Source organism: Actinocatenispora comari (assembly GCF_017312725.1).
Classification (GTDB): Bacteria; Actinomycetota; Actinomycetes; order Mycobacteriales; family Micromonosporaceae; genus Actinocatenispora; species Actinocatenispora comari.
Window position 1 is genome coordinate 55,762 of sequence record NZ_BOPO01000151.1, and the last position, 55,725, is coordinate 111,486.

Genomic DNA, 55,725 nt, shown 5'->3' on the forward strand with positions numbered 1-55,725 from the left:
GTACCTCCGACCTGCCGGTCGCCGCGGAGGCCACGTTCACCGCGCGGGTGTTCGGCGCCGCGGTCGAGCAGATCACCGACGTCGGCGTCGCCGGCATCCACCGCATCCTGGCCGCCCGGCCGGCGCTGGACCGGGCCGACGCGGTCGTCGTGGTGGCCGGCATGGACGGCGCCCTGCCGTCCGTGGTCGGCGGCCTGACCGGCCGGCCGATCGTCGCGGTGCCGACCTCGGTCGGCTACGGCGCCGCGTTCGGCGGCCTCGCCGCGCTGCTCACCATGCTCAACTCGTGCGCCCCCGGCGTCGCCGTGGTCAACATCGACAACGGTTTCGGCGCCGGACTGTACGGCGCGCGCATCGCCCGGCAGACCGACTCCGGCACCGACCGCGACACCCTCGGTACGGTCACGGAACTGCCCCGATGATCGGCTGGCTGGACTGCGCCAACGGCGCCAGCGGCGACATGTTCCTCGGTACCCTCGTCGACGCCGGCGTGCCGCTGGAGCACCTGCAGGCGATGGTGTCCGCGCTGCCGGTCGAGCCGATCCGGCTGACCGCCGAGTCGACCAGCCGGCACGCGATCGCCGCGACGAAGGTGCACGTCGAGGCGCCGGAGAGCCATCACCACCGGCACTGGTCGGACGTCCGGGAGATCGTCACCGGCGCGGCGCTGCCGGCGGCGGTCCGCGACACCGCGCTGGACGCGTTCGGCCGGCTCGCCGCCGCCGAGGCCGAGGTGCACGGCACCTCGCCCGAGGAGGTGCACTTCCACGAGGTCGGCGCGCTGGACGCGATCGCCGACATCGTCGGTACCTGCGCCGGCATCGCCTGGCTGCGCGAGCATCGCGGCCTGACCGACCTGTCCGCCGGGCCGCTCGCGCTCGGCTCCGGTCGGGCCCGCGGCGCGCACGGCGCGATCCCGATCCCCGGCCCGGCGGTACTCGGCATCGTGGCCGCCGCGTCGATCCCGGTCACCGGCGGCGACCTGCCGTACGAGGCGTGCACCCCGACCGGGGCCGCGCTGCTCGCCACGCACGTCGCACGGTGGCGGTCGATGCCGCCGCTGCGGGTCACCGGTACCGGCGTCGGTGCCGGCGGCCGGGACCCGGCCGAGACCGCGAACGTGCTGCGCCTGGTTCTCGGCGAGCCGGCCGACCTGCGCCCGGCCGGCCGCCCCGAGGCCGGCCCCGGGACGGACCGTGCCGGCACGGCCGCCGGGGCAGCCGGGCCCGACGCCGCCGACCGGCCGCACGCCGCCGCCGCCGAGGGGCTGGCCGCCGCGGACCAGCCGCGCGCCGCCGCGCCCGACGAGGCGGAGGCGCTGGTACTGGAGTGCAACGTCGACGACCTGGATCCGCGGCTGTGGCCGGCGGTACTGGCGAGGCTGCTCGCGGCCGGCGCCGCGGACGCCTGGCTGACCCCGATCCTGATGAAGAAGGGCCGTCCGGCGCACACCCTGTCGGTGCTGTGCCGCGCCGAGCACGCCGCCGCGGTGCGCGGCATCGTGTTCGCCGAGACCAGTTCGATCGGGCTGCGCGCGCACCCGGTACGGAAGTTCCCGCTGGACCGGGCCGAGCGCGCGGTGACCGTGGGCGGCCGGTCGATCCGGGTCAAGGTGGCCAGCGACGACGGCAGCGTCGTCAACGTCTCGGTCGAGTACGCCGACGTCGCCGCCGCGGCAGCCGCCCTGTCGCTGCCGGCCAAGCAGGTCCTCGCCCGGGCCACCGCCGCCGCGGCCGAGCTGTACCCGGCCGGTGCGGCTCAGTAGTTCTTCCACTCCTCGCGTTCGAGGTCGATGATCCGCGGGTGGGTCAGCGTGGACGGCTCCTCGCGCCGGCGGGCCCGGTCGGCCGGGAACACGGTGGACGCGCGCAGCACCCCCGGGGTGAGGAACCTGGTCTTCGGGGCGTCCGGCGCGAGCGTCGGGGTCGGCGCCGTGCGCGCGCCGGCGAGCACGAACCCCCAGTCGCCGAACGACGGCACGTCCACGTGGTACGGCGTGGGGTGCCAGCCCGCCGCGCGCACCCCGGCCTCGATGCACCAGTACGACCGGGGTGCGAAGTACGGTGAGCCGGCCTGCACGACCAGCCGCCCGCCTGGCCCCAGCACCCGGTGCAGCAGCGTGTAGAACTCGGTCGAGTAGAGCTTGGCGGTGGCGGTCGAGTCCGGGTCGGGCATGTCCACGACGACCGCGTCGTACCGGTCGCGCTGCGACTTCAGCCAGGTCATCGCGTCCTGGTTGACGACCCGGACCCGCGGATCGTCGAACGAGTGCCGGTTCAGCCGGCTCAGCCGCGGATCGTGCCGGGCCAGCCGGATCATGTCCGGATCCAGCTCCACCAGCGTCGCCTGCCGCACGTCGGGGTAGCGCAGCACCTCGCGCAGCGCCAGCCCGTCCCCGCCGCCGAGGACGAGCACCCGGTCGTGCCGCCCGGACAGCGCCGGATGCACCAGCGCCTCGTGGTAGCGGTACTCGTCGACCGAGCTGAACTGCAGGTCGCCGTCCAGGTAGAGGCGGACGTCCGGCTGCGACACCGACAACGACTGGGTGAGCACGATCTCCTGGTAGTGGGAGCGCTCGGCGACCACGATCGGGTCGTCGTACAGCGCCTGCCGGGCGCTCACCTCGAACCGCCCGGCCAGCCCGTACGTGGTGGCGAGCAGCACCGCGACGAGCGCGGCGAGCACCGCCAGTACGGCCCGGGAGCGGCGCGGCAGGCTGCGCCGGAACACCCCGAGGACCAGCCCCAGGCCGGCCACCGCGTTCACCGCGCCGACCAGCAACGCGCCCTGGACCAGCCCGAACACCGGCAGCAGCAGGAACGGGAAGGCCAACCCGCCGAGCAGCCCGCCCACGTAGTCGACGGCGAACAGGTCGGAGACCGCCGAGCCGACCTCCTGCCGGCGGATCCGCTGCAGCAGCACCATCAGCAGCGGGATCTCCGCGCCGATCAGGCAACCGACGGCGAACGCGATCGCCACCATCGCCGGCACGTACAGGTCGAGCCAGGCGTACGCGGCGTACAGCCCGAGCACCGACAGCCCGCCGAGCAGCGCCAACGCCACCTCGACGCCGGCGAACGCGGCCGCGGCCCGGCGCTGCAGCGGCTTCGCCGCGAACGCGCCGACCCCCATCGCGAACACCATCACCGCGAGCACGATCGACGCCTGGCCGACCGCGTCCCCGATCAGGTAGCTGCCGAGCGCGACCAGCGCCAGCTCGTACACCAGGCCGCAGGCCGCGCACAGGAACACCGCGAGCAGCACCGCGAACCGGGCCAGCCGCCGGTGCCGCGGCCAACCCGTCCCGGCGCTCTCGCCGTCCCCGGCGTCCTCGGAGGCCGGGTCGGGCCGGGCGGTGGTGAGCTCGTCGGGTACCGCCATGTCAGGAGATCGCCGCGGCGGTGATCGCGCCGACCGCCAGGTTGACCGCGGCGGTGACCCAGACCGCCGGGTGCGGTGCCTCGTCGACCAGCAGCGCGCCGAGCCGCCCCGGCGTCGCCAGGTCGAGCAGGACGAACGCCACCGCCATCACCAGGATGCCGAGCACCCCGTACAGCGCGGTGGACAGCAGTCCGAGCAGCAGGCCGTCCTCGCTGGTCAGGATCGCCGTGGTGACGATGATCGCGACGGCGGCGAGGCCGGAGACGAGCACCAGGGCGGCGTTGCGGTTGCGCTGCTCCCAGATCTGCCGGCGCAGGTTGCCGGGCGTGACCAGATCGACGAGCAGGTACCCGAGGGCGAGCAGCGCGATGCCGACACCGCCGTAGGCGAGGGCCGACAACAGGCCGCTGAGCATCTCTCTCACTGCGGATCCTTCCTACTGCGGCGGCTGCGGTGGTAGCGGACGGGGCGGCTGCGGCCCGGCCGGCTGGACGCCCGACCACGGGTCCGCCGGCACCGAGCCGGGTCCGGGCGGCCCGGCCCGCGGCGGCACCGGGGGAGGACCGTCCGGTGCCGGCGGTACCGACGGCGGGCCGTCCGGCAGCGGCGGGGCCGGCGGGGGCCCGGCCGGAGGCGGTGCCAGTGGTGGCCATCCGGCCGGTGGCGGTGCCTGTGGTGGCCGTCCGGCCGGTGGCGGTGTCTGTGGTGGCCGTCCGGCCGGTGGCGGTCCCGCTGGTCGCCGCGGTGGCGGAGCGCCGGGTGGGCCGGGCCGCGGTGGTGGACCGCTGGGCGGGCCGGACCGCGGTGGTACGGGGCGGGGGCCGGACGGGCGCGACGGTGGGGCGCCGGCCGGGCGGTACGGCGGGCGCGCCCCGCCGCCGTAGGCGGCGCGTGGCCCCGACGGCGGTGGTGGGGTGCGGCCGGCGTCTCGGCGGCGCCGGACTCCCCACACCACCAGGCCGCCGGCGGCCAGCAGCAGCACGATCGCGGCGATCGCGAACGCCTTGTTCGCCCGCCACCGGTCGGACCCGGCCTCGGGCGGCACGCGGACGGTCGACGTCGGTTCGTCGGTCGCCGCCGGCAGCGGGTCGGCCGCGCCGCGCTCGGACAGCATCAGCGGCAGCGCCTCCAGTACCGCGATGGTCGAGCCGGCCGGGTCGTCGGTGAGCGTCTTGTCGGTGACGCCGACGTCGGTCAGTTCGTCGATGCTCGGCAGCTCGCCCAGGTCGCCGGAGCTGCGCAGGACGGCAGTCTCGCTGTCCGCCGCCTCGCTCGACTCGGGCGTCCAGGTCACGTCCACGTCGAAGACCACCCAGCGCTGGCAGCCCGACTCGTCGACCGCCTTGCCGGCGCCCTCGTTGGAACCGACGCCGTGGTTGGGTGTTCCGGCGTTGTCGACGGACAGGTCCCAGCCGTAGCAGATGCCCTGCGCCGCGGTCGCCTTCGCCAGGTCGGTGGCCAGCGCGTCGGCGTCCGAGGCGAGCAGCAGCCCGTTGTCGGTACCGCCGTCGTCGGACGAGACCGACGACACGATCCCGGCCGAGCAGAGGCCGATCAGGCCCAGCACGACCACCACGCCGACGACGATGCCGACGCGGGGGTTGGTCGTGCCACGGGCACCCGGCTGGGCGGGCCGCGGACGAGCGGGGCCTGGCCGGGTCACTTCCCGCTCCCCGGCCCGCCGCCGCGGAACTTCTCGCCGCTGCCGCCGGGGATGGTCCAGTAGCCGCCGACGTGGTGGTAGTAGTGCCGGTAGCCGGACCGGAAGCCGTCCACCCGGATCACCGAGCCGCGTCCGCGCGGCGTCACCGCGATCATCGTGTCGCTGTACCGCAGGTAGACGCCGGAGCCGTCCACCACGCGGCCGGCCGGGCGCCAGTGGTCCGCGATCGTGTGGGCGACCGCGGTCGGCGTGCCGGCGGCGGTGAACGCCCGGGCGGTACCCGAGTCGTACCGGACGGCCCGGGTGTAGTGGTCCGAGACGTAACCGCGGGGCGAGCCACCGACGAGGAACCAGCCGCCGACCGCGAGTCCGAGGGCGCCGGTCACGCCGGCGGCGGTGAACAGGTGCCAGGGTTTCACCGGGTCCGTGCTCCTTCCGGGGCGGGGATCGCCGCCGACGGACCGGACGATCCGCCGGCGGGTACGGCGTGGCGGGGCAGCCCGCGACCCGGCCTGGCCGGCGGCGCTGTCACACCCACCAGCACGACCGAACGGGTGCAGACCAGTTCGCCGGTCTGCGGGTAGGTGTGCCAGGTCTGCCAGCCGAGCCCGGTCGGCTCGGCGAGGAGGATGGTCATCGCGTCGTCGAGGCCGCCGAACTCGCAGACCAGCGCGTGCTCCACGCACCGGTACCGGTCGCGCAGCCGCGCCGCGCGGTGGGCGAACCGCGCCGGCCCGAGCGTCTCGACGACACTGCGGAACTCGTACCCGGCGGTGCCCCAGGACCGGTCGTGGCGGGCCGGCAGCGGGTCGGCCGCGCCGGCCAGGCAGGCCACCACCTCGGAGTGTTCCCGGCCGTCGAGGCGCAGTACGGCCTGGTGCGAGGCGCCGAGCAGGCGCAGTTCGAGCGGGCCGACGGTGAGCATCCGGAGCGCGTCGAGCCGGGGCCGGTCGACCGCGTAGCTCAGGTCGGCGGCGCGGGTGTCGACGAACGGTGTCGCGATGGTGGCGTGCATCAGCGAGCGGTGAACACGCGCACGTCCCGCCGGGCCAGTCGCTGCCCGCGGGCGAGTTCCCAGCCGCCGCTGCCGTACTTCTCGAAGCCGAGCAGCGCGTCGCCGTCGCCGGCGTAGTCGTGGTAGCTCATGGTGCCGGCGGCGGCCAGCCCGGTGCTGCCCTCGGACCGGTAGTCGGCGGTACCGGACTCGTCCGAGACGAACCGGGCGCCGTCCTGGTGCACCACCCGCGGCCCCGGGGTCAGCTCGCTGCCGCGCACCTCCGTCCACAGCGCGAGCAGCAGGTCGGGGTCCTCCTCGACCGACAGCCACACCTTCGCGCCGTGCGCGTCGTCGAGCAGGTGCTCCGACCAGCGCGAATCGCCCTCGGTGAACCGCAGCGTGCCGCGCACCGACCAGGTGGCACCGCGGACCTCCACCGTGTCGCCGGCCGCCAACCGGCGTGGATCGCCGGTGAGCACGTCGGTCTCGGTGTCGGCGAACGGGTCGGTGACGACCGGAGGTGTCGGGACGCGCCGCCGGGAGCGCAGCCAGAGCAGCAGGATCACGACGACGAGCAGCGCCACGATCGCCGACAGCAACGCGACGATCACCGTCGTCATCGTCCGGACCTCCGTGCGGTGTCGCAGGGGATGCTCGACGACACGGGCGCGTGGCCGTCGAGGCGACTTCGCAGACGGTAGCAACCCGCCGCCAGCTTCCGGCAGGTCAGCGCGGCCGGAGACACCACGCCGGACCGGCGGGAAGAACCAGCTGCCGGGCCGGTCAGACCGGGTGGAAGAAGGTGAGCGAACCGATCAGGGTCGCGTCGTGGTGCAGCGGCGTGGCGATCGCGTCGACGGTACGGACGTGGGAGCCGTGCCGCAGCCGCAGCAGGCCGCGGGACAGCGCGCCGGTGGCGAGGGCGGCGAGCGGCGGCAGCTTCGTCAGCTCCCACTCGGCGAGCCGGTCGCCCGCGGCGGTGAAGTCGACCGGGTGCAGCAGCCCGTCGAGCAGCCCGCGGCCGACCATGGCGGCCGGCTCGGGCAGGCCGAGCAGGTCGAGCGTGGCCGGCGCGCAGGCGGTGACCAGCCCGGTCGCGTTCAGCAGCAGGCACGGGTCGGTGGCGCCGGCGACGACGGTGATCCAGCCGCGCAGCACCGCCTCGGCCGTGTCGGGCCGCTCCGGCGTACCGGGCACCGCCAGCCCGGCGTCGACCACGGCGCGGGCGGTGGCCGGGGTCGCCGCGGCCGGCGTCGACGCCGGGAACTGAGCGGGGACCAGCGGCGAGGTGGGGGTGGGGACGGCTGGCGAGGAGCGAGGCTGCTCCTCGCTGAGCGACAGATCGACGTGCACGGTTCCTCCCCAGCGCCGAGCTGACCGTGTGCTCATCGCGGCTAACAGTAAGCGAGAGGTGCGACAGGACGGTATGAGCCGTCCGTTACCGGACAGACCGTCGGATCGACGTCGAGTGCGCAGGTCCGTCCCCGCGCGGCGGCCAGCGCCCCGCCGCTCTCCTCGTACCCTGACGAGGTCGGTTCGGGGCGGTCTGTCGGAACCTGCCGGATCCAGGGCAATGCTGGCCGCCTGGTCGGCACGTCCGAGTGGCTCCGCCACCCGAACGCGCTCCGCCGGGCCGGCCCTGCCGGGACCTCGCCAGCCATCCGACGCCACCCTGGACCGACCTCTAGGCTCGGGGGCGTGACGACCTCAACGACCGGGCACAGCGCGGTGCCCGACCGCACGCATCGAGTGGACACCGAGGTGGGGCGGCTGCGCACGGTGCTGCTGCACCGGCCCGGCCCGGAGCTCGCTCGGTTGACCCCGCGCAACAACGACTCGCTGCTGTTCGACGGGATCCCGTGGGTGGAGCGGGCCCGGGACGAGCACGACGCGTTCGCCGCGGCGCTGACCGGGCGCGGTGTCGAGGTGCTCTACTTGGCGAAGCTGCTCGCGGAGACGCTCACGGTGCCGGATGCGCGGGCCGAGCTGACCGAGGCGGTACTGGCCGATCACCGGCTCGGCGACACGCTGCGCCGCCGGGTGGCCGACTACCTGGCCGGACAGACGCCGGAGGCGCTGGCCACGGTGCTGACCGCGGGCCTGGCGCACGAGGAGCTGCGTACCGGCGGGGGGTTGGTCTACGCGCTGATGGACCGGCACGAGTTCGTCATCGACCCGCTGCCGAACCTGCTGTTCACCCGCGACTCCAGCGCCTGGGTCGGCGACCACGTCGCGGTCACCAGCCTGACCATGCCGGCGCGGTCCCGGGAGACCACGATCACCCGGGCCATCTACCGGCATCACCCGCGCTTCGCCGGCACCCCGCTGCTGTACGAGCCGAGCCTGGAGCACGTCGAGGGCGGTGACGTGCTGCTGCTCGCGCCGGGCGTGATCGCGGTCGGGGTCGGTGAGCGGACCACGCCGGCGGGGGCCGAACGGCTGGCCCGGCGCTGCTTCGACCGGGGCCTCGCGCACACCGTGCTGGCGGTACCGATCGCGCAGGACCGGGCCACGATGCACCTGGACACGGTCTGCACGATGGTCGACGTCGACGCGGTGGTGATGTACCCGAACGTCGCCGACCGGCTGGCCGCGTACACGGTGACCGCGTGCGGGTCGGACGAGGTGGCGGTGGCCGGGCCGGAGCCGTTCCTGCCGGCGGCGGCGAAGGCGATGGGCATCGACACGCTGCGGCTGATCGACACCGGGCTGGATCCGGTGACCGCCGAGCGCGAGCAGTGGGACGACGGGAACAACACGCTGGCGATCGCGCCGCGGCTGTGCGTGGCGTACGAGCGGAACACCGAGACGAACGCCCGGCTCGAGGACGCGGGGGTCGAGGTCATCCGGATCGCCGGTTCGGAGCTGGGATCCGGTCGGGGCGGCCCGCGGTGCATGTCGTGCCCTATCCACCGCGACCCTGTGGATAACTGACCAGCCCCTGTGGACAACCCGGTGGACAGCCGCGCCGTCCGGTGGATAGCTGTGGACAACCCGGTGCGGAACGGCGCCCCGGTGGGCTGCGCCGAACCGGTTTCGGGCTCCGCGCGCACCCGCAACGCGCCGTGGCGGGCACCGGCGCGGCGCACCCGCAGCGCACCGCCGGCGGCGCGCGCCGGCAGCGCACCCGGGACGGGACCGGCGCGGTACCACCCCCGTGGGTACCGCGCCGGAGAGCGCTTTCCGTCTGCCCTGTCGGACCCGGCCGGCGGTGCCTGTGGACAGCCGCGGCCGGGTTGTCCACAGGTCAGTCCGGAAGCCAGCAGCCGTGGAAGCCGGCCGGTACCCGGCGGGGCAGCAGCACCGCGCCGACCTCGGTGAGGTCACGGGCGTCCAGGCAGCGCAGCTCCGAGCCGCCCGGGGTGGACACGATCGACAGCAGCCAGCCCTCGTCCTCGGCGGCGCCGTCCCGGGCGGCGACGAACTCCGCCTCACCGGGCCTGCCGGCCACGTCGACCGCGGTGACCGCACCGGACCCGGTGTCGTACTTGACGATCTCGGTGTCGCCGACCGTGTACCGGTAGCGGCTGGGCCGGCCGACCAGCGCGTCGTTGATCGTCGGGAACTCGACCGAACGGTCGTCCAGCTGCTGCTCCGCCGCCGTGCCGGCGACCGGGTCGATCGTCCACCGGTACAGGCTGGCGCCGGTCGCCGCGTCGCTCGCGACCACCCCGCCCGCCGCCCGGCTGGCCCCACCGGTACGCCCGCCGCCGGCGTGCGCGGCCTCGCTGCCGGCGGTGGCGCCGCCGATCCCGGACCACTCGGCCAGGAACGAGCCCGGCGTGTACCGCACCGCGTCGAGGACCACGTTGCCGGCGCTGTCCTCGTACGCGTTGCCGACGTGGAAGACGTAGCACGGGTCGATGTCGATCCAGCGCACCGGCCCGCCGCCGAGCGGCATCACGCCGAGCCGCGCCCCGTACCCGTCGTTCCACTGGTACGGCATGCCGCGGCCGAGCAGGTGGGCGTCGAACACGACCGGCAGGTCGAGCCAGATCGCGTGGTGCTCGGTGATCGCGAAGTCGTGCATCATCGTCGGCCCGGGCACGTCGATCACGCGGGTGTCGAGCAGCTCCCCGGCGGCGGTGAGCCGGTGGTAGGTCAGGTACGGCGGGAGCGCGCCGTAGCCGAAGACGTGCAGGTCGCCGGTGGCCGGATCGAGCTTGGGGTGGGCGGTGAACGCGGTGGTCAGCCGTCCGCCGAAGTCCACCGGGCCGACCGTGCCCAGCTCCGGGGTCAGCTCGTACGGGAAGCCGGACTCGACCAGGGCGAGGATCTTGTCGTCGTGCCGGACCACGCTGGTGTTGGCCGGCACCGCGGTGCGGTCGACGCCGCGCTCGGAGACGAACGGCTTGCCGGCCAGGCTCGCCGTGCGCACCCAGCGGTTGCGGTACCACTCGGCACGGCCGTCGCGCAGCCGCACACCGTGCACCATGCCGGGGCCGGCGAACCAGTGGCCGGGGTCCTGGCCGGGCAGCGGGTTCGGCCCGTTCCGGAAGTACCGGCCGGTCAGCTCGGGCGGCAGCGCGCCGCGGATCGGCAGGTCGACCGCGTCGATCTCGTCCGGGACGGGGGCGAGCAGGCCCTCCAGGTATGCGGTGTCGGTCATGGCCGCCTCCAATGATTCACCATCGACATGTCAAAACTAGAACCTCTGGTGCTGACATGTCAATACTGGAATGATGATCCTTCCCCTGACCCCAGCGTGGTCGATCGGCAAACGCCCTGCCGCGAGTCCGCCCAGATGCCGTCCTCGCGGCAGGGCGTGCGAGGACCGCTAGATCAGCGGCAGGGCGACGGTGAAGGTGCTGCCCGACCCCGGCGTGCTCACCGCGGTCAGGCTGCCTCCGTGGTCGGTCACCAGCTGCCGCGCGATGGTCAGCCCGAGGCCGCTGCGCCCACCGCCGCGGGCCGGGTCGGCCCGCCAGAACCGGTCGAACAGGTGCGGCAGGTCGGCCGGATCGATGCCGCTGCCGGTGTCCGTCACGTCGAGCCGGGCCCGGCCGTCACCGGCGGCGACGGCCAGCACGATGCGACCACCGGCCGGCGTCGCGGCCAGCGCGTTGCGGATCAGGTTGCCGACCGCCTGCCGCAGCCGCTCCGGGTCGCCGGACACCCCGGCCGGCCCATGCCGCTCGACGGCGAGCGTCACGCCGGCCGCCTCGGCGTTCCCGGAATGCGCGGTACGGCACGCCGCCGCGACTTCGCCGAGATCGACCGGCTCCCGGTGGTAGCTCAACGCACCCGACTCGGCGAGCGCGAGTACCTGGAGGTCGTCGACGATGCGCTGTTGCAGCAGCGCCTCGTCGTGCAGCGAGGCGAACAGCTCCGGGCTGGGCGGCAGTACCCCGTCGGCCAGCGCCTCCAGGTATCCGCGCAGGTTGGCCAGCGGCGTACGCAGCTCGTGCGCCACGTCCGCGATCTGCTGCCGCTGCCGCTCCTCGCTCGCCGCGAGCGATGCGGCCATCCGGTTGAAGGCGCGGCCGAGCTGGGCGATCTCGTCCCGCCCCGACACCGGCACCGGGCCGGCGCCGGCGCCGTCGCCGAGCTGCCGGGCGGCCGCCGTCAACGCCCGTACCGGCCGCAGCACGCGCCGGCTGAGCAGCACCGCGGCGGCCACGGCCGCGAGCGCCACGATGCCGGCGACCAGCACCGTCGGGCCGGCACCGATGGCCGGGTCCGTCTGCCCGCGGGCACCGACGTACACCCGCACCGAGTCGGGTGCGTACCTCCCGACGTGCGCGGCGAACCAGCGGTTCAGGCACGAGCCGAAGGCGGTCGTCGCGTCCCGCAGGCAGGCACGCAAGGCGCGCTTGAAGTCCTTGGCCTCGGCCGTCGACGGTGCCGCCCGGTCGGCGGAACTCCGGCAGCGATGCTCGGCCGCCGAGCCACCGCCGGTCGGGTGGTACTCCGGGACCCCGGCCGGCCCCGTCGTGGCCAGTACGGCGCCGCCGGCCGCCTGCACGCACCGCGCGTACCCCGACTCCCGCACGTAGCTGGTGAACGAGGACCAGACCGTGGTCAGGGTCTGCCCCTGGCCGGCCCGGTCGGCCAGCCGCAGTGTCGGCCGCGGGTCGGCGAGCGTGGCCGGCCCGACCACCGCCCGGGCGGGACGGCCGGCCAGCAGGTCGGAGTCGGCGACCAGGTCACCGGACACGGTCTCCACCCGTACCCGCAGGCCGGTGCGCCGCGAGATGGCGGTCACCGTGGCGGACACCCCGGACCAGCCGGCGTGCTCCCGGCCGTACCGGCCGAGCTCGTCGGTGACGCGCAGCACGTCCCGGTTGGCGGCGGTGACCGAGTCGGTGAGCTGACCGGACGCCTGGTGCAGGGTCAGCCACGCGGTCGCCACCGTCGCGGTGACGGCGATCAGCAGCGTCAACGCGAGTACCCGGAACCGGAAACTCACCCGGACCCCGACTTCGGCCGTACCCCGGCCGGCCGGCTCACCGTGGCTCCCGCAGCCGGTAGCCCCGGCCGTACACGGTCTGCACGTACCTGGGCGCGGCCGGATCCGGTTCGATCTTGCGGCGCAGGTTCATCACGTGCGCGTCCACCGTACGGGCCAGCACGTGCTGGTCGAAGCCGAAGACCCGGTCGATGATCTGCGCCCGCGTCAGCACCCGTCCCGGCTCGGCCGCGAGCGCCCGCAGGATTGCGAACTCCTTGCCGGTCAACGACACCGGGCGGCCGGCGACCCGTACCTCGAAGCGGCCGGCGTCGATCGTCAGGTCGTCGACGACCAGCACGTCGTCGTCCGCCGCACCGCGGCCGGCCCGACGCAGCAGGGCTCGTACCCGGGCAACCAGCTCGCGCGGGCTGTACGGCTTGGTCAGGTAGTCGTCGGCGCCGAGGTCGAGGCCGAGCAGCAGGTCGTTCTCGGTGCTGCGGGCGGTCACCAGCAGGATCGGCAGGTCCGACTCGGCGCGCAGGATCCGGCACACGTCGAGCCCGTCCACGATCGGCATCAGGACGTCGAGCACCACCAGATCCGGAGCCTGCGCCCGGGCGCGTTCCAGCGCCGCCCGGCCGTCGCCGACCACGGCGACCGCGTGCCCCTCCCGCTCCAGGTAGATCCGCAGCAGGTTCGCCTGCTTCGGATCGTCCTCCGCCACCAGCACCCGAGCCGCCACACCGCACCTCCCGGCGACACAGTACGGGCGGCCCGGCCGTACGGGCAGGGGACGCGGACGGCGGCACCGGTACCGAACGGGATCTTCAACGGTTCTTCATCGGTGTGCTCCTAGCGTCGCCGGCGTTGCGTACCCGAGTCGAGGAGATGCCGTGCGCAAGCACCTGATCTGGGTCGCGGCCGTCGCGACGTTGGCGTTGAGCGGCTGCGGCGGAAGCACCGGTCCCCAGGTGGCGTCGGCCGGCGGGAAACCGTCCGCGGCGAGCAAGAGCGACGAGCGCACCGCGTACGTGGACGGGGTCCGGGAGTGGGTGAAATGCCTGCGCAAGCACCACGTACAGGTGTCGGATCCGGATTCGAAGGGGAACGTCGAGTTCACCGGCGACAAGGCGAAGCTGAAGGCGGACCCTGCCTTCCGGGCCGCGCAGGAGGCGTGCAAGGACAAGGTACCGCCGCTCCCGCCCGACCTGGAGGACCGGCCCACCCTGTCGCCGCAGGAGATCGCCAAGCGGCGGCAGTACGCGAGGTGCATGCGCTCGCACGGCGCGCCGGACTATCCGGATCCGGGCGCCGACGGCTACTTCCCGGACCCCGAGGGCAACCAGGACGGCGCCGGCCTGCGGCGCGCCACCAAGGCATGCGCGTCCATCCTGGGCCTCCAACCCGAACCCACCGGCAAGGCCAAAGGCTGATGCGTCGTCGCATCCGTACCGCCGCGATCGCGGCCGGAGCGGTCGCGGTGCTGGTCGTGGCGGGCGCGGCGGCGGTCGGGCTGGGCGGCCGGCACCCCGCGGCGACCGGCACCAGCCCGAAGTCGACCGGCACGGCCACGGTGGTGCGCCGCGACCTCGTCCGGTACGTCTCGGCGGACGGCGAGGTCGGCTACGGCGCCAGCGCCCCGGTGACGTGCAAGGCGGCCGGCACGGTCACCTGGCTGCCGGCCACCGGTAAGACCGTCTCCCGCGGCGAGCAGCTCGTCCGGGTCGACGACCGTCCGGTGGTCCTGCTCTATGGGACCCTGCCGATGTACCGGGAGCTGAAGGACCGCACGGTCGGCAACGACGTGCGCCAGTTCGAGCAGAACCTCGCCGCGCTCGGGTACGGCGACTTCACCGTCGACGACACGTACTCGCCGTTGACCGCGGCGGCGGTCAAGCGCTGGCAGCACGATCTGGGCGTACCCGAGACCGGCACCGTGGCCGCGGCCGACGTCGTGATCCAACCCCACGCGGTACGCGTGGCGCGGCGCCTGGTGCGCCCCGGCGCCGCGAGCCCGGCCGACGTGGTCTCCGTCGGCGGCAGTACCAAGGTCGTCACCGCCTCGTTCGGTGAGGACGACGCGGACTGGGCGAAACACGGGGCGTCGGTCACCGTGACGCTGCCCGACGGCGGGGTCGTCGCGGGCACGGTGGCCTCGGCGAACCTCGGCGTCAGCGACAACGAGCCGGTGGTGCGCGTGACGGTACGGGTGGCCGAGGACCAGCGGCTCACCAACGCGGCGAAGGTGGTCGTGCGGCACGTGGCGCAGCGCCACCGCGGCGTGCTCGCGGTACCGGTCGACGCGCTGCTCGCCCTCGCCGAGGGCGGCTACGGCGTGGAGACGGTCGTGGCCGGGCACAGCCGGCTCGTCGCCGTGCACACCGGCATGGTCGCCGACGGGCTGATCGAGATCTCCGGCACCGGGATCCACGCCGGCACCACGGTACGGGTGCCGCGGTGACCGCGCCGGGCGTCGAACTGGTGCGGATCACCGGGGTGACGAAGACCTACCCGGGCCCGGTGACGGCGCTGGCCGGCGTCGATCTGACGATCCGCGCCGGCGAGTTCGTGGCGATCGTCGGACCGTCCGGGTCGGGCAAGTCGACGCTGCTGCAACTGCTCGGCACGCTCGACGAACCGACCTCCGGCACGGTACGGATCGCCGGACACGACATCGCCGCGCTGCCGGACCGGTCCCGTTCGGCGCTGCGGGCCGGCACGATCGGCTTCGTGTTCCAGCAGTTCCACCTCGCCGCCGGGGTCCCGGCCGACGAGAACGTCGCCGACGGCCTGCTGTACGCCGGGGTACCGCGGCGGCGCCGGCTGCAGGCGGCGCGGGAGGCACTGGAGCGGGTCGGTCTCGGGCACCGGCTCGACCACCGGCCGAACGAACTGTCCGGCGGCGAACGGCAACGGGTCGCGATCGCGCGGGCGTTGCTCGGCTCGCCACCGCTGCTGCTGGCCGACGAACCGACCGGCAACCTGGACTCGGCCGCCGGCGAGACCGTGCTGGCGCTGCTCACCGACCTGCACGCGACCGGTACCACGGTCGTCATCATCACCCACGACCGGAGGATCGCGGCCCTGCCGCCGCGCCAGATCGCGGTCCGGGATGGCCGTGTCGTCGCCGACACCGAACAGGACGGGCATCGTGCACGGACATCGGAGCCGGCTCGGGGCCCGGTGCGGGCGGCGGAACCGGATCCGGGCCCGGCGCAGGCAGCGGACTGGGGTGGGCGTCGTGGGTGACCGGTCCGGAGCGCCGCGGCCGGCCCGCCTGTCCGTCACCGACGCGATCCGGTTGGGCGGTGCCGGTCTGCGGACGCGGCCGCTGCGGGTGATCCTGTCCGCCCTCGGGGTGGCCATCGGCATCGGGGCGATGATCGCCGTGGCCGGCATCTCCACGTCCAGCCGCGCGCAGCTCGACCAGCAGCTGGCCCGGCTCGGTACCAACCTGCTGACCGTGGTCCCGGCACAGACGCAGACGGGCGAACCGGCTCAGCTGCCGGTCGAGTCCACCCGGATGATCCGGCGGATCGGCCCGGTGACCGCGGTGTCCGCGACCGGGGAGCTGACCGCGCACGTCTACCGCAACGACCGGGTACCACCCGGCCAGACCGGCGGCATCGACGTGCTCGCGGCGAACGCCGCGCTGCCCGGCACGGTCTCCGCCCACCTCGCCGCCGGCTCCTGGTTCAACGCGGCCACGGCGCGCTACCCGGCCGTCGTCCTCGGCTCCGTCGCGGCCCGCCGGCTCGGCCTGCCCGGCCCTGGCGTACGGGTGTGGCTGGGCGATCGCTGGTTCGTCGTGGCCGGCGTGCTGCAACCGGTGGCGCTCGCGCCGGAGCTGGACAGCGCCGCGCTGGTCGGCTGGTCCGCGGCACGCACGTACCTGCACTTCGACGACCATCCGACCCGCGTCTACGTGCGCGCGGTGGAGGAGCAGATCCCGGCCGTACGCGCGGTGCTCGCCAACACCGCCAACCCGCAGCGACCCGGTACCGTCTCGGTTTCCCGGCCGTCGGATGCGTTGCGCGCCAAGCAGGCCACCGACGCCACCCTCACCGCCATGCTGCTCGGCCTCGGCGCGGTCGCGCTGCTGGTCGGCGGCGTCGGAGTGGCCAACACGATGATCATCTCGGTGCTGGAGCGGCGCGCCGAGGTCGGGCTACGCCGCGCGCTCGGCGCCACCCGTGGCCAGATCAGGCTGCAGTTCCTCACCGAGTCGCTGCTGCTGTCCGGGCTCGGCGGCGCCGGCGGCGCGGTCATCGGCATCCTCGGTACGGCCGGTTACGCGACGAGCCGAGGGTGGCCGGTGGTGGTACCTGTCTGGGCGTCGGTCGGGGGCATCGCGGCCACCGTGCTGATCGGCGCACTCGCCGGCCTCTACCCGGCGGTCCGCGCCAGCCGGCTGGCGCCCGCCGCTGCCCTGTCGATGCCCTGAGCGACGTGCCGTCCGGTGTCCGCGGCCGGACGGCACGCCAGGTCGTTCGCCGGCCGGCGGTGGCCATCAGCCGGCCGGCCCAGCCGTGCTGGCAAGGTGCGGGAGGCCGAACCGGGGGAACAGCGACGGGTCGTGGATCATGTCGATCCGGGCGACCCCGTCCGGGCCGAGCGTGAGCAGTTGCAGGGTGTGCGCGCGGGCCACGCCGCCGTGGCCCCGCACGTACAGCCCGAACGCCGGCTGGCCGTTCGCCATGGTCGGCAGCAACCGCCGGCCGGGCCGGGTCAGCCGCCGGCGCAGGAACTCCGCCACGTGGTCCCGGCCGCGGAACCAGGTCGGGATCGGCGGCATCTCCAGCACCGCGTCGGCGGCGAGAACCCGTACCAGCTCGTCGATGTCGGCGTTCTCGAACGCCGCCGCGTACCGGTCGAGCAGGGTGCGGCGCGCCGGATCGGCCGGCTCGGCCAGGTCGTACCCGTCGGGTGCGGTACGGGCCAGCTGGGCGCGGGCCCGCTGCAGCGCGCTGTTGACCGCCGGGACGGTGCTGTCCAACAGATCGGCGACCTCGTCGGCGTGGAACACCAGCACGTCCCGCAGGATCAGTACGGCGCGTTGCCGGGCCGGCAGGCGCTGCAGTGCGGCGACGAACGCGAGCCGGATGCTGTGCCGCGCCTCGGTGATCGCCGCCGGATCCAGCTCGGTCGCGGAAACCGGCTCCACCCAACCGATCTCGGCGTCCCGCGGGTCGATCGGGCCGGCCGGGTCGGTGGCCGGTGCGCCCAGCCCGGACGGCAGTGCACGACGCGCGCGGCCCTCGATCGCGCGCAGGCAGGCGCGGGTGGCGATCCGGTACAGCCAGGTGCGTACCGACGAGCGGCCCTGGAACGCGTCGAACGCGCGCCAGGCCCGCAGGTAGGTCTCCTGCACCGCGTCGTCGGCGTCGTGCGGCGAGCCGAGCATCCGGTAGCAGTAGGCGAACAGTTCCCGCCGGTACCGCTCCGCCGCGTCCTCGAACGCGGTCACCGGCCGACCTGTGCGGTGTCGAACACCACCGTGTCGGCGGCGACCCGACCGCCCCGTACCGTGACGTGGTCGACGGTGCGCAGGGTGCCGAACGGGCCGGTGTGCATGTCGTGGCAGACCACCGCGCTCTCGTCGTCGCCGAACGCGGCCACCACGTCGATCCCGGTCACCACCTCGGCGAACTCGCCGATCGCCGCCGCGACCGCCGCCGCACCGGTCACGCGGGTACGCGGGCTCTCGAAGACCACCTCGTCGTGCAGCAGCGCGGTCACCGTCGCGAGGTCACGCTTGCCGAACGCCTCGACGAACGCCACCGCGACCGGCACCGCCGCGCCGACCGGCCGGTACTCGCCGAGTACCGTCGCTGTCCGCCGGGTCGGCCCGTCCGCCAACCGGGCACCCAGATCGCGCTGGAACCGCCCGAACGCCTCGACATCCGGCAACACCGGATCGCCGGTGGTCGTCGCCAGGTGCACGAACTCCGTGCCGTCCACCTGCATCGCGGTGTAGCCCAGCCCCGCCGGCCGCTCCCGCCGCAGCTGCGCGAACACCGCCTCGATCAGCCGCCGGTTCTCGGCCGCCGCGTCCTCGTGTGTCCGGTACCGCACCACAACCGTCTCGCCCATCGCGCGCTCCCTCGCCTCCGTACCCGTCACCGGTACAGATCCGTCGCGCCACCGAAACTCATCGCCGCCCCGGACGATCCGGTTCCCGCTCACCGCCTCGCCGTACCGGGCCCGCGGGCCAGCGCCGGCGAGTCAGTGCTGTCCGGTGAGCGAGGTCGGAGGCGCGCGACCTGGTCGGCGCGGCCGGAGGTGTGTGCGGTGTGGCCCGGGGCGGCCGGGCGAGCGCGGTCGGTCGGCGCGGTCGGATGTGTGCGGGCCGGCCGGTGCGGGTGGGTCAGTGCGGGCGGGTCAGGACGCTGACGGTACGCAGGTCGCGGTGCGCGGCGTGCGTCTCGGCGATGCCGGCGAGCGCGTCGCGGCCGAGCGCCCGGTACGCGCCGACGAGCAGGGCGAGACCGCGCTCGCGGTACTCGTCCGCGTCGAGCCAGTGCAGCTCGCCACCCACCGCGAGGGCGTACGCCGGCTGCCCGGCGGCGAGCTCGCGTTCCGCGTCGGCGATCAGGCCGTCCGCGTCCGGCCCGCCGGCCCGGAAGATCCGCAGCCGCTGCTCCGAACGCGCCAGCCGCGGATCGCCGGAATCCGGTGGCAGCGAAGGGAACAACGACACCGCGGTCGCCTGCCGCGGCGACCGTGCCCAGGTGGGCAGTCCGTCCGCGGCCACCGCCTCCCGGTCGGCCGCGGCGAACCAGTCCAGCGCCGCCGACAGCGGCCGGAGTTGCCGGGCCTCCGGACCGTCGGTGCCGTAGTCGGCGGCCACCGCGTCGATCCGGTGCCGGAGCTGGACGAGCAGCGTGGCCGCGCCGTTCGTCCACGTCTCCGCCGAGTCCCGGGCCCAGTTGAACACCACGAACGCGGGCAGCTGCGCCGGATCGTCGTACCACAGTCCGAAGTGCAGGCCGTCCGAGTCGCCGCTGAGCACGGTGACGAACTCGGCCGGATCGCACCGGTACCGGCCGTGCAGCCGCTCGTCCAGCCCGTCGGCGCCGACCAGCGACAGCCCGTCCGGCGCGAGGTACTCGGTGAGGCCGAACGGGGCGACGCCGAGCTGGTTCAGGCCCGCCCGCTCGGCGTCGTCGGCGCTGTGCCAGAGCGCGGCGAACACCGCGAGATGCCGCGGCACTCGCAGCCCGTACGCCCGCTGCACCCGCTCCTCGACCGCCGGGAACCGGGACCGGATCTCCGCCAACGTCCGCGACCGCCGCGCCTCGTCGTCCACCGCCGCATCGTAGGCCACCCGGGCCAGCGCCGGTGATTACCTTGTCGCGCAACGACTCTGGCATCGTTACCATCGGCGGCATGGTGGTCGACGACGTGACGTTGAGCCGGGCGGTGTCGCACGCGCTGCGGCACGAGCCCTGGCTGTACGAGCTGGAGCTCGACCGGGAAGGCTGGACACCGGTCGACCAGCTGCTGCACGCGCTGCGGGAACGCGGCGGCGACTGGGCGGCGGTCGACCGCGACGCGGTGCGGCGGATGATGGCCTCGGCCAGCAAGCAACGCTTCGAGCTCGACGGTGACCGGATTCGCGCCCGGTACGGGCATTCGCTGGCCGGCCGGATCCACCTGACCCCGGGCACGCCGCCACCGCGGCTGTTCCACGGTACGGCGCCGGACACCGTGCCGATCATCCGCACGCAGGGCCTGCGCCCGATGGGCCGGCAGTACGTGCACCTGTCGGTCGACGTCGAGACGGCGCGCTCGGTCGGGCAGCGCAAGAGCGGCCGGCCGGTGCTGCTGGCGGTCGATGCGGCCGCGGCGGCCGCCACCGGGGTCGTCTTCTACCGCGGCAACGACCGGGTCTGGCTGGCCGACGCGATCCCGCCCGAACAGCTCGAACCGTTGGCCTGACGCCGGTCCGACCGGCGGCACGGTGGGCCGTTGGCCGGCAACCGGAATCGGATGGTTGGCCCGAATCAGGCGATCCGCCGTAGTCGTCGCGACCGGGCGGATAGATTACGAGAGGTGTCGGACCACGCACTATCTGAAGAATGGCGACGCGGGGGTTCCGCGTACACGGTGCGTGCCGGCACCATGACGTGGTCGACACCATCCCCCCGGTGCTCGAACTCGAAACCGCCCCGCTCGGCTCCCGCCGGCGGGGCGGTTTCATGCCCGGCCCGGAACCGCCGAACGCCGCGCACCCACGGGCCGGTGCCGGTGCCGGGTCGTCGGTCCGTCGTGGTCGGCGCGGGCCCCTGGCGTCAGTCGCCTTCGACGATGACGACGTCGCAGTCGATGTGATCGGTGCGCAGCGGCCGGATCCGCACGTACTCCGGCGACTCGTACCAGCCGCGGGCGTGCTCGACGTCCGGGAACCGGATCACCACCGCATCGCCCGGCCAGCTGCCCTCCCGTACCTCCAGCGCGCCGCCGTGCACCAGGAAGGTGCCGCCGAACGGATCGAGGGTGGCCTGCACGAGCTCCAGGTACCGCCCGACCTCCGGCGGCAGCGGGTCCGGCGGGCGAAGCTGCGCGATCACGTACCCAGCCATGGTTCGACTCCTGTCCCGGGCCGCCCCGCAAACGCCGTCGGGGGACCGCCCGTACTGGCAGCAATGAGACAGAGGCCACGCTAGCCGTCATGATCGTCGCCGGTCGGCGAACTGTCCGAAACACGCAGGTACCCGTCGTCGGGACCGGTCCCGCCCGGCCGGCCCGATGCTCGGTACCGGTGACGATCCCGGGACGGAAGGCGATCCGATGACACGCGTGGGCCGGCTCGGTACGGTCGTCGTCCTGCTCGCGGCGCTCGCCGGCTGCGGCGCCCAGCAGCACCGGCCGACCACCGGCGAGCTGATGTCCCGGTACTTCCGGTCCACCCACGTGCGGCACGACCTGTACGCGGGAGCCACCAGCGCCGACCGGCTCGCCCAGTTCGCCGCCGAGGGCGGCCCCGAGGCCATCGTGGCCAGCATGTTCAGCGTGTACGAGTGCATCGACGCCGACTACCTGGAGCAGCAGCGCGAAGAGGAGCGGTACCGGACCTACGCGGGCGCCTGCCCGACCGCCGACGCCCAGCGGCGCGCCGAGCGCTTCGCCGGCCGCGACGGCACCGTGTACACCCGGCGGATCCTGATCGAGCACCACGACGGCAGCCTCGACCTCGGCACCGTGTACGTGCCCAAGCGCCGGCACGGCGGCACCGAGCTGGTCGACCGCGACGGCGGCGAGTACCGCAGCCTGGACGACTTCCGGCAGCACAACGCGACCCTCCACGGCGACGACTGGATCGTCACCCTGCAGCAGATCACCTCGGTACCGGGCCACGGCCGCATCGTCACCGTCACCGGCCACACCGCCCCCGACCGCCGCCCCTGGCTGTACGCGGGCATCGCCCTGGCGCTGCTCGTCCTCGCCGGCGCCGCCCTGCTCGTCGTCCGTGCCGTGCGCCGCCGCCGCACCCCCGACCCGCTGCTCGAACGGTGGTCCGCCTGAGCCCCGCCGTACCGCCCGGAGGAGCCGGAACCGGCCGTGTTAGAGTTACCGCCGGTTTCACCAACTGCGCCCGTAGCTCAACGGATAGAGCATCTGACTACGGATCAGAAGGTTGGGGGTTCGAATCCCTCCGGGCGCACCCTTTTTTCCACCCTTGAAAAGGTCCTGACCAGGGACGTTACTTTTTTGCGAACTCTTCTCATGTTCGATGATCATCGACACAGTGCCCGAGTCGTGCCCGAGCGGTGCCCGAGGCAGGTCGAACCCAAGATCAAATTCCACAATGTGGGATCCCTCTCCGTACCGAGAAGAGACTACGTTATGTAACTGCCGCGGGGAGATGCCTGGGTTGTGCGAGGTCGAGGTCGTAGCCCGACCGTCATGGCGGCCCACCACCCGAACCGGTAGCCACGACACAAGGCCCCTCACTTCGGAGGGGGTCTCAGCTCCGGCTACCAGTCCGCCGAGCCAGCATGACCGCCCTTGCCTAGCCTGACGCCCACGATGTCGGCGCACGCCGACCTCGGCGACGCCTGGTCATCGACTCCGTATAGGTACTGGGTGGCCGACCGGTTCAGATGCTCGATCGCGGAACCCGCGACATGCCCACCGGACCCTGAAACGGGCCGATAGGCCCCGGAGCGAGACAGGGCTAGGTTAGGGCTGCGGGCTTGTTCGCCGGATGTCGACGCCGGTGAAGTTGTCGCCCGGGCGGGTACGCAGGCGGGTTCTTGGCCTGTGGCTGCGGCGGCCGGGCCGATGATCACGATGTGCCGTGGGGTCACCCGCCGATCGAACTGATGCTCGCCGCGCCGGTCGCCGAGCTACCGATGTCGAACCCGGCCGGCGGTAATCGGTTCGAACCGAAGATGGACGGCTGGCGCACGGCCGTGGTCTGCACCGAGGAGCGGCGGCCACAACTGAGATCCCGCAACGGTAAACGCCTCGACGCCTATCTGCCGGACCTGCGTCGGGCGATCACGCAGCTTCCCGCACGCACCGTCTTGGATGCCGAGGCGGTGGCCTGGAATCCTCGTGGCTACACGGACTTCGCTGGGTTGCAGCGGCGGCTGGTCGCAGGCCGTGGCCTACAGCTTCACGCGGCCCGGTTCCCGGCCTACCTCATCGTGTTCGACGCCCTGATCATCGCTGCCCGCGACTGGCGTGACCGGCCGCTGGTCGAGCGTAGGGAAGCGCTGGAACAGTTGCTGGCCACATCGCCGGATAGGTTGCTGCTGTGCCCGCAGACCGACGATCTCGCCGAAGCACAGGCCATGGCGGCCGAGATGCAACCGTTGGGGGCAGAAGGACTCGTCATCAAACCGGCCGCCAGCCGCTATCGGGGCGGCCGGGCTCGTACCCGTAGCCCTAATCGGTGGACCAAGTGGAGGCTGCGACACTCCGCCGAGGCCGTGGTCGGCGGGATCACTGGCAGCCGTGCCCGACCGGAAACCTTGCTGCTGGGCCGTTTCGATGCCGAGAACCGACTGCGCGTGGTCGGCCAGACGACCCGCCTGTCCGACGGTCAAGCCGCCGAGATCGCTCCACTGCTTCAACCTCCCGGCATCGGTCGCCAACGCCCTACTCATCCGTGGCCGCAGCCACTTCCAGCCGGGCGCCTGACCCGCTTCGGACAGCGGGATGCGTTGCCTTACAAGCAAGTCGAGCCAGACCTCGTGGTGGAGGTGTCGGCTGACACGGCATTCGAACTGGGGCGCTGGCGACATCCGCCGCGGTACCAACGAGTTCGAGCAGACCTGTCGCCGTGGTCGACTCCGCCCCACCGCTGGGATATCGCAGACTGATCGCATGCCGAGAACGAACTCCGACCCGCAGGTTCTGCGGTGCTCGTGGCCACCGCCGAGCACCCCGACGACACGTGGTGGCGGCTGGAGCGCCCGACGTGCGAGAAGTGCGGGCGGCCACGGGTCTGCCACCCGCAGTTCCGGATGGACGATCGCCGGTGCGGCAGGTCCGTACCGTCCGGCTCAGCTGCGCCACCGAGGAGTGCGAGGTCGACATCCCGCTTTGCGGCGGGCAGTAGCCGGATGCCACCGCGTCGCTGCACCGGCCCGGCAGATGGTCATCGGGTGGACGCCGATGAGGAGCGGCGCGCCGCGGTACGCTGTCGCCCGGCTGGAAGATCCCGGACGGCATCGCGGAGTACCGCCGTCGCGGCGCTGGCGGGCGGGGCCCGGGCCAGGCACGTCGCGTACCCGACCCGGCCGCGGGAGCCGTGGCTTGTCGTGTTCACTGACGCCGGCGGCGACATCGCCGAGCTGACGATCCCCGCCGCTTCCGCCGCTGAGGCGGTCGGACAGATGGAGCGGCGCGCTTGATCAGCTTCCGTCGGCGCGGGTTTCGCGGAGGATTACAGGGTTTGTAGTTTCGTAGTTTCGCGAGCGCACGAAAAACCCGAACTACCTCACTAGATTTCCTGGCGATTAGATAGACGGACGACAGTGCGACCACGGTCGACGTTGCAAACACCCAAACGTTAAAATTCACGTTTAGGATTTCCGGTAGGTATTTCATCGCTGCGCACCAGGGTTTCCGGCGCAGGTTTTATACCTGGTAACCCTACTGGTCTCGTGTATCAAGTTTCCCCGCGTTAGCATAGGGATAGTCCTTCGAACAGCGCAGCACGCACAGGCGCCGGGAGGGGACGAGGTGGCCCGGGACTTCTACTTGGCAGTGGCGAGTCCCGGGCCGTTTTGTAACCTCACGACGAGGCGTAGGCCGCGTGCTGCTCGACGGCCCCCGCTCACCCCTAAGAGTAGCCTCCTCCGGGCCGCCGAGTGAATGTCGGTGCCGTCAATACAGATCAGCCCCACAATCGGGCCGGCTCGTACTGTAAAACGAGCGCCGAGTCGCGTGAATGGGGTTCAAGAACCGAACGCGATAGGCTGAAACCGAACACGTGTTCGATGAATTGGCGATCGTTCGGCTTCGACCGACACCGTACTGGCGCGGCGGGTACCTGCGGCCGGCGGCCCGTACCGTGGTGGCGTGACGATCCGGGTTGATGCCGCCGCGCATCCACCTGGCCCAGGCTGAGGTTGCGGTGGCGCTGGGCCGGATGCAGGTGGAGCACGACCTCACGGACGTTGAGATGCTAAGGCGGTCGCCGAGTGGCAGACGGCAAGCTGCGGGCGATGCTGTCCAGTCTGCGTACCGATCGGAGACGCGCACACAGCTTGTAGAGGGCGATGTGCTCCTGGAGCTGTCGATCGTCACGTCATCGCACCCCTTCACGAGCTGACCTGCACCACGGCCTGAGCGCGAGCCCCAATACCGCGGTCCGTCGATAGCTCGGCTGGGCCTCTCGCCCTGGCATTGGCTGCAGCACCGTTGGGACACAACCGAATGAGCTGCCGACGCCGGTATGTCGGCGCACCACGAGGCCGGCTCGCCTATGACAGCGGTAGGAGGTCCTGTCCGCTACGGCCGAACTGGCGCGGTAGCAGCGGCGGAGGGTGCTCGGTGTGCTGGTCGTTGGCTCAGGCTGGTGCTGTCGCGCCAAGGGAGATAGTCGAATTCGTCGATGACCTCCTGCACCTGGCTGAGCGCCTGGGCGCCATGCCGGTGGTAGATCCGGCGGTCGAGGCCGTCGGGTCCTTGCTGGTCGGTTACCCAGCCGTCGGGCCCGGCGTCTTCGAGTTTGAGGCGGATCTGGTTCCAGCGGCCCCAGCGGCCTGACCACCAAGACTGGACCAGCTGCGTGGGTGCGATCTCGGCGATCTGGCCGCGCCCGTTAGGTAGCCACACGGTCTTGATCGCCGGCCGGCCCGAGCGGGGTGCGGCGTGGATGGTCAGTTCCCGGCGGGCCAGCCGGCCGCGGCCGTTCGGATAGATGCCGTGCCAGCGGGGCCTGGTGGCCGACAACCGCACCGCCGCCTCGGACCATTGATCCTTCAGGACCAGCAGCACGCAGTTGGCCTGCCTCACGCGGGTCTGCAGCCGCATGCGTATCCGCTGCGTCAGCGGCGCGGTTGGCCGGGTCACCACCATGCGCATCCCGTCGGCCAGGGCCGACACAACCGCCGCCCACCGCGGGCCAGGATCGGGTACCAGCACGGTGCGCTCGGCCGCCACCCCCAACTGCTGCGCGGCGACCACACCCCAGTGCGGGATCCCGACCACGGCGACCCATCCGCCGTGGTCGGTACCGGCCGCCGCGAGGCTCATCACCAACGACAGTGACCCGATGCCGCCGGTGATCGCTGTCGCCCGCTGCCGTGACAGCCCGCCGGGAAGCAGCGACCGCAGCGGCCCCGGCACCGACAGGCCGCCCATGATCCCACGCTCGATCTGCCGGTCGTCGATGAGTTTGCGCAGCTCAGCGACGTCAGCCATGACTCAGATCATCGAACGTGTGTTCGAGTTCGTCAACCTAGCCCGCCCGGACGAGTCGATCACATCGACGAGCCGTTGTCGGCGTTGTCCCGCTGGTGGGGGCCGCAGGCGTCGCACGATGCGGGGAGCCGGGAGTCTTCGACAGCTTCGCTCGGCTCGTGGGCGTGCTGTAGCGCTCGCGGGTGACGCGCTGGACGTGGACTTCGAACGTGTGTTCGTATAGGTCAATGGTGGGGACGTTGTGGCCGGACGGGGTGCCCTGGGATCGCGTGGTAGCACCACGGCGGCGGTGGATGCGGCGCGGCAGGCCCTGGGAGGCCGAGTTCATCAACCTCGACGAGCTGTCCGGCGAGGGTGGGCGTTGGCGGGTGAACTGGACCGGTCGCACTGCCCGTCGTGGTGATCTGGTGTACGAGGCGCTCGACGAGGCGTTGGACACCGTCCAGTGGGTCATCGAGCAGGGCGGCGACTGGGTCGAGGTCGACCCGAGCGACGCGCGTCGGGTGATCGATGACTGCGAGTTGGGCCCCGAGGTGCGTGAGGAAGTGACCCCGCTGCCACGATCGGGGCCGTGATCGGCGGATGCGGGGGCCAGATCGCCGGCGCTCACCGATCAGCTGCAGCCCGAACCGGGCCGCTGCCTGCTCCAGATTGCTGCGCATCCATGCTGTGAACGTCTCGTCGGACGACTCGACGGGCAACACTGGGCGGGTCACGACAACGCCTGCCTATCGATCGGATGCCGCAGATGCGCCTGCGGCGTGGCCAGTCGGCGAGGACAGCTCGACGACTGCGCGCCGGCGTGGCGCGTGGGAGCTACGCGACGTTGAGGTGCGCGGCGAGGGCGGCAAGTTGGTCGGACGGCCGGTTCGATCGGGTGAGTTGGTCGCGGACCACGGTGTGGCCCAAGGGGTGTAGCCGTATCCATTCCGGGGCGAGCGTGCGGGCTTGGGCCAGTAGAGCGACGGCTTGGTCGCCGCGTCCGAGTTCGGAGCAGGCGTAGGCGACGTTGAGCCGGTATCGGGCTTCCCAGGTGCGGGGCAGTTGGCCGCCGATCGCGTCGGGTACTCGCTCGGCGGCAGTGATCGCGGTGTCCAGGTCGCCGGCTTCCGCGGCGTTGCATGCTGCGTACATACCGACGACTCGTGGCCCGAACACGGCCCAGTGGTCGATGCCGTCGATGCCGTGGCGCGACGCGGCGGCGCGGGCGACTGATAGGTGATCGGCGGCGCGTTCGGTGGCCCCTGCTCGGACTGCTGCGCAGGACGCGTTGATCATCAAGTTGCCGAAGGTGGCCATCTCGGCGCGTGAGCCGTGGGTGAACGACGGCTCGGCGCGTTCGGCGGCGGAGACGGCGAGGGCTTCGCTGTCGTCGTAGCGGCCCTGCTTGAGCAGGATCCAGGAGCCGAAGATCGCGCCGGCGGCCACCGCCAGCGGAGAGGCTGCGCGTCTTCCGGCCGCGGCGGCACGTTCGACGGCGGTGAGTGCCAGGTCGGAGTGGCCGCGCATGACGGCGATGCCCGCGGCGGCGGAGAAGCAGTACGACAGCAGTCGCCACGCGTGGTCCGGATCGTTTTCGGCGTGCGCGGCGCGACGCGCATCTCCGATCAGGGTGGGTAACTGGTGCAGCACTGTGGTGAACTCGCCACGTTGGTAGCTGCTCCAGGCGGCGTCGACGCTTGTTGCGATCTGTTCGGTGGGCGTGGTCTCTTCTGGCTCGACCAGGGTGTCTCCCAGGAGATCATCGGTGCCCGTCAGCGCTCGACGAAGTTCCACCAGGTCGCTGCCGCCGGCCGTGTCGCCTGGTTCGGCCAGTAGGGCGGGAGGAGTGACCAGGCTGGGCAGAGCAACTCCGAGGGCGTTGGCCAGTCGTTGCAGGGTGGCCCACCGGGCGCCGGCCTTGCGGTGTTGTTCGAGCCCGGTGATCACTCCGACCGAGACGTTGGAGGCAGCGGCGAGTTGTTCTTGGGTGAGGCCCCGGGCGTGGCGGAGCCGGGCGAGGTTGTCGCCGATCGGTGATTCGGACGCCATCGGGTACTCCCTGCGGGTGAGACTTCCCTTTCACGGTACTGGTGTCTGCTACGCCCGTCATCTTCCACGTGCCCTCTACGGCGCTGCTCTACCACGTTTCGTGGTAGTCGTCCTGCCTGGTCCGTGGCCGGTGTAACCGGGCTGAGTGCTTGCTCAGCCATCCGCTGCATGGCTGCGCTGTTCTGTGCCTTCCGTCTTCGTTTGTTCTGTCTGATGCTGATTGGGTCATCGGGGCACGTAACGGCCGCACCGGCGGCGAACGCCGGGCGCCGAGCGTCCCCAGCCCTCCACCAGCGCCGGACGGGGATCTGATCATGGAGAAGGTACTGGTCACAGGCGGAGCCGGATTCATCGGATCGCACCTGGTGAAACGGTTGCTGCGCCAGGCCGATGTCGGGGCGGTCACCGTGCTCGACGCGTTGACCTACGCCGGGCACATCGAGAATCTGGGCGAGGCGATGCTGCGCCCCGAACTGCAGTTCGTGCAGGGCAACATCCTGGACACCAGCCTGGTGCGCGAGCTGATGGGACGGCACACCAGCGTGGTGCACTTGGCGGCCGAGTCGCACGTGGATCGCTCGTTCTTCCACGCCGGGGCGTTCTTGTCGACCAACGTGCTGGGCACCCACACGCTGCTGGACGCTGCGCGCCAAGCGCAGATTCGCAAGTTCGTGCACGTCTCGACCGACGAGGTGTACGGGTCACTGCCGACAAGCTCGGCCCGGGAGAGCGACCCGCTGCGGCCCAGTGTGCCGTATGCCGCGTCGAAGGCCGCGAGTGACCTGGTGGCCCTGTCGTACTTCCACACCTACGGCGTTCCGGTGTGCGTCACTCGCTCATCCAACAACTACGGACCGGGCCAACACCCGGAGAAGATCATCCCGAGGTTCGTCACCCGTCTGCTCAAGGGCGAGTCGGTCACGGTGCACGGGCGTGGCGAGCATGTGCGCAACTGGCTGCATGTCGACGACAACTGCCGTGGCATTGAGCTGGTGTGGCGCAACGGGGTTGCCGGCGAGATCTACAACATCGGCGGTGGCACAGATCTGACCAACCGGGACCTGACGGCGACGCTGCTGGAGCTGTGCGGGGCGGGCTGGGATCAGGTCGACTACGTGTCAGATCGGCGTGCCAACGATCTGCGGTACTCGATGGACTGGACCAAGGCCGCCCGCGAGCTCGGCTACCGGCCGCAGCGCCCGTTCGCCGACGGGCTGCGCGAAACGATCGACTGGTACCAGCGCAACACCGACCGGTGGGCGCCGCTGCTTCGCAACCCGGCGGCGGCGCTGCCGGAGGTTGTGCTGGCCGCGCAGGCAGGGCAGTGACATGCCCGCCAGGTTGAGTCGCGGTCGCGCACCGCGTGTGCTGGTCACCGGTGTGGGCGGGGCGCCCGGCTTTGATCTGGCGCGTAGCCTCGCCCGGCTGGGCTGTCACGTGATCGCCGTGGATGCGGACCCTCTCGCCGCCGGCCTCCATCTCCCCGGGGTGAGCGCGCGGGTAGCGGCCCGGGCACACGACTCTGGCTATCCGCAGTCGATGCTGGCCATTTGCGATTCGCTGCGGCCCGACGTGCTGATGTCCACGGTGGAACAGGAGCTGAACGCGCTGATCGCGATGCGTGCCCCACTTGCCGATCGCGGTGTCCAGACCTGGCTTCCAAGCCCCGCCGCAGTCGAGGCGTGCATCGACAAGGCTGTGTTCGCGCGTGTACTGGCCCACGCCGGTGTGCCGAGCCCGGCGACATTCCTGCCTGAGCATCTCGACAAGGTTCCGCCGGGGCCGTTGGTAGTCAAGCCCCGATTCGGGCAAGGCGGCAAAGACGTGTATCGGTGCACGACCCGCAGACAGGCGCAGATGCTGTGCGAGCTGGTGGATCGACCGATCGTCCAACCACGGCTGGTCGGATGGGAGTTCACCGCCGACTGTCTGGTTGACCACGACCACCGGGCCTCGGTGATCCTTCGGCGCCGGCTGCTGGTCAAAGGTGGCCTGTCGATGGTCTCAGAGACGTTCGACGACCGGGAGGTCGAGGCCCGGGTGATCGAAGCGCTGGCAGCAACCGGGATCGTCGGCGCATGTTGCGTGCAGGGGTTCTGCTGTCCTTCAGACACCAGCCAGCCGCGCGTGGTCATCACCGAAGCCAACGCCCGTGTGGCCGGCGGCTTCCCCCTGGCCGAAGCGGCCGGCGCCGACCTGGTCGGGCAAACGCTCAACGCGCACCTGGGCCGCCCCGTGGACCACGGCCGGTTGACCTACCAGCCGGGCGTCCGGCTGACCAAGTACGTCGAGACGCTGACCTGCCGCACGTCCGAGCCCGCGCACCTCGACATGCGCAACATCCGTACCGCGCGACCGGGAGGAGGGGTCCAATGAGTAAGCCCCACACACTGTCGGAGCCGGCATCGGTCAACGCGCGCCCGGATCTGACCGAGTCTGATTACGCTGCGGCGAGTGCTGCGCTGCGGGCGGGACAGTTCGGCCACGGCGCCGCGACCGACCAGTTCGAGCGGTCCGTCGCCGCCCACCTCGGCGTTGATGATGTCGTGGCCGTGTCGTCCGGCACCGCGGCACTGCAGATCGCGCTGACCGTGGCCGGCATCCACCGCGGCGACGAGGTGATCGTGCCGTCGATGACCTACTGCGCCAGCATCCACGCGATCCTGGCCGGCGGCGCCCGCCCCCGCTTCATCGAGGTCGACCCGACCACCCTGTGCGTCACCGCCGAGACCGTGGTCGAGGCGCTCACGACACGCACCAGAGCGGTCATGCCAGTACTGTACGGGGGCCGGGCGGTCGATCTGGCCGCGATCCACCAGCTACTTGATGCTCGCGGTATCAGTGTGGTCGAAGACGCCGCCCACGCGTTCGGATCGTCAGTAGGCACCAGGTTGGTGGGAACCGCCGGGTTGCTGACCTGCTTCAGCTTCGGCCCGATCAAGAACCTGACCTGTATCGAGGGCGGCGCGATCGTGCCGCGCACCCCCAGCGAGGCCGCCGCGGCCCGGCGGCTACGGGCGCTGGGTATCGCCGCTTCGCAGGCCCACCGCATCGCGACCACCACCTACACCGTCGACAGCGCAGGACTGCGCGCCACGATGTCGGCCGTGCACGCGGCCGTCGGTTGCTCGCAGTTGGAACGCTTCGCGCGAAGTGCTGCGCACCGCCGGGAGCTCTGGCGTACCTACCGCGATCAGCTCCACGGACTCGACGGCGTGAAACTAATCGACGTCGACGTCGAGAATTCCGTGCCATTCAACTGCGTCGTGCGCGTTCACCGCGGCGCGCGCGATCGCCTCCACACCCGCATGCGTGACAACGGCATCGGAGTGGGTGTGCACTACCCGCCCAACCATCTGCAACCGGCATTTCGACGCTGGCATCGACCGCTCCCCGTGACCGAACGGGTTGGTCGGGAGATCTTGAGCCTCCCCTTCCACCCGGCGATGACCGCCCTCGACGTCGAGCACGTGGTGTGCCAGCTGCGCGGCGCGCTCGACAGCGAGGGGAGCACACGATGACCCGGCCGCCGCAACTTCCAGACAGCGCCGTCCGGAGTCGACGGGTGCTGGTGGTGTGCCTCGGCAACCACTGCCGATCCCCGCTGGCCGCAGCCGTTCTGGAAAGCGCCGGCTGCCCGGCGCGCTCCGCTGGTCTCGCCAGCAAGCATGTTGGCCGGACCGCCCACCCGGCCATGATCGCCGCCGCGGCCCGGCACGGCTACGACCTCCGCAGCCACCGGGGCGTGCAGGTCAGCACGTCGCTGCTCGACTGGGCCGACCTGATCCTCGCCATGGACCGGACGGTGCTAACGGCACTCCACCAGATACGTTCCTCCGGCGCCGGCCGACTGGATCTCTACCTTGGCGGGCACGATGTCCCTGACCCGTGGGGACAGCCCGAGGCCGCGTTCGAAGCGTGCGCCGAGCTAATTGTCGCCGGAGCGGCCAGGCATCTGGACCCGGCACCCAACTTCGGCTAGCGGCTGGCCCGGGCAGCGTCGAGGACCACCTCCACCAGCCGGTCCGCGGCGTCTGGCTGACCGTGCTGCCGCGCCTTCGTCGCCAGCGCGTCGCGGCGACCGGCATCGTCGAGCAACGGCGCCAGCGCCGCCTGGAGACCCCGCGGGGTCACCTCGGCGTCCAGCAGCGCCACCGCGGCGCCCTGCTCGCTCAGGTACCGGGCATTGTGCGCCTGCTCAGCGCCTGCCGCCGAGGCATAGGGCACCAGCACCGACGCCTTCCCCAAGGCGGTCAGCTCCGCGATCGTGCCCGCGCCGCTGCGCGAGACCACCACATCAGCCAACGCCAGCACATCCGGCAACTCCGCGCCCATATAGCCGACCAGCACGTACTGACCCGGGCCGGCGTGCTGCCCGATGCCCGCGTCGCGGAGTGCGTCAAGGTTGGCGGGGCCGCACTGGTGGATGACGTTCGCCCGTCCCAGAAGCCACGGCAGAAGCTCACCGACCAACGTGTTGATCTGCACCGCGCCCTGCGCGCCGCCGGTGACGTATACCGTCGGCAGGCTCCGATCATAGGCAGCCAAGGACAACGTTTCGATTGCCTTCTCCGGCCGCCCGGACAAGATCTCTGGCCGCACCGGGTTACCGGTCACCACCGACGCGCGGCGAACCTCGTCGGGCAGCAGGTCCAGCGTTGCCGGAGAGGACACCGCCATCCGTGCGCCGCCCGCCCGCACCAGCACCTTGTTCGCCAGACCCAGCCGCACGGTCTGCTCATGCGCCACTAGCGGCCGATGACACAAACGAGCCGCCATCCCGACGGGGATCGCCACGAACCCGCCGGTCGTGAGCACCACATCCGCAGCGAAACGGGTGAGGATGCCACGAGCCTGCATCACCCCGCGAGAAGCGCGCCCCATATCGGCCACGTTGGTGGGTGACAACATCTTCAACGGATTGCTCGACCGGCGCACCTTGCCCGTCGACACCGCCTCGAACTGGATCCCCTCGCTGGCAGCGACCCGAGCCTCCAGGCTGTCGGCCGTGCCGACCCACAGCACCTCCAGCCCACGCCCCACCGCGGCAAGACGCGCCTGCAACGCACGGATCGTGGTCAAGGCCGGATACGTATGCCCTCCGGTACCGCCGCCGCCAACCGCCAACCGCAGAGGCGTGACCGACCCGTCCATATCGACCGCTGCGCTGCTCATCCAGGCAAGCTAGCAGCGGGCACACACCGCCTGTCATCGAGCCTGTCAGAACACCATCGTAACTGTCCGTGCATGAGCTCGTGGACCAGCCGCCCGACCTCATGACCTGACAACCCCTGCCGCCGCCGAGAGCAACCATGCCTTCCTGACCTGCCCAAACATGCGAACAGCGCTCGATGGAGTGGCGGGGCCCGAGACGCCGGCATGGCACTCACCGGCTACCCGATGGGCGGGCTAGCGTGAAGCAACCACACCCGCCAACAGTCGAGGGAGACCCGCACCGTGACCGACTCGTTCACGCATCTGCACGTGCATACCGAGTACTCGATGCTGGACGGAGCGGCGCGGTTGAAGCCGTTGTTGGCGGAGGTGCAGCGGCACGGTATGGATGCGATCGCGATGACCGATCACGGGAACATGTTCGGCGGGTACGCGTTCTATCAGGAGGCGACCAAGGCCGGCGTGAAGCCGATCTTGGGGATCGAGGCGTATCTGGCGCCGGGGGACCGCTCGTACAAGCAGCCGGTGCGGTGGGGTCGGCCGGATCAGCGTGGCGATGATGTGTCGGGTGGCGGCGCGTACACGCACATGACGATGTGGGCGGAGAACGCGACCGGGTTGCGGAACCTGTTCACGCTGTCGAGCCGGGCCTCGATCGAGGGCTACTACTACAAGCCGCGGATGGACACCGAACTGCTGTCGGGCCGCACCGAGGGGATCCTCGCCACGACCGGCTGCCCGTCGGGGGAGGTCCAGACCCGGCTGCGGCTCGGGCAGCCCGATGAGGCGCTGGCGGCGGCGGCCCGGTACCAGGACATCTTCGGCAAGGACAACTTCTTTCTGGAGTTGATGGATCACGGCCTGGACATCGAGAAGCGGGTCCGGGAAGGGCTGCTCGATATCGGTAAGAGGTTGAGCCTGCGGCCGGTGGTCACCAACGACTCGCACTACGTGGCGCCGGAGGACGCGACGGCGCATGAGGCGCTGTTGTGTGTGCAGTCCAACTCGACCCTGGATGATCCGAACCGGTTCCGGTTGGAGGGCGGCGGCTACTACATCAAGTCCCCCGCCGAGATGCGGCAGCTGTGGGACTCGCAGCTGCCCGGGGCGTGTGACACGACCTTGTGGATCGCCGAGCGGGTCGGCTCCTACGCCGAGGTGTTCGATCACCACGACCGGATGCCCGTGTTCGAGGTGCCGGAGAGTCACGACGCGTCGAGCTGGTTGAAGCACGAGGTGTATGAGGGTCTGAAGTGGCGCTACCCGAACGGGGTGCCGGCCGACCGGCAGGAACGCGCTGACTTCGAACTGTCGGTCATCGACAACATGGGCTTCCCCGGCTACTTCCTCGTGGTCGCCGACCTGATCAACCACGCCCGCAAGGTCGGCATCGGGGTCGGCCCCGGCCGCGGCTCGGCCGTGGGGTCGCTGGTCGCGTACGCGTTGGGCATCACGGCGCTGGACCCGATCCCGTTGGGGTTGCTGTTCGAGCGGTTCCTCAACCCGGAGCGGATCTCGATGCCGGATATCGATCTGGACTTCGACGATCGCCGGCGCGGGGAGATGATCGAGTACTCGGTCAACAAGTACGGCGCGGACAAGATCGCGCAGGTGATCACGTTCGGCACGATCAAAACCAAGGCCGCGCTCAAGGACTCGGCCCGTATCCATCTCGGCCAGCCCGGCTTCTCGATCGCGGACAAGATCTCCAAGGCGTTGCCGCCGCCGGTCGCGGCGAAAGACATCCCCCTGGCGGGGATCGTGGACCCGAAGCATGAGCGGTATGCCGAGGCGGTCGAGGTCCGCACGCTGATCGAGACCGACCCGCAGGTCGCGAAGATCTTCGAGACCGCCCGCGGGCTGGAGGGCCTGATCCGCCAGCCTGGCGTGCATGCCTGTGCGGTGATCATGTCGTCTGAGCCGGTGATCGACTCCGTGCCGATCTGGGCGCGTCCGCAGGACGGGTCGATCATCACCGGTTTCGACTACCCGTCGTGTGAGTCGATGGGTCTGTTGAAGATGGACTTCCTCGGCCTGCGGAACCTGACGGTCATCGGTGATGCGATCGCGAACATCCACACCAACCGCGGCGTCGACATCGACCTCGACACCCTCAGCCTGGACGATGCGAACGCGTATGCGTTGATGGCCCGGGGTGACACGCTCGGGGTGTTCCAGCTCGACGGCGGCGGGATGCGGGCGCTGCTGCAGCGGATGGGCCCGACCGGGTTCGCCGACGCCACCGCCGCGATCGCCCTGTACCGGCCCGGTCCGATGGCGGTCAACGCGCACCTCAACTATGCCGACCGTAAGAACGGCAAGCAGGACAAGACCCCGATCCACCCCGAGCTCGAGGCGGACCTGGAGGAGATCCTGGCCGAGACCCACGGCCTGATCGTCTACCAGGAACAGATCATGCTGATCGCCCGCAAGCTGGCCGGGTTCACCATGGGCGGCGCGGACATCCTGCGTAAGGCGATGGGCAAGAAGAAGAAGGAGGTGCTGGAGGAGCAGTTCACCGCCTTCCACAAGGGGATGCTCGGCAACGGGTTCTCCGACGAGTCGATCCAGACGCTGTGGGACACGATCCTTCCCTTCGCCGGGTACGCGTTCAACAAGTCGCATGCCGCTGGCTACGCGATGGTGTCGTACTGGACCGCCTACCTGAAGGCCAACTACCCCGCCGAGTACATGGCCGCCCTGCTGACCTCCGTCGGGGACTCGAAAGACAAGATGGCCATCTACCTGGCCGAGTGCCGCAAGATGGGCATCCGGGTGCTGCTGCCGGATGTCAACGACTCCGACAACTACTTCACCGCCGTCGGCGACGACATCCGCTTCGGGCTCGGGGCGATCCGCAACGTCGGCGCCAACGTCGTCGCGTCGATCATCAAGACCCGCACGGAGAAGGGCGCCTACAGCTCGTTCACCGACTTCATGTCCAAGATCGAACTACCGGTCTGCAACAAGCGGGTCATCGAATCGCTGGCCAAGGCCGGGGCGTTCGACTCTCTTGGTCACTCACGGCGGCCGATCATCCAGGAACACGAGACCGTGGTCGAAGCCATGACCGGCGTCAAGCGCAGCGAGGCCAACGGCCAGTTCGACCTGTTCGGCGCGATGCCCGACGCGGCCAGCGACAAGGTCGTCGGGATGGACATCGACCTGACCGGCGACGAATGGCCCCGCAAGACAGTTCTGGAGTTCGAACGCGAGATGCTCGGCCTGTACGTGTCCGGGCACCCGCTGGACGGCGCCGAACGGGTGCTGCGCAAGAACTCCGAGAACCGCATCGCCGACATCGTCGGCAGCGAGGACACCCCTGACGGGCAGCAGGTCACCATCGCAGGGATCATCACCAGCCTGGAGCGAAGGGTCACCAAGCAGGGCAACGCCTGGGCCAAGGCCACCGTGGAAGATCTCGACGCCGCGGTCGAGGTGCTGTTCTTCCCCAAAACCTACGAACTGGTCGGCCAATACCTTGCCCCCGACCTGACCATCGCGGTCAAAGGTCGGGTCAACCGCCGCGACCAAGAGATCAGCGTCGTGGCGATGGACATGCGCACCTTGGAGATCACCGACGCCGACCTCGCCGCCGAAACCGCCGTCACCGTCGCCATCCCGGCCGAGAAGGTCGACACCGACCTTGTCGGCGAGCTCAAACGCACCCTGCTCAACAACCGCGGCGAGACCGCCGTCCGCATCAAGCTCGTCGGCCGCGAACGCAACCACCTCCTCGCCCTCGACGACGCTCTCCGCGTGACCCCCGGGCCGGGCCTGGTCTCCGAGCTGAAAAGCCTGCTCGGCGCGGGCTGCCTGGAGTAGAACGCATGGGTCGACCGGTCGAGATCGACACCCGCAGCCCGGGCCGCTGCCACCGCTGCAGCAGCCCGGCCCTGCTACGCATCGAAGTACCCGACCCCGACTGGCCAGGAGGCGCCGCGCGGCGGGTGCTGGTGTTGTGCCCGCTGTGCCATGACCACGACCCTCACTCCGATGGCCTGCGCGCCTTCTTCGCGCTGCACTCCACGCTAACCGTTGACAACGCTGACGAATTCGGCGCCCTAATCGACCAGTGGATCACGCAAGACTCGAACCTCCGACCTATGGAGTAAGAGTCCGCCGTGCCCGGAGAATGAGTGACCGCCAGTGAAACGAGACAATGTGGCTGCCCGGCGCGGTGGATGGGTGACGGTTACCTAATCGTCGCTTCCAGCGCGGCGACGTCTTCGATCGTCACCTCAACCGACCTCTGGCCGTCTCGCACGCATTGCACAACCTGGGAGATCGCGTACCCAACAAGCGACGGCGCATCATGCTGCATTTGGTGCCCGGCGGTTTCTGCGACCAGCCGCGGCGCGCCCCAGCGTGTTGCGAGGTCAGAGTGCCAGGCGTGCCACCGGTTGTCCTCGTCAGCGGAGATGTAGTCCGGCCAGCCAGGCGCTCGCGAAAGCACGACCGCCGGGACGCCGGGGACCACGGCCGTGGCAACCAGGCCAGCGTCGGTGTCGACGTCGATCGGGTTGCCGGTGCGATCGTCGCCGTCGATCTTCGGTTCTGTCCCTCGCCCACCGAGATCCATGTGCGGAAAGCTCGGGTCCACCAGCACGATCCCCGCGACCATGCCGGGTCGGCGCTGCGTGTATGCCAACGCGATCAGCCCGCCGAGCGAGTGTCCTACCAGCACGTATGGGCCGACTGCTGGTGATGCTTCGAGAGTGGCGTCAAGTTCTGCGGCGAATGCGCTGTATGGCATGGGCTCGTGATGTCGGCGCGGGTCCGCTCCGCCACAACTTGGCCGGTTGAACGACCAGATGGCCGCGCGGGTCGAGGGCAGCGCGTCGCCCCAGTCGACCGAGGTTTGCCCCATGGCTGGCACCACCACCACTGTTGGAGCGGTGCCCGCGCGGAACTGGCCGGCGGTGGTGACTCCATCGTCGAGGTAGCGGAAATCGACCAGGCCGGTCGGCCGGTGGGCGCCGGCTCGGGCGTGTGCTGTCGTCATCGCACCAGGATGGCGCACTCGCGTCGAAGGTCGGACTCACGGTATGCGCTCCTTGCTGAGGCCGACAGGGGCCATGAACGCGCAAGTTAGGGCAGAGCTGGCCCAGCGCGTCGCGCCGACGCGGACTACCGGCTGGCTGGCCTGGATGTGGGGCAGGCGAGGAAGGGCTTCACGTACCAGTTCGCGTCCCAGTAAGTCCATCGACCGGAGCACGACGGCAGCGTCAGGGCCGCGGCTGGTAGCTCCATGCCTGGCCGGTGCCGTGGTATTGCTCGACGGGGATGGGTGAGGTGCCTGGCGGCATCCGATCGAGGTAGAGGTGGCCGTGTAGGTGGTCGATTTCGTGTGCGACCAGGCGGGCCACTCCGTGCTCGTACTGGGTGATGTGCCGGCGGCCGTCGATGTCGGTGTGTTCGACCTGGATGCTCAGGGGTCGAGGAACTTGGCCGCGTACGTCGAAGAAGCTCAGGCAGCCTTCGTACTGGGTGTCGGTGTGTTCGCTTTCCTCGATGATGGTGGGGTTGAGCAGGGTGATCTCGTCGCCGGCTGCGGTGCGTACGACCGCGGCGGCGCGGCCGACTCCGATCTGTGGGGCGGCGATGCCCATGCCCTTGGCGAATTGGTGGACAGCACCGACTCGGGCCATCACCGATCGCAGCTCGGCGATCAGCCGGCGGGCGTCGTCGGCCTCGGCCGGTAGGTCGAACCGGCGGGCTGGCTGGGTCAGCAGCCGGTGTCCCTGCTGCAACACCCCAAGCGCGGCCATCCGCTCACTCGGCCGGCGGCCGGGGTCTTCGCCGTGGTCGGGGATCGTCCACTCCAGCCGGTACCGGGCGTGCAGCGGCGGGTCAGTGGTCGACCACCGGTACACGGCAGCCTCGCCATCGACCGTCTCGGCGATCGGGGTCGGCAGCGGGGACGATTCCGCCGCCATTGAGGTGTGCAACCCCCACACAGTCGGGCGCAGCGCGGCCGGGAACACCAGCTGCACCGACAGCCGGCGGGTGGGCAGCCGCACCGCGCGTTGGAACCAGTGTCCCCATTGCCGTTGCGGCACCGTGTACGTGTACTCGATGACGGTTTCCTGTCCGGGGTAGAGCGGGAACCGGCTGCCGTCGTCGGCGGCCAGTTCCAGCCAGACCTCTTTGACCGCGTCGCGGTCGACCTTGACGTGCCAGCGCATCGGCTGGCCACGGTGCTCGCCATGCCAGGCGTGCAGGTCGATGTCCTCCCAGCGCAGCGGATCTTCCCGGTAGAGCAAGTTGGAGCGTTGCGCGTCGCCGGGGTAGCGGTCGACGGAGATCCGGATCAGGTACCGGGTGATCGGTTTGGTCCCGACGTTGCGGATTCGGCGGCGCATCGTGGCCCGGTAGCGTCCCGGCTCCGGCTGGTAGATCAGCTCGGCGTCGTCGTCGAGCACCAGCAGCCCGGCCGCCCCGACGTCCGGGTTTCCGCCGTCGCCGGCGTGAACGGACCCGCCGCGGCGGTCCGCGAACTGCTCCTGCCACGCCGCCAGCAGCGCACCATCGGCGTGCAGCGCCTGGTCGGCCTTGACCGCGAACTCCTGCGACGGCACCTCCCCGCCGGTCTCCACTTTGGACACGTACGAGCGGCCGTAGCCCATCAATGCGCCCAGCGCGACCTGCGAAAGGCTGGCCACGTCCCGGCGGCGGCGAAGCTCGGCCACGAACCCGTCCTGTGCTGGCATCTGGCGAGTGCCTTTCGGGAGTGAGAGAGGAGTGAGTAGGTGGCCACGGTACCGTCACCCCCGGTACACGCGGTGTCCTACCGGTACAACCACGACCCACCCGTACCGGAGGTACCCGATGACCACCGCAGTCCACGAGACAACTCCCGCACGCGAGCTGGTGCCCTCCCCGCTGTTCGACCGCCTGGTCCGTCGCATCGTCACCGACCACGGGCTGGACCGGCCGATGGCCGAGCGGATCATGACCGAGGCGCTGGCGTTCCTGCGCGCGTGCGCAATCACCGACCGGCCGCTGTCCCCGAGCCTGTTGGTCGACATCGGCTGGCACACGTTCATCCTGTACACCGAGCCGTACGCGCAGTTCTGTGAGCGTGTCGCGGGCCGGTTCCTGCACCACGTGCCCGACGACGAGACCGACGCCGACACCCCGGGCGACGACCAGGCCGGCCACCAGGTGCTGCGCGAGGCCATCGCCGCGCTGACTGCCACCGGGCACCGGGTGGACGTCGAGCTGTGGGCCCCGGTCGCGGCCCGCTGCAACGGTGGTGGCGGCGGCAAGTGCCACCAGTGTCACGCCGGCTGCTACAACTCGCCCCGGTAGCCAACACCCACCCACGTCCCGGGCTCCGGGCGCCCGCGGCCCGGGACATCGACCAGGAGGACACGAAAACGATGGTGACGTGGCAGCAGCTGCCCGACCCGGTACGGGCCGCGGTACAGGCCCACACTGGCCCAATTGCCGCGGTGCACGCGGTGGCAGACGGGGCGAGCTCTGACCTGACCGTCACCCTGCACACCGTCTCCGGACTCGTGTTCTGCAAGGGCGTCCGCGACGGCCACCGGCTGGCCCGGATGCACCACACCGAAGCGCGGGCCGCCGCGGCCGGCGCCGGCCCCACGCTGCGCTGGCAGGTCGACACCGACGGCTGGCTGCTGCTCGGCCTCGAACACCTCCCCGGCCGGCACGCCGAGCTGCAACCCGGCTCCGCCGACCTGTCCCGGTTGGCCCGCGCCCTCGCCGACACCGCGGACCGCTTGACACCAAGCCCCCTGGACCCGGTGCAGCCGCTGGCCGCACGCTGGGCGCACCCGCTCGGCTGGGCACAGCTGGCCGACCAGCCGCCGGGATGGCTGGACGAGTGGACCCGCGACCATCTGAAGCAGCTGACCGAGGTCGAACGGGCCGCACCTGCACTGGTCGACGGCGACACCCTGGCCCACACCGACCCCGCCCCACAGAACTGGCTGGTCGACGCGCAGCGGGCCCGGCTGGTCGACTGGGCGTGGCCGGCCCGGGCCGCGGCCTGGATCGACACCGCGCTGCTGGTCGTACGCCTCATCGATGCGGGACACAGCGTCGGGCAGGCCGAGCAGTGGGCCCGCACGGTCGCGGTCTACGCAGACGCCCCCGGTACATCGCTCACCGCCGCGGCCGTGGCGATCTCCGGGCTCTGGACACTGCGCGCCGGCCCCGCCGGCCGCCAACACGAGCTGGCCGTCGCCGCCCAACGATGGGCCCATCACCGGCTGACTACCTGACACAGATTGTCCGTTCGCCACCGGAGCGAGATGACAGCATGGAGGCTTCACGCAGATGACACCGAGACGAGGTGGCGGCAATGAGTTGGTCGGCCCGGATCTGCCGCGAAGCCGTCGGCTACGCCCGCATCGGGTGGCCGGTGGCTCCGGGCGCCTGCGCGATCGGCCGGCCGCGTCGCTGGCAGTGGCTGATCAATCCCGACGCCCGCACCCCGACCCCCGCGTGCAGCTGCGGCGATCGCGACTGCCCGGCACCGGCCGCGCACCCCATCGACCAGAACCCCCAGCCCCTGACCGACCCGGACGCCGTGCGCGCGGTGTGGGCGGCGCCGGATCCGCCGAACATCATGCTCTCCTGCGGGACTGGCTTCAACGTTATCGAAGTCGGTGGGCAGGTCGCGGCGGAGACCGAGAAGATCCTGGCTGCCTGGCGGCTCAACCCCGCCATCGCGCTGACCGCCACCCCTGTCGTGCAGCGGCTGCTGTTCGTCGCTCCCGGGCCACCCGTGCCACTACCGGCCGCAGCCCGGTACCTGGGCGCCGGCAACTGGGTACCCGCGCCACCCTCCTCACGCGGGCCGGCCGGGGAGGATCGCTGGTTCTGGCCCTACGACACCCGCTGGCGGCAGCTGCCCCCAGCCGGCGAGGTCGCCGAGGCCGTGACGCTGGCCGACCAGCAGGTGCGGAGAGTGCATGATGGGGCCATCAGTATCTGACCGCGTCCGCTACGCCCGTCAACGCCGACCTTCACCGGTCGCCGGCCCCTGGTGCTTCGACTGCCGCGACGAACCCAACACCGGCCTGGTCTGCTTCCCCGACTTCCACCAGCGGCTGCCTGGTCATGTCACCGCCGCGCTTGCCGCGGGCCGCAGCGTGGGCGTCGCGATCGGCGACGTCGACGGGCTCACCGAGTACGTGGAACACGCCAATCAGATCGGAAGCTGGGGGCATCAGGCCGGCAACGAGCTGATGCGACGCGCAGGTCAGCTCGCCCGCGAATGGTTCAGCGACCAGATCACCGATGGGTGCCTGTCCACCTTCGGCGGCGACGAGATCGTCCTGGTTGCCGAAACCCCCGACGCCGACACCTTCGCCGAGCACGCCGACCAGCTGCGCGCCCTGTTGTGCACGCAGGTGGACTGCACAGTCTCGTTCGCCGTCGGGATCCTCGACCCGGACGCGTTCGGCGCCTGGCTGTGCGCCACCCTGCTCGGCAGCATCGACCGTGCCCTGTTCACTGCCAAAGCTGCCCGTCATAACGGCCTGCCCGCCGGGTTCCTGGCCCGGACCCCGATCAACCTCGCTGAACCCGGACGGTCCGGCATCAGCCAGGCCCAGCTCTCCAGCCAGAATCTCGACGCTGTGCCAGAGCTGTCATGAACCTCGATTTGGCCGCCGAGTTGGTCGCCATGGCTGACGCTGACCAAGCCGCGGCACAAGCCACCATCGGCCCTGACGGGCGCTACCTACCCGCTGGGCATCCGTCGTTGGTCGCCGAACAGTGGCTGAGGCAATCTCATGCGCTGCGGCTGCGGCAGATCATGCACGAGCACGGGTGGCCGACCATCAGCATGGTGGGCGCTGATGCCGCGCAGTGTGCGTGGCTGCTGGCTCAGCACTCCGATCACGACCTCGCGCTGCAACGACAAGCGTTGACCGCGATGCAAGCGGCAGCCGATGATGTCAGCGCGATCGACCTGGCCTACCTGACCGACCGGGTCGCAGTCGCTGACGGACACCCACAGCACTATGGCACCCAGCTGTACTCCCGTGACGGCGAATTGGTGCCGCAGCCGGTGGCCGACCCCGAGACCCTCGACGCTCGCCGTGGCGCCATCGGCCTAATGCCTCTGCAGCAGTATCTCGATCTTGCACGCAATCTGCCCCACCCCGCGGCCAGCGATGAATCCTGACGGGTAACCACGAGGGGCCACCGCGAGCGGCCGGAAGGGGGATGTCGCGAGGATGACTCGGCTGTAGACGCCGCGCGATGCGGGCAGATATCCAGTGGGAGTGCACCGTTGACGCGCACCCCGGCGCGGCTCCGGGCCGGGCTTGTGGAGATGGTGACGGCTTCCCGGCCGGCCGGGCTGATGCGAGGCAGCCGAAGCACGGTGACTTCATGGCCGGCCGGGAACCGTTGCCGCACAGAATAGGTCGCCAGCACCCGAACGTCGACCTCCCCAACGGCCGGGTCATGCAGGTCGAACCCGGCGAGGCGAGAATCCCCGCTTTTCAGCATCGTCCGCTGGCCGCAGTGGTGGCGGCTGGTCTGGGGAAGCACAGGTCTGGAGCGGACAACTAGTGCATCGCTACGACCGGCCTGCGATGCGAGCATGCGGCTTTGACAGCCACAACGGATGCCATCCGCGGCGCGGCGATGGGCCTTCCCTCAGCGCAAGCCGTAGGGACAGAGATCGGGCAGCAGCCGGCGATGTGGTGCCCGCCGCCGGGGCGCTGAAAGGACGGGATGATCGGTGCGTGACCGCGGTCGTCTCCGGGTACCAGCTGGGCGGTTCGCGAAGATGGAACCTCACGGGTTTCAGCATCGGCGGCGAGCGGATCGTGCCCTGGTACGGCGAACGTAACCCGATCCACGACTTCCCCGAGTGCGCCGTGCGCGAGATCATCACCGGGCTGGCGGCCGATGCCGGATCGCACGGTGGTCGCCGCACGCGAAGCGGCGTTGCGCCCTCGGACGATGAGTCCAGCGTCTCACACGGGACATCAACTGATCGCGCAGCACACCGGCGGAGTGGGCGCGCGTCCAGCCGAATGTGCGGCACGCAGCGGACGACGCGGCATCCTACGGCTGTTCTCAGTACTGGACCGGTTGCGCCGCAGCCCGGTGTCAACTATCCACTGTGGACCTGGCGGATCTGGCCGCCGGCCGTATCGTGATCCGCATCGCTTCCGACTGTTCTGAGAGCGTGCGGGGACATGCACAGCGTCGGGGCCGTTATGTGAGGGGTCCGAGGATGGGGCCGTGGTTGTGGTGGACGGAAGGGAGCCGATGGCGTTGACGCAGTCGCAGTATCCGCCGATATCGTGGTGTGATCGCACGCACGCAAGTAACGAAGGAAGCCAGAGTCATGCCCTCCACCTACACCTGTCCCGCCTGCGGCCAGGTATCCCTGCACCCCATGGACGTCAAGTTCGGTTGGTGCAGCCGGTGTGAGGCATTTTCCGGCCTCGACGACGAGCAGCTTGCATCGTTGGTCGATGGACAGGAACTGGCGGAGGTGTCGCTCAATCGGCAACGGCAGGCTGTCCGGGAGCTGGCGCAACGTCGCCTCCGGAGGCAGGGCTGACTCCGGCGGGAAACGCTCCGATGGGCGCCGCCCCTCAAGGCCCGCGTCTTTTGCCCGTCGCCGAACGGGTGGCGTCCGATCCGCTGGACAGAGTCAGCTCGCTTCATGGTTACCAGCGGATCAAGCTGCTGTAGGCCACGACTACGCCGCCGGTGCGGCGAAGGTGAGGTGGTCGCTGTGTGGGACTGTGCACCGGCATAGCGAAGGTGCCGCCGTGGGGTGTGAGCCCGCGACGGGATGACGACCTGTATCGGGCGGCAGCGGGTCCGGGCCGCCAACCAGGAGGACCCGGCTGAGCCGTAGGGAAGATGCCGGAATGTGAGTTCGTTGCCGCGGCCGGCAAGGTGGATCTCACCGAGGAACGCTGTCCTCCGGGCTGCCCGTGTCCCCGGGCGGGTAGGCGTCCGGCCACTGCCGGCGCACGGCGTGCTCGTCCCAGCCGGTCTGGAGCCGGTTGTGAGCGCGGTTGGCCAGCGTCTCCAACGCGTGCACGATCTCGGCAGGCGGGTCGTTGTTGAGGCCCGCGATGTAGCTGACGAGCACGTTGACGGCGGTGGCTTCGGCCGGGGTCATTCGCGCCATGGCGCCGTAGCGCACTCAGGAGCGGACCGTAGCGGCGTCCCGTGCGGCATACCGCGGACGCAGCCACCTGCGACCGGGCGGTCGTCGTGAACCAGCTCGGCCGGTGGGCTATGCCGCGAGCGCGTCGCCGGTATCCCAGTGGAGGTGGGTGGGTCGCTTCCCCGTTTGCATGTACTCGCGTGCAGCGTCACGGGCCTGCCGTGAGGTCACCCGTGTCTGGTTGGGGTGGTAGTCGGTGGGCTCGCCGCCGTAGTCGAACGTGATGTCCTCCGGCCACTCGGGCAGGCTGCGGTCGACGGCCAGTCCCGCGGCCGGCTGGTCGCCGAGGTAGATCACGAACGACCGCTCCGGGTGCCCGATGCCCAGTTGCAGCCCGAACGGGATGTCGTGTTCGTCGTCGCTGCGGTAGATGTCGACCACGAACAGCTGGCCGGACGCGTCGAGTGCGTTGAGCGCGTCGTCCAGGTCCCCCGGCGTGGCCACCTCGACCACATGCTGCCCGCTGGGGTGGTCGTCGTCGGCTCCCCACGAGACGGTGTACGTCATGACGCGATTCCTCTCCCGTGCCCCACGTACGTAGCGTAGTACCGAGTCTGGCCGTGGTCAGTCACGAACACTGTCAATCGGGTACGGGCCGGTATCACCCCGGGTAGCAGCGTCCGGCAGCCGCGCGGGCCCCGGCACGGCACGTTGTTGATCACCAACACCACCTCGCGCGGCGCACCGGGCTGCCGCATCAGCGCGGCCATGTGCCCTTCCACGTGCTCGACCACGGCCTGCATCAGGTGCCACCGGATCGCGGGATCGTCACGCCGAAGGTACGGGGCGCCGCGGCCGGGGCCGGACCGGCCGGAGACGATCGGGCCGGTGCTCAACGGACGGCCCGCGGTGTCGTACGCCAGGCCGGTGGTCTTGTCCCCGTCTGCCCGCTGGGGAAGCTGGCCCGCGGCCTGCTGCACGTACCCGGGCAGCGGATCGTCCGGCCCCGGCGCTGGGGGTGGCAGCTGGCCCACCGATGACTGCGCGGCCGGAACGGAGTCGGTTTGGCCGGAGCTTCCCGTGCCGGCCCCGATGTCACCGAGGTACTGCTCGATCCCGCGGGTGGCCGCGGCCATCGCGGCCCGCGCGTCGTCCAGCCGTTGCCGCGCGTCCGCGAGCGCGGCCAGCGCGATCGACGCGTCCGCGCTGCCGGTGCCATCGGTCACCGCAGCGAGCAGTCCGACCGCGTGCTCGTACCGGTCACCTACGGGCCCGAGCAACCGGTCCGCGTCGGCCAGCTCCGCGAGCGCGGCCCGGATTGCGGCAGCGACCTGCTCGACGCTGGTCATCAGAGGGGCAGAGGCCAGGAGTACGGGCCGTACGGGTCGTCCAGCCAGATGTACTGCCGGTCGGTGCGGTCCAGCGCGCTGATGCCGTACCGGTCGCGTCGCGGCTTGCCCAGGTGTCCCCAGAGCCATACCGCGTGTTCGACGGTGTCCCACAGCCGTCGCGGGCCGCGCTGGTGCACGGTCCACACGCCCGGGGACGTGGGGTCCACGTTCACCTCGGCCACGGCCGTGCTGTCGCCGACGCTGATCGTGCGGGGGCCGTCGGACACGTCCGTGGTGAACACCGCGAGGCTCGGGATGTGCAGATGCACGAACAGGGCCAGGTCCGGGTCAGGGTCGACCATCACCACCGGGTCGAGGGTGGTGGTGCCGTCCGCGGCCATCAGCGGCACCGCCCAGCCGATCGTCCCACCGTCGACCAGCGGGTTGCCCAGCTGCGGCCGTAGCGGCATGAACGAGGTCAGCTCCGGGTCGAACCGGCCGGTCACCTCGTCATCGGCCGTCTTGTCGAACACCATCAGGGCCGCGTCGGCCGCCCCGTGCAGGGGTGCGACCAGCCGGCCGTTCGGTGCAAGCTGCCGGATCCATGCCGGTGGCACCTGGGTGACCGCGCAGGTGGCAAGGATCCGGTCGTACGGGGCGCCGTCGGGCACGCCGTCGGTGCCGTCCCGGGCCACCAGCCGCGGCCCGAACCCCAGCTCGGCCAGCCGGGTACGGGCCGTGTCCACCAGATCGGGGTCCAGGTCGATGCTGACCACGTGGTCGTCGCCGAGCCGGCCGCACAGCAGCGCGGTGTTGTACCCGGTGCCGGTGCCGATCTCCAACACCCGATCCCCGTCCTGAACCTCCAGCCGGTCGAGCATGACGGCCACCGCGCTGGGCGCGCTGGCCGACGAGGTGGGCAGCAGCATCGGCTCCCCTCCGGCGACCGGGGCCGGACGCTGCTGGGTGACGACCGCGTCGTTCGCGTACGCGTCGGCCAGGTCGCGGTCGGGTAGGAACAGGTGACGTGGCGTCTGCCGGAACACGTTCTGCCACAACGGATCGGTGAGCTGCCCGCGCTGGACCAGCTCGTCGGCCAGGTGGTCTACCAGGTGCTGCCATTCGGCCACGGGGATCCCCCTGTCAACACGTCGGCCAAGGCGCCGGCCACGTCGATGCCGGTCTTATCGGCAAGCCAGCCCCACTGGCCTGCCGCGTTCATTTCCAGGAAGTGCCACACTCCCGCGTGGTCCACCACGAAATCCAGTGCTCCGTAGGCCAGCCCGGCCGCGGCCATGTAGCGGCGCACCGATGCCGCGACCGGCGCCGGGCACGCGATCGGCTCGTAGCTGAGCGCATCGTAGTCGCTGCGCCAGTCGACGCGGGCCGTCTGCGAGCTGGCACGGATCGCGACCGGCATCAGCCGGTCGCCGGCCGCGATCAGCCGGACCTCGAAGTCCTTGTCGACCCATGCCTGGAACAGGTGCGCGGTGGTTTCCACACCGGCCAAATCGTCCAGCTCGTCGGCCGCGACGCGACGGGTCCAGACCGGGGTGTAGGTGCCGGCCTCGTTGACGATGGGGTCGGCCAGCGGCTTGACCACCAGCTCCCCGACCCGCTTGCCGAACGCGCGCACGTCGTCGGCCCGGTTGGTCACCAACGTCCGCGGCACCGTCAGGCCGACGCGTGCGGCCAACGCGAGCTGCCGCGGCTTGTACTCGTGGTCGGCCAGCGCGGACGGGTGGTTGACCCACCGAGCGTGCAGCGCGGCCAGGATGCCACCCAGCCCGACCCGGGCCTGACTGCGCGCGAACCGCTCCTCGGGCCCCGACATGCCTGCGGGTATCCGGAAGTCGTTGGGCCGTCGGTAGAACACGGCCGTCACCTCGTCCAGCTCGACCGTCCGGCCGTCGGTGTGCAGCTGGGTGTGCCACCGGGTGTCGAACGTCGCGGACAGCTCCAGCCGCTGCGGAAAGTCGGCCGGGTCGGCCCACGCGTACGGCACGTCACGGGCAGCGAGCTGGTCGGCCACTGCGGTGGCCGACCAGTCGTCCGCGGCGCTGACCACCAGCACCAGGGCCATCAGTCGTCCGGCGTGTACGTCGTGTCCGGCTTGGTGACCGGCCGGCCGCTGCCGTCGCTGGTGGTCGGCACCGTGTGCGGGTTCCGGGTGGCCGGGGTGCGGTGCTTACCCTCCCGCACCGCACCACCGACGGTCGCACCGCGCAGCACGTAGGGCCGCTTCGCGCTCGGCTGCTCGTCGCTGGCCGGCTGCGGCCACTGGTCGCGCGGGAACCGTCTGAATCCCGGCATCAGCGGATCGGTCATGACGCTCTCCCTACGGTTGACGAAGCTGATTGCTGTTCCAGGGGGGTCTTACGATGTGGGCAGGTCGAACTCGCCGTCCTTGGCGCCACCGACGAACGCGTCCCACTCGGCCTGGGTGAACACCAGCACCGGCCCGTCGGGCTCCTCGCCATTGCGCATGCACCACATGCCGTCCACGTGAGCGACTTCGAGCCGGCCGCCGCCGGCAGGGGTCGGCTCGTCCGAGCCGTGCCACACCGCGTCGGTCAGGTCCGGCCGGTGCTTCTTCTGCGTGTTGGTGTCACCCACGGGGGCCGCCTTTCTGATGGGGGACAACGATTCTGCGCGGCGGGTTACGGGCCAGCAGGTCCGGGTCGGCCAGGTACGGCCGGCAGTCTGCGATGGTGGCCTCCACCACCTGGTCCAGCAGCTCCGGCGTCGGGGTCAGTTCCGCGGCCATGTACCGGGCCAGATGCATCATGTGCGGCACCACCTCCACCGGAGACACCTGCTCGGCCGAGCCCGGCCGGTAGTACAGGTCCATCACCTGCACCAGCACGTCCGGGTCGACCTTCCGGCCGGACCCGTCGTGGTTGATGGTGTCCGCGACCACCTGGCAATACCGGATCGCAGTCGAGCGGTCCGGCATCCGCTCGGGCCAGCACCGCAGCAGCAGCTGACCGATCGCGGAGGACAGCAGCAGCAGGATCGTGTTGAATCCGAGCCGGGCAACCGCGCGGTCTGTCTGCCACACGTCGTCGATGCGCGGCGACAGGATCAGCCGTAGCAGCGCGCGGGCGTCGTCCTCGTCGACCGGCCCGGGACCGGTGCCGTTCACGGGGCCGGCTCCCGTAGGGCCAGGGTGGCCGTGATCGGCAGGTGGTCGGACACCTGTTGCTCGACGGAGTCTTCGCCGAGGCCGTGGACCTGGTAGTCGGTGACGTCGAACAGGTGCTCGGCCTCGGGGTTGAGCAGGATGTGCGCCTTGCGGCAGGGCATGGCCATGTCCGGGCCGCCCCACCAGCCCGACGTCGGGGTGCCGGCGGCCATCCGGCCGCCGGCGTACTGCTCGTCCAGCAGGTCGGCCACGTCGTGCCAGCCCACCGCGACCAGCTCGGACAGCGCGCGACGGTCCGCGACCGGGTGCTCGTAGCTGGACTCCGGGGTCTTGTTCTTCAACACCTCGGAGGGCCGCAGCGCCGCGAGGCGCGGCTCGGGGTCGTGGGGGCCGATGCAGTTGAAGTCCCCGGCCAAGATGACCGGGCCCCGGTCGTCGGTCAGCGACGCGAGCGCGAACGCTTGCATCCAGCGCTCCTGCCCCGACCACGGGGACAGGTGCGTGATCGCGGCCATCACGTCCGGCCAGCCCGGCTCCGGCACCGTCACGGTGCCCAGGCCGACGTTGACCGTGCGGGCCATCCAGGGTGCCTGCGGCTGCCACGTGTCCGGCTCGACGGTCAGCGGGCCGCGCAGGAACATCATCATGTCGTAGCCGCGGGGGTTGGTGGCCGTCTTCCAGCTGCTGGCACCGATCGCGGCAGCGAACTCGTCCGCGCGGCCTGTCGACACCCACCGGTGGGCCTCGTTGACCCACACGATGTCCGGCTGGGATTCCCCGAGCTGTTTCGCGACCTGCAGGATCAGCGGCCACCGCAGCAGCGACCCGTCGCGGTCTTGCCCGCCGCGTTCGATGTTCCACTGGCAGAGCCGCAGTTCCTCGCGCTGTCTCATCCGGCCACCCGTTTCCTGTTCGACGTTCGTTCGGGCCACACGGTGGCCCCGCTCCACCCCTGGTCCGGGGCCACCGCGCGGAGCCGTCCACCAAGGGGTGGTCCTGGCAACCCCTCAGCGGACGGCAGCGTGTCCGGCCCGCTTACGTCGGGCCGGTCACGCGGGACATCCAGCGCGGTGATCAATGGCCGGCTCCTGATGCCGGCGGCCGGAGACATCCTCCGGCTCTACGCCCACGCTGGACGGCAGCTGGTGTGCGGCCCGCATCGCGGGTCGTGGCGCCAGCGATGCGGGCCGCACGGGAAGGCCGGGGGCAGCCCGGTGGCCCGGCGTACCAACTGCCCCCGGCCAGTACCAGCCCTATGGATCGGACTACGGGGGAGTCCATGACGAGGCTGGTACGACTCGGATCGTGCAGGGAGGAAGAAGGGTGGTGGCGGCCGGGGGCGGGACGAAGACCTGTCACGCAACCCCCGGCCGGTGCAGGGCCTGCCGCTCGCATCGCCGGCGTGCACCGCGGACGGGGCCCCGCGCACCCTGCACCCGGCCGACTGGAGACGGCAGAGTGCAGGCCAACGTGGGGCCCTACGGCGTGCCGTCGGCCCCTGCGGTGATGGACGCGAGGAACCCGGTCCATGCCTGCGGTGTCACGGTCAGGGCCGGCCCAGCCGGGTCCTTGGAGTCACGCACCGCGACAATGCCGCGGGTGGCCGCCAGGTTCGCCGCGACCTCAACGCACTGGCCGCCGTTGCCGCTGCGGCTGGACCTGCGCCAGCGGGCATCCGGCAGCAGCTCGGCCACCTCGACACAGTTGCCGCCGTTGTTGCTGCGGCTGGACCTACGCCAGTGGACCTGTAGCGCGGACGCATCCACGATGTGCATGGGAGATGACCCTTCCCGTGGGGCGGATTGCCAGGGCCGCGGGCCCATGAAACCACCACCGGGCGGTACAACGCCACCCGGGCAGGTACGCCGTGATGCAGACGAGACAGTTTCAGCATCTGAAAAGTCGGTACCACCAGTCGGAACAGGACTCCGGTACCCAGAAAGGCGGTAGCCGGCCTCGTCTCGCCTCCGCTACTGCGCGGGAACTTAACGAAGCCGGCTACCGTGAGTGATGCGGCCTAGCGGATGGTGATCCACTGCGGCATCATGGTTAGGGCGTTTTACACACAACCTGTGGTTCGGGGTCCGGCCCAGTCCAGGAAGCCGGTCCCCGGGTCACAGGTTGCTGGCACTGGACTCCTTCACCGCGTCAACGAACGCGCGGAACGCACCCGGGGACACCGCGAGCGCGGGGCCGGTCGGGTCCTTGGAGTCGCGGACGCCGACGACGCCCCGGTCGAGCAGGTTGTCAGCAACCTCGACACACTGCCCGCCGTTGTTACTGCGGGTGCTCTTGCGCCACGTGGCGCCGGTCAGATCAGCCACCGGAGAATCCCTTCATCACATCGGTGATCAGTTCCCTCGACGCGGATTCGTCGAGGGCCCGTTTCATGAGGTCTTGCCACGTCAGTTCGTAGACGTGGACCCCTTCGGGCTTGTTGATGTAGAGCGCTCCGGTCAGCGTCTCCACGTAGGCCAACGACGGCTCAATCACTTCGCCGAACTCGTTGGTCGGGAAGTCCAGCAGGGTGAAGCCGCTGCTGGTGGCATGGAGTCCGGCAGAGAACGGCACAACCTGGACGCCCACGTTGGACTGCTGCATCTGGGTGAGCAGGTGTCGGAGCTGCGCGGCCATGACCTCCGAGCCACCCACCGGACGGCGAAGTACCGCCTCGTTCAAGATCACGTGCAAGTGAGGTGCCCGAGGACGAGTCAGCAACGACTGCCGTTCCATGCGAACGCTCACACGTCGCTGGATCTCCTGGGATTCAAGGTATCCAGTCGGAACGCTGGTTACCTGCTCGGCGTACTCGCGGGTCTGTAGCAACCCGGACAGCAACTCGGGTTCGTAGTGGCGAATGGTATCGGCACCGTCTTCGAGTGCCACGTACAGGCCGAACCAGTCTGGGATTTCGGGCTCGGTGTAGTCGTGCCACCAGGACTTCTCGCGCGATCGGGTGCCAGCGGTCCAGGCCAGCAGGAGTTGCGTGTCGCGGGCTGATGCCCCGTACAGCTTGAGGATCGCCTCGACGTCCCTCTTGACGAAGCGAACCGAGTTGTCGCCCGCCTCCATGCGAGTGAGCGTTGATCGGCCCATCTCCAGCTCCTGTGCGACATCGACCTTGTTCAGGCCGGCCGCTTCCCGGAGCGCGAGCAGCTTGCGTCCGATGTGCCGCCGCAACAGCGAGCCGTTGACCTCTTCGGGCATGAAACCCGCCTCTCCTGTGGCTGCCCATTTGGACGAAGCACGTGTCCGTCCAAATTAAACATGACCGACTGTCCTTACGCCAACCACTACGTGGTCGAGCTCGCCACGCGGGTTATCTCCACGTGTCAGAGTCTCACGCTTTTGTTGGTCATGACTCAGATGGTCATTGACTTATTGAGCATGGCACCGTTCAATGTGGTCTGCGGTCACTGGTCTGCGGCATGTCCGTTAGGTCGCCTCAAAACGGCCAAGACATCTGTGCCCAGGGACCCGAATCCGGGGCTGACCTGGCCCTATCCGCACACCGGCCGTGAGACATGCACTCCGCGGGCGATGTCGCGTACGAGCCCGGTCAGCGAGGGGGCGCGTCTGCCTATGCCAGGGCCGCAACGTGCCCCCTCCCGGGTTCGCACATCAGCGATGAAGGGACGGGGCCGTGCCTGCTGCTGTTGGTGTTGATCCGCTCGGCCGGGCCGAGCCGGTACCGGACCGCGTGCTGTGGAACTACGCGCAGCGGGTGTTGGGCGACCACCAGGCCGACCCGGGCACGGGCCGGTGCCGGTTCTGCGGCGACTCGTCTCCGTGTGCTGCCGCGCGGATCGCGGCTCGCGCGGCCGAGGTGTCGCGGGTCACGGCACCGGCCGTGTACACCGCGCGGGCCGGACGCGCGTACCGGCGGCCGGATGCCGGCCGTCGTCCGTCTCCGGTACCGCGTGCGGAGGGACCGTCGTGGAGGTAGCGCGGCCGTTGCCGCGGCCTACCCGGTACCTGTGCGCGGTGGTTGCCGAGCTGTCGGATCTGCGTCCGGGCATGCGGGCCACGGTCGACCAGGTGGCCGACCGGTCGGGCGTGAATCGAGAAGCGGCGCGCTGGTGCCTGAACCGGTTGCAGGAGTCGCTGCTGGCCGACGCGGAGGATGCCCCGGCTCGGGGTGCGCTGCATGGCCCGCTGCCCAGGGGATGGGCGCTGACCGCGACGGGCCGGCAGCAGGCCAGCGGGCTGCTGGAACGCGGCCGGCATCTGATGCGGCGGCCGGCGAGGATGCGCGGCACCCCGGCCTTGACCGACGCGAACCTCGATGTCGGTCGGGCCCTGCTGGCCGCGGGTGGGGAGTTGACGGTCGCGGAGCTGGCCCGACGGTCGGGCCGGTGCGACAGGACAGTGCGGCGTGTGCTGCACGAGATGCAGGACCGGGAGTGGGTCTCGCGCAGCGTCAGCAGCCGCTGGCAGGTACGGGCGGGTACCCCACTGTGGTGGTTCACCGAGGCCGGCTTCCGGCAGGCCCAAGACACCTACAGGGACGGCAGGCAGGTCCGGTGAACAACTACGTGGGCATCCCGATCGGCGGTTGTGCTGATGCGGTCGGAGCGGGTGGTGGCCGGTGATCATGGGGCTGCCGGACGACCCGTCTCATAAGTGGACTACCCGTCCGGCGAATGACCTTGAGGCGGTCACGACCGGTATGCGGGACCGCTGGTATGGCCAGTACGGCGTCGCCGGCGAGTTGCTGCGCATCGCCTACGACTCGTTCGACGGGGTGCCGGTGTGCCACCCGCTGCCGCTGCGGCAAGCGCTGCTTGCTGGGGTGGTGGCCGAGATGCTGCTGGTCGGGCAGGTCACGTGCGCCAACGCGCCGGGGGTGCCGTGCGCGGTCGCGGTCGTAGACGGTGTCGAGATCGAGGACCCGGCCGGCCGGCTGGTGGCCGAGAACGTAGCCGAGGCCGGTTCTCGGCATTCGGTGCAGGACTGGATGACCCGCGACGGCCTGTGCACCGCGGTGCACGACACCGTGGCGGAGCGGTTCGTGACCACCAGGATGATGCGTTGGACACGGCGGCCGGACCGGCGCGGCGTGATGCGGCCGGTGCTGGTGGCCACCGACACCAACCGTGGCGCTTCTACCAATGCGATGAACCGGTTGCAGCGGGCTGTGGAGGCCGGGCCGGCTGGGCGCCGCCCACGGCAGGAACCGTCGCGGCGTCCGTCACCGTTCCCGGCCAACGACCCCGCCTCGATCAAGCGGCGCCTGATCGAGGCCATGAACACCCGTCCGGCGGCGGGATGGACCGATGCCGACGTGGCGTGCGCGGCGCTTCTGGTCGCGCTCGATCTGTCCGAGCACATCCGCCGCGAGTCAGCCCGTACCCGCACTCGCCTACACAAGGCCGTTCCTCCACTGCTGACGCAGCTGCCGGCACAACTGCGACTGCTGCTGGCCCATGCCGACGCGGCCATCCGCCAGACCACCACGCGGGTCCAGCAGTAGCCAGACCTCGCCCCTACCCCTACCCCGAAGTTGGAGGTGCGCTCGTGGCACACACCCTCGCAGACCAACCGGTCTTGGTGCGGCTGCTTCGAAGAGACCTGACCGCTGGTGAAGTGCTCGCGTTCATCAT

The 55,725-nt window shown here is 71.0% G+C and carries 58 protein-coding genes and 1 tRNA gene (2 of these 59 cut by a window edge); 28 read left to right on the forward strand and 31 right to left on the reverse strand.

Features of this window, described 5'->3' with window-relative positions:
• Together larB and larC are read left to right on the forward strand one after the other, a co-directional pair.
• Window positions 1–422 carry the 3' portion of a nickel pincer cofactor biosynthesis protein LarB gene (gene larB / locus NUM_RS36640; protein ID WP_225919081.1) on the forward strand. The gene continues 406 nt to the left of window position 1, outside the view, so the window shows 422 of its 828 coding nt (coding positions 407–828); its start codon lies beyond the left edge, outside the window; its stop codon occupies window positions 420–422.
• Entirely contained in the window at window positions 419–1,765 is a 1,347-nt protein-coding gene (gene larC / locus NUM_RS36645; protein WP_207129533.1) for a nickel pincer cofactor biosynthesis protein LarC, read from the forward strand. The genes larB and larC overlap by 4 nt, the downstream gene beginning before the upstream one ends.
• Here larC and NUM_RS36650 read toward each other — a convergent pair.
• From NUM_RS36650 to NUM_RS36680, 7 genes are all read right to left on the reverse strand, one after another.
• The gene (locus tag NUM_RS36650; protein WP_207129534.1) at window positions 1,759–3,381 is read right to left on the reverse strand and encodes a polyamine aminopropyltransferase; all 1,623 of its coding nucleotides are present in this window, start codon (window positions 3,379–3,381) and stop codon (window positions 1,759–1,761) included. The two genes, larC and NUM_RS36650, sit on opposite strands and share 7 nt — an antisense overlap.
• Window position 3,382: 1 nt before the next feature.
• Entirely contained in the window at window positions 3,383–3,796 is a 414-nt protein-coding gene (locus NUM_RS36655; RefSeq protein WP_370467128.1) for a DUF350 domain-containing protein, read from the reverse strand.
• Window positions 3,797–3,817: 21 nt separating this feature from the next.
• Window positions 3,818–4,957, reverse strand: coding sequence for a hypothetical protein (locus NUM_RS36660; RefSeq protein ID WP_207129536.1), 1,140 nt, complete (start codon window positions 4,955–4,957; stop codon window positions 3,818–3,820).
• Window positions 4,958–5,040: 83 nt separating this feature from the next.
• Window positions 5,041–5,463 (reverse strand): DUF4247 domain-containing protein, encoded by a 423-nt coding sequence (locus tag NUM_RS36665; protein ID WP_207129537.1) that lies wholly within the window; start codon window positions 5,461–5,463, stop codon window positions 5,041–5,043.
• Entirely contained in the window at window positions 5,460–6,059 is a 600-nt protein-coding gene (locus NUM_RS36670; protein WP_207129538.1) for a DUF2617 family protein, read from the reverse strand. The genes NUM_RS36665 and NUM_RS36670 overlap by 4 nt, the downstream gene beginning before the upstream one ends.
• Window positions 6,059–6,661 carry a DUF4178 domain-containing protein gene (locus NUM_RS36675; protein WP_207129539.1) on the reverse strand — a complete coding sequence of 201 codons (603 nt, stop codon included), beginning with the start codon at window positions 6,659–6,661 and terminating at the stop codon, window positions 6,059–6,061. Before NUM_RS36675 ends, NUM_RS36670 begins: the two co-directional genes overlap by 1 nt.
• Window positions 6,662–6,824: 163 nt before the next feature.
• A complete protein-coding gene (locus NUM_RS36680) occupies window positions 6,825–7,430 on the reverse strand; it encodes a nitrogen regulation protein NR(II) (RefSeq protein ID WP_207129540.1) in 606 nt (201 codons plus the stop codon).
• A 309-nt stretch (window positions 7,431–7,739) separates the two neighbouring features.
• On the opposite strand from NUM_RS36680, the gene NUM_RS36685 reads away from it, so the two are divergent.
• Complete coding sequence (locus NUM_RS36685) at window positions 7,740–8,975, forward strand: arginine deiminase (RefSeq protein WP_225919082.1); 1,236 nt, start codon at window positions 7,740–7,742, stop codon at window positions 8,973–8,975.
• Between the two features lie 313 nt (window positions 8,976–9,288).
• Here NUM_RS36685 and NUM_RS36690 read toward each other — a convergent pair whose 3' ends face one another.
• From NUM_RS36690 to NUM_RS36700, 3 genes are all read right to left on the reverse strand, one after another.
• The gene (locus NUM_RS36690) at window positions 9,289–10,650 is read right to left on the reverse strand and encodes a carotenoid oxygenase family protein (RefSeq protein WP_207129541.1); all 1,362 of its coding nucleotides are present in this window, start codon (window positions 10,648–10,650) and stop codon (window positions 9,289–9,291) included.
• Between the two features lie 168 nt (window positions 10,651–10,818).
• The gene (locus NUM_RS36695) at window positions 10,819–12,450 is read right to left on the reverse strand and encodes a sensor histidine kinase (protein WP_207129542.1); all 1,632 of its coding nucleotides are present in this window, start codon (window positions 12,448–12,450) and stop codon (window positions 10,819–10,821) included.
• Between the two features lie 37 nt (window positions 12,451–12,487).
• Window positions 12,488–13,174 (reverse strand): response regulator transcription factor, encoded by a 687-nt coding sequence (locus NUM_RS36700; RefSeq protein WP_225919083.1) that lies wholly within the window; start codon window positions 13,172–13,174, stop codon window positions 12,488–12,490.
• Between the two features lie 151 nt (window positions 13,175–13,325).
• On the opposite strand from NUM_RS36700, the gene NUM_RS36705 reads away from it, so the two are divergent.
• From NUM_RS36705 to NUM_RS36720, 4 genes are read left to right on the forward strand one after another with little or no spacing between them, the layout of a single operon-like run.
• Entirely contained in the window at window positions 13,326–13,865 is a 540-nt protein-coding gene (locus tag NUM_RS36705) for a hypothetical protein (protein ID WP_030445523.1), read from the forward strand.
• Entirely contained in the window at window positions 13,865–14,893 is a 1,029-nt protein-coding gene (locus NUM_RS36710) for a peptidoglycan-binding protein (RefSeq protein ID WP_207129543.1), read from the forward strand. The genes NUM_RS36705 and NUM_RS36710 overlap by 1 nt, the downstream gene beginning before the upstream one ends.
• Window positions 14,894–14,910: 17 nt before the next feature.
• Complete coding sequence (locus NUM_RS36715; RefSeq protein ID WP_207129611.1) at window positions 14,911–15,681, forward strand: ABC transporter ATP-binding protein; 771 nt, start codon at window positions 14,911–14,913, stop codon at window positions 15,679–15,681.
• Window positions 15,674–16,876 carry an ABC transporter permease gene (locus NUM_RS36720; RefSeq protein ID WP_225919084.1) on the forward strand — a complete coding sequence of 401 codons (1,203 nt, stop codon included), beginning with the start codon at window positions 15,674–15,676 and terminating at the stop codon, window positions 16,874–16,876. The genes NUM_RS36715 and NUM_RS36720 overlap by 8 nt, the downstream gene beginning before the upstream one ends.
• A gap of 66 nt (window positions 16,877–16,942) precedes the next feature.
• Here the strand turns inward: NUM_RS36720 and NUM_RS36725 are convergent, their stop codons facing one another.
• The 3 genes from NUM_RS36725 to NUM_RS36735 form a co-directional block, all read right to left on the reverse strand.
• Window positions 16,943–17,899, reverse strand: coding sequence for a sigma-70 family RNA polymerase sigma factor (locus tag NUM_RS36725; protein WP_207129544.1), 957 nt, complete (start codon window positions 17,897–17,899; stop codon window positions 16,943–16,945).
• Entirely contained in the window at window positions 17,896–18,525 is a 630-nt protein-coding gene (locus NUM_RS36730; protein WP_207129545.1) for a nuclear transport factor 2 family protein, read from the reverse strand. Before NUM_RS36730 ends, NUM_RS36725 begins: the two co-directional genes overlap by 4 nt.
• A 274-nt stretch (window positions 18,526–18,799) precedes the next feature.
• Window positions 18,800–19,741, reverse strand: coding sequence for an ADP-ribosylation family protein (locus NUM_RS36735; RefSeq protein WP_207129546.1), 942 nt, complete (start codon window positions 19,739–19,741; stop codon window positions 18,800–18,802).
• Window positions 19,742–19,821: 80 nt separating this feature from the next.
• Here NUM_RS36735 and NUM_RS36740 point away from each other — a divergent pair, with 80 nt between their 5' ends.
• Window positions 19,822–20,373 (forward strand): RNA 2'-phosphotransferase, encoded by a 552-nt coding sequence (locus NUM_RS36740; RefSeq protein ID WP_207129547.1) that lies wholly within the window; start codon window positions 19,822–19,824, stop codon window positions 20,371–20,373.
• Window positions 20,374–20,726: 353 nt separating this feature from the next.
• Here NUM_RS36740 and NUM_RS36745 read toward each other — a convergent pair whose 3' ends face one another.
• A complete protein-coding gene (locus tag NUM_RS36745; protein ID WP_207129548.1) occupies window positions 20,727–21,017 on the reverse strand; it encodes a DUF1330 domain-containing protein in 291 nt (96 codons plus the stop codon).
• A 208-nt stretch (window positions 21,018–21,225) separates the two neighbouring features.
• Here NUM_RS36745 and NUM_RS36750 point away from each other — a divergent pair, with 208 nt between their 5' ends.
• The 3 genes from NUM_RS36750 to NUM_RS36760 all read left to right on the forward strand — a co-directional run bounded on the left by NUM_RS36750 (window position 21,226) and on the right by NUM_RS36760 (window position 23,765).
• A complete protein-coding gene (locus NUM_RS36750) occupies window positions 21,226–21,960 on the forward strand; it encodes a hypothetical protein (protein WP_207129549.1) in 735 nt (244 codons plus the stop codon).
• A 66-nt stretch (window positions 21,961–22,026) separates the two neighbouring features.
• Window positions 22,027–22,099: transfer RNA gene (locus NUM_RS36755), tRNA-Arg, on the forward strand.
• A gap of 631 nt (window positions 22,100–22,730) precedes the next feature.
• Window positions 22,731–23,765, forward strand: coding sequence for an ATP-dependent DNA ligase (locus NUM_RS36760; protein WP_207129550.1), 1,035 nt, complete (start codon window positions 22,731–22,733; stop codon window positions 23,763–23,765).
• Between the two features lie 1,636 nt (window positions 23,766–25,401).
• Here the strand turns inward: NUM_RS36760 and NUM_RS36765 are convergent.
• Window positions 25,402–26,316 (reverse strand): hypothetical protein, encoded by a 915-nt coding sequence (locus NUM_RS36765; protein WP_207129551.1) that lies wholly within the window; start codon window positions 26,314–26,316, stop codon window positions 25,402–25,404.
• Window positions 26,317–26,609: 293 nt separating this feature from the next.
• Between NUM_RS36765 and NUM_RS36770 the strand changes: the two genes are divergently transcribed.
• Window positions 26,610–26,891: a hypothetical protein gene (locus tag NUM_RS36770; protein ID WP_207129552.1), complete on the forward strand. Its 282-nt coding sequence runs from the start codon at window positions 26,610–26,612 to the stop codon at window positions 26,889–26,891.
• Between the two features lie 241 nt (window positions 26,892–27,132).
• Here NUM_RS36770 and NUM_RS36775 read toward each other — a convergent pair whose 3' ends face one another.
• Window positions 27,133–28,347 (reverse strand): helix-turn-helix domain-containing protein, encoded by a 1,215-nt coding sequence (locus tag NUM_RS36775; protein WP_207129553.1) that lies wholly within the window; start codon window positions 28,345–28,347, stop codon window positions 27,133–27,135.
• 314 nt (window positions 28,348–28,661) lie between these two features.
• Here NUM_RS36775 and rfbB point away from each other — a divergent pair, with 314 nt between their 5' ends.
• The 4 genes from rfbB to NUM_RS36795 are packed head-to-tail and all read left to right on the forward strand — an operon-like array spanning window position 28,662 to window position 32,329.
• Complete coding sequence (gene rfbB / locus NUM_RS36780; RefSeq protein WP_207129554.1) at window positions 28,662–29,675, forward strand: dTDP-glucose 4,6-dehydratase; 1,014 nt, start codon at window positions 28,662–28,664, stop codon at window positions 29,673–29,675.
• 37 nt (window positions 29,676–29,712) lie between these two features.
• Window positions 29,713–30,723, forward strand: coding sequence for an ATP-grasp domain-containing protein (locus NUM_RS36785; RefSeq protein WP_207129555.1), 1,011 nt, complete (start codon window positions 29,713–29,715; stop codon window positions 30,721–30,723).
• Entirely contained in the window at window positions 30,720–31,868 is a 1,149-nt protein-coding gene (locus tag NUM_RS36790; protein WP_207129556.1) for a DegT/DnrJ/EryC1/StrS family aminotransferase, read from the forward strand. Before NUM_RS36785 ends, NUM_RS36790 begins: the two co-directional genes overlap by 4 nt.
• The gene (locus tag NUM_RS36795) at window positions 31,865–32,329 is read left to right on the forward strand and encodes an arsenate reductase/protein-tyrosine-phosphatase family protein (RefSeq protein ID WP_207129557.1); all 465 of its coding nucleotides are present in this window, start codon (window positions 31,865–31,867) and stop codon (window positions 32,327–32,329) included. Before NUM_RS36790 ends, NUM_RS36795 begins: the two co-directional genes overlap by 4 nt.
• Here the strand turns inward: NUM_RS36795 and NUM_RS36800 are convergent.
• A complete protein-coding gene (locus NUM_RS36800) occupies window positions 32,326–33,522 on the reverse strand; it encodes a UDP-N-acetylglucosamine--N-acetylmuramyl-(pentapeptide) pyrophosphoryl-undecaprenol N-acetylglucosamine transferase (RefSeq protein ID WP_225919085.1) in 1,197 nt (398 codons plus the stop codon). The genes NUM_RS36795 and NUM_RS36800 overlap by 4 nt on opposite strands.
• 282 nt (window positions 33,523–33,804) lie before the next feature.
• Between NUM_RS36800 and dnaE the strand changes: the two genes are divergently transcribed.
• Both dnaE and NUM_RS38040 read left to right on the forward strand, forming a co-directional pair.
• Window positions 33,805–37,347 carry a DNA polymerase III subunit alpha gene (gene dnaE, locus NUM_RS36805; protein WP_207129558.1) on the forward strand — a complete coding sequence of 1,181 codons (3,543 nt, stop codon included), beginning with the start codon at window positions 33,805–33,807 and terminating at the stop codon, window positions 37,345–37,347.
• Between the two features lie 5 nt (window positions 37,348–37,352).
• Entirely contained in the window at window positions 37,353–37,637 is a 285-nt protein-coding gene (locus NUM_RS38040; RefSeq protein ID WP_225919086.1) for a DUF6300 family protein, read from the forward strand.
• A gap of 80 nt (window positions 37,638–37,717) precedes the next feature.
• On the opposite strand, the gene NUM_RS36810 is transcribed toward NUM_RS38040, so the two are convergent.
• Together NUM_RS36810 and NUM_RS36815 are read right to left on the reverse strand one after the other, a co-directional pair.
• A complete protein-coding gene (locus NUM_RS36810) occupies window positions 37,718–38,527 on the reverse strand; it encodes an alpha/beta fold hydrolase (RefSeq protein WP_207129559.1) in 810 nt (269 codons plus the stop codon).
• A gap of 223 nt (window positions 38,528–38,750) precedes the next feature.
• The gene (locus NUM_RS36815; RefSeq protein WP_207129560.1) at window positions 38,751–40,235 is read right to left on the reverse strand and encodes a peptide deformylase; all 1,485 of its coding nucleotides are present in this window, start codon (window positions 40,233–40,235) and stop codon (window positions 38,751–38,753) included.
• Between the two features lie 118 nt (window positions 40,236–40,353).
• Between NUM_RS36815 and NUM_RS36820 the strand changes: the two genes are divergently transcribed.
• The 7 genes from NUM_RS36820 (at window position 40,354) to NUM_RS36850 (ending at window position 45,085) form a co-directional block, all read left to right on the forward strand.
• Window positions 40,354–40,836 carry a glycine-rich domain-containing protein gene (locus NUM_RS36820; protein ID WP_207129561.1) on the forward strand — a complete coding sequence of 161 codons (483 nt, stop codon included), beginning with the start codon at window positions 40,354–40,356 and terminating at the stop codon, window positions 40,834–40,836.
• 71 nt (window positions 40,837–40,907) lie between these two features.
• Window positions 40,908–41,774, forward strand: coding sequence for a hypothetical protein (locus NUM_RS36825; RefSeq protein ID WP_207129562.1), 867 nt, complete (start codon window positions 40,908–40,910; stop codon window positions 41,772–41,774).
• An 80-nt stretch (window positions 41,775–41,854) separates the two neighbouring features.
• Entirely contained in the window at window positions 41,855–42,490 is a 636-nt protein-coding gene (locus NUM_RS36830; protein WP_207129563.1) for a bifunctional DNA primase/polymerase, read from the forward strand.
• Window positions 42,468–43,154 (forward strand): diguanylate cyclase domain-containing protein, encoded by a 687-nt coding sequence (locus NUM_RS36835; RefSeq protein ID WP_207129564.1) that lies wholly within the window; start codon window positions 42,468–42,470, stop codon window positions 43,152–43,154. The genes NUM_RS36830 and NUM_RS36835 overlap by 23 nt, the downstream gene beginning before the upstream one ends.
• The gene (locus NUM_RS36840) at window positions 43,151–43,687 is read left to right on the forward strand and encodes a DUF6624 domain-containing protein (protein ID WP_207129565.1); all 537 of its coding nucleotides are present in this window, start codon (window positions 43,151–43,153) and stop codon (window positions 43,685–43,687) included. The genes NUM_RS36835 and NUM_RS36840 overlap by 4 nt, the downstream gene beginning before the upstream one ends.
• A gap of 568 nt (window positions 43,688–44,255) precedes the next feature.
• Window positions 44,256–44,675, forward strand: coding sequence for a hypothetical protein (locus tag NUM_RS36845; RefSeq protein WP_207129566.1), 420 nt, complete (start codon window positions 44,256–44,258; stop codon window positions 44,673–44,675).
• 191 nt (window positions 44,676–44,866) lie between these two features.
• Window positions 44,867–45,085 carry a hypothetical protein gene (locus NUM_RS36850; protein ID WP_207129567.1) on the forward strand — a complete coding sequence of 73 codons (219 nt, stop codon included), beginning with the start codon at window positions 44,867–44,869 and terminating at the stop codon, window positions 45,083–45,085.
• A 351-nt stretch (window positions 45,086–45,436) separates the two neighbouring features.
• Here the strand turns inward: NUM_RS36850 and NUM_RS36855 are convergent, their stop codons facing one another.
• The 12 genes from NUM_RS36855 to NUM_RS36910 all read right to left on the reverse strand — a co-directional run bounded on the left by NUM_RS36855 (window position 45,437) and on the right by NUM_RS36910 (window position 53,329).
• Window positions 45,437–45,667 carry a hypothetical protein gene (locus NUM_RS36855; RefSeq protein WP_207129568.1) on the reverse strand — a complete coding sequence of 77 codons (231 nt, stop codon included), beginning with the start codon at window positions 45,665–45,667 and terminating at the stop codon, window positions 45,437–45,439.
• Window positions 45,668–45,775: 108 nt separating this feature from the next.
• Entirely contained in the window at window positions 45,776–46,213 is a 438-nt protein-coding gene (locus tag NUM_RS36860; protein WP_207129569.1) for an Imm1 family immunity protein, read from the reverse strand.
• Window positions 46,210–46,995: a DddA-like double-stranded DNA deaminase toxin gene (locus NUM_RS36865; RefSeq protein ID WP_207129570.1), complete on the reverse strand. Its 786-nt coding sequence runs from the start codon at window positions 46,993–46,995 to the stop codon at window positions 46,210–46,212. The genes NUM_RS36860 and NUM_RS36865 overlap by 4 nt, the downstream gene beginning before the upstream one ends.
• Entirely contained in the window at window positions 46,995–48,107 is a 1,113-nt protein-coding gene (locus NUM_RS36870; protein WP_207129571.1) for a methyltransferase domain-containing protein, read from the reverse strand. Before NUM_RS36870 ends, NUM_RS36865 begins: the two co-directional genes overlap by 1 nt.
• Window positions 48,083–49,060 carry an ATP-grasp ribosomal peptide maturase gene (tgmB, locus tag NUM_RS36875; RefSeq protein ID WP_207129572.1) on the reverse strand — a complete coding sequence of 326 codons (978 nt, stop codon included), beginning with the start codon at window positions 49,058–49,060 and terminating at the stop codon, window positions 48,083–48,085. Before tgmB ends, NUM_RS36870 begins: the two co-directional genes overlap by 25 nt.
• Window positions 49,060–49,305 carry a hypothetical protein gene (locus NUM_RS36880; protein WP_207129573.1) on the reverse strand — a complete coding sequence of 82 codons (246 nt, stop codon included), beginning with the start codon at window positions 49,303–49,305 and terminating at the stop codon, window positions 49,060–49,062. Before NUM_RS36880 ends, tgmB begins: the two co-directional genes overlap by 1 nt.
• 48 nt (window positions 49,306–49,353) lie before the next feature.
• A complete protein-coding gene (locus NUM_RS36885) occupies window positions 49,354–49,593 on the reverse strand; it encodes a DUF397 domain-containing protein (protein WP_207129574.1) in 240 nt (79 codons plus the stop codon).
• Window positions 49,586–50,122: a hypothetical protein gene (locus tag NUM_RS36890; RefSeq protein WP_207129575.1), complete on the reverse strand. Its 537-nt coding sequence runs from the start codon at window positions 50,120–50,122 to the stop codon at window positions 49,586–49,588. The genes NUM_RS36885 and NUM_RS36890 overlap by 8 nt, the downstream gene beginning before the upstream one ends.
• A complete protein-coding gene (locus NUM_RS36895) occupies window positions 50,119–51,015 on the reverse strand; it encodes an endonuclease/exonuclease/phosphatase family protein (protein WP_207129576.1) in 897 nt (298 codons plus the stop codon). The genes NUM_RS36890 and NUM_RS36895 overlap by 4 nt, the downstream gene beginning before the upstream one ends.
• A 585-nt stretch (window positions 51,016–51,600) precedes the next feature.
• Complete coding sequence (locus NUM_RS36900) at window positions 51,601–51,945, reverse strand: DUF397 domain-containing protein (protein WP_308440612.1); 345 nt, start codon at window positions 51,943–51,945, stop codon at window positions 51,601–51,603.
• Window positions 51,946–52,236: 291 nt separating this feature from the next.
• Window positions 52,237–52,446: a DUF397 domain-containing protein gene (locus NUM_RS36905; protein WP_207129578.1), complete on the reverse strand. Its 210-nt coding sequence runs from the start codon at window positions 52,444–52,446 to the stop codon at window positions 52,237–52,239.
• On the reverse strand, window positions 52,439–53,329 hold the full coding sequence (locus NUM_RS36910) for a helix-turn-helix domain-containing protein (RefSeq protein ID WP_207129579.1): 891 nt from the start codon (window positions 53,327–53,329) through the stop codon (window positions 52,439–52,441). The genes NUM_RS36905 and NUM_RS36910 overlap by 8 nt, the downstream gene beginning before the upstream one ends.
• 729 nt (window positions 53,330–54,058) lie before the next feature.
• Here NUM_RS36910 and NUM_RS36915 point away from each other — a divergent pair.
• The 3 genes from NUM_RS36915 to NUM_RS36925 form a co-directional block, all read left to right on the forward strand.
• Window positions 54,059–54,649, forward strand: a complete 591-nt coding sequence (locus NUM_RS36915) for a helix-turn-helix domain-containing protein (protein ID WP_207129580.1) — start codon at window positions 54,059–54,061, stop codon at window positions 54,647–54,649.
• Window positions 54,650–54,716: 67 nt separating this feature from the next.
• Entirely contained in the window at window positions 54,717–55,595 is an 879-nt protein-coding gene (locus NUM_RS36920; RefSeq protein WP_225919088.1) for a GPP34 family phosphoprotein, read from the forward strand.
• A 77-nt stretch (window positions 55,596–55,672) separates the two neighbouring features.
• Window positions 55,673–55,725, forward strand: partial view of an APC family permease gene (locus tag NUM_RS36925; protein WP_370467129.1) — the 5' portion only. It continues 1,459 nt past the right edge of the window; the window shows 53 of its 1,512 coding nt (coding positions 1–53); its start codon is at window positions 55,673–55,675; the stop codon falls past the right edge of the window.

Excerpts from the sequence above, each read along its gene's own strand:
- larC (WP_207129533.1), top strand. The coding sequence starts at position 419 with ATGATCGGCTGGCTGGACTGCGCCAACGGCGCCAGCGGCGACATGTTC.
- NUM_RS36650 (WP_207129534.1), bottom strand. The coding sequence starts at position 3,381 with ATGGCGGTACCCGACGAGCTCACCACCGCCCGGCCCGACCCGGCCTCC.
- NUM_RS36655 (WP_370467128.1), bottom strand. The coding sequence starts at position 3,796 with ATGCTCAGCGGCCTGTTGTCGGCCCTCGCCTACGGCGGTGTCGGCATC.
- NUM_RS36670 (WP_207129538.1), bottom strand. The coding sequence starts at position 6,059 with ATGCACGCCACCATCGCGACACCGTTCGTCGACACCCGCGCCGCCGAC.
- NUM_RS36675 (WP_207129539.1), bottom strand. The coding sequence starts at position 6,661 with ATGACGACGGTGATCGTCGCGTTGCTGTCGGCGATCGTGGCGCTGCTC.
- NUM_RS36680 (WP_207129540.1), bottom strand. The coding sequence starts at position 7,430 with ATGAGCACACGGTCAGCTCGGCGCTGGGGAGGAACCGTGCACGTCGAT.
- NUM_RS36690 (WP_207129541.1), bottom strand. The coding sequence starts at position 10,650 with ATGACCGACACCGCATACCTGGAGGGCCTGCTCGCCCCCGTCCCGGAC.
- NUM_RS36710 (WP_207129543.1), top strand. The coding sequence starts at position 13,865 with ATGCGTCGTCGCATCCGTACCGCCGCGATCGCGGCCGGAGCGGTCGCG.
- NUM_RS36730 (WP_207129545.1), bottom strand. The coding sequence starts at position 18,525 with ATGGGCGAGACGGTTGTGGTGCGGTACCGGACACACGAGGACGCGGCG.
- NUM_RS36740 (WP_207129547.1), top strand. The coding sequence starts at position 19,822 with ATGGTGGTCGACGACGTGACGTTGAGCCGGGCGGTGTCGCACGCGCTG.
- NUM_RS36745 (WP_207129548.1), bottom strand. The coding sequence starts at position 21,017 with ATGGCTGGGTACGTGATCGCGCAGCTTCGCCCGCCGGACCCGCTGCCG.
- NUM_RS36750 (WP_207129549.1), top strand. The coding sequence starts at position 21,226 with ATGACACGCGTGGGCCGGCTCGGTACGGTCGTCGTCCTGCTCGCGGCG.
- NUM_RS36765 (WP_207129551.1), bottom strand. The coding sequence starts at position 26,316 with ATGGCTGACGTCGCTGAGCTGCGCAAACTCATCGACGACCGGCAGATC.
- NUM_RS36770 (WP_207129552.1), top strand. The coding sequence starts at position 26,610 with ATGCGGCGCGGCAGGCCCTGGGAGGCCGAGTTCATCAACCTCGACGAG.
- NUM_RS36775 (WP_207129553.1), bottom strand. The coding sequence starts at position 28,347 with ATGGCGTCCGAATCACCGATCGGCGACAACCTCGCCCGGCTCCGCCAC.
- rfbB (WP_207129554.1), top strand. The coding sequence starts at position 28,662 with ATGGAGAAGGTACTGGTCACAGGCGGAGCCGGATTCATCGGATCGCAC.
- NUM_RS36790 (WP_207129556.1), top strand. The coding sequence starts at position 30,720 with ATGAGTAAGCCCCACACACTGTCGGAGCCGGCATCGGTCAACGCGCGC.
- NUM_RS36795 (WP_207129557.1), top strand. The coding sequence starts at position 31,865 with ATGACCCGGCCGCCGCAACTTCCAGACAGCGCCGTCCGGAGTCGACGG.
- NUM_RS36800 (WP_225919085.1), bottom strand. The coding sequence starts at position 33,522 with ATGAGCAGCGCAGCGGTCGATATGGACGGGTCGGTCACGCCTCTGCGG.
- NUM_RS38040 (WP_225919086.1), top strand. The coding sequence starts at position 37,353 with ATGGGTCGACCGGTCGAGATCGACACCCGCAGCCCGGGCCGCTGCCAC.
- NUM_RS36810 (WP_207129559.1), bottom strand. The coding sequence starts at position 38,527 with ATGACGACAGCACACGCCCGAGCCGGCGCCCACCGGCCGACCGGCCTG.
- NUM_RS36815 (WP_207129560.1), bottom strand. The coding sequence starts at position 40,235 with ATGCCAGCACAGGACGGGTTCGTGGCCGAGCTTCGCCGCCGCCGGGAC.
- NUM_RS36820 (WP_207129561.1), top strand. The coding sequence starts at position 40,354 with ATGACCACCGCAGTCCACGAGACAACTCCCGCACGCGAGCTGGTGCCC.
- NUM_RS36825 (WP_207129562.1), top strand. The coding sequence starts at position 40,908 with ATGGTGACGTGGCAGCAGCTGCCCGACCCGGTACGGGCCGCGGTACAG.
- NUM_RS36830 (WP_207129563.1), top strand. The coding sequence starts at position 41,855 with ATGAGTTGGTCGGCCCGGATCTGCCGCGAAGCCGTCGGCTACGCCCGC.
- NUM_RS36835 (WP_207129564.1), top strand. The coding sequence starts at position 42,468 with ATGATGGGGCCATCAGTATCTGACCGCGTCCGCTACGCCCGTCAACGC.
- NUM_RS36840 (WP_207129565.1), top strand. The coding sequence starts at position 43,151 with ATGAACCTCGATTTGGCCGCCGAGTTGGTCGCCATGGCTGACGCTGAC.
- NUM_RS36850 (WP_207129567.1), top strand. The coding sequence starts at position 44,867 with ATGCCCTCCACCTACACCTGTCCCGCCTGCGGCCAGGTATCCCTGCAC.
- NUM_RS36855 (WP_207129568.1), bottom strand. The coding sequence starts at position 45,667 with ATGGCGCGAATGACCCCGGCCGAAGCCACCGCCGTCAACGTGCTCGTC.
- NUM_RS36860 (WP_207129569.1), bottom strand. The coding sequence starts at position 46,213 with ATGACGTACACCGTCTCGTGGGGAGCCGACGACGACCACCCCAGCGGG.
- NUM_RS36865 (WP_207129570.1), bottom strand. The coding sequence starts at position 46,995 with ATGACCAGCGTCGAGCAGGTCGCTGCCGCAATCCGGGCCGCGCTCGCG.
- tgmB (WP_207129572.1), bottom strand. The coding sequence starts at position 49,060 with ATGGCCCTGGTGCTGGTGGTCAGCGCCGCGGACGACTGGTCGGCCACC.
- NUM_RS36880 (WP_207129573.1), bottom strand. The coding sequence starts at position 49,305 with ATGACCGATCCGCTGATGCCGGGATTCAGACGGTTCCCGCGCGACCAG.
- NUM_RS36895 (WP_207129576.1), bottom strand. The coding sequence starts at position 51,015 with ATGAGACAGCGCGAGGAACTGCGGCTCTGCCAGTGGAACATCGAACGC.
- NUM_RS36900 (WP_308440612.1), bottom strand. The coding sequence starts at position 51,945 with ATGGGCCCGCGGCCCTGGCAATCCGCCCCACGGGAAGGGTCATCTCCC.
- NUM_RS36910 (WP_207129579.1), bottom strand. The coding sequence starts at position 53,329 with ATGCCCGAAGAGGTCAACGGCTCGCTGTTGCGGCGGCACATCGGACGC.
- NUM_RS36920 (WP_225919088.1), top strand. The coding sequence starts at position 54,717 with ATGGGGCTGCCGGACGACCCGTCTCATAAGTGGACTACCCGTCCGGCG.